Below are 55725 nucleotides of genomic sequence, written 5' to 3' on the forward strand. Positions count from 1 at the left end.
CCACGAGAATGACGCCGAGCGCGACGTACAGCCAAGGGCTGCTGCGTGTGCGCTCGGGAGCGGCACCGTGCGAGAACGTCATCGTGGGCTCCGGGCTGGGGGCGGGCAGGTGTCACCAGGCTACTGACTCGACGGGCGTTCCGCCCCGCCCAGGGCTGACTCTCCCCGCCCAGGGCTGACTTGTGGTTGCTTGCGAAGCGCGGGAACGACCACAACTCAGCCCTGGGCGCGCGGGAGGCGTTCGCGCAGCGCAGCCATCAGGACCGCGAGTCCGAGCTCGAACGAGCGCTCGATGCGCTCGGGGCCCGACCCGGAGTCGGCGAGGAGCCTCCCGAAGAGCCGAGTCGGCGCATCCGGCTGCCAGACCTGTTCCGGTGACGCCAGCTCGAGGCCGAAGCCGATCGCGAACGCGTCGATCATGCCGATGAGCGTGACGATGTCGTCGTCGGGGAAGCCCCCGGCCTGCAGCGCGACGGCGAGGTCATCGTAGGCCTCGATCACCGAGGAGCTCGTGATGGTCTTCCCGATGAGGAACGGCAGCAGCGCCGGATGGTCGGCGTACATGCGCCGCTGGAGTCGCACGACCTCCTCGACGTACTGGTCCCATGCCCGCTGCTCCGGTGTTGCCCGGTAGCGATCGACGAGCCGGCCGCGCATGAGCTCGACGATGTCGTCGAGTCCCGCGACGTGCTTGTAGAGCGAGGACGGCCGCACCTCGAGCTTGCGCGCGATGGCGTTGACGCCGAACGGCTCGCCAGCTTCGACGAGCTGCAGCCCGGCGTCGGCGATGCGGGCCGGGGTGAGCCCGACGATCCTGCGTCCCTCCATGGCTCGCCCCTTCACCTCGTGCACGTGTGTTGGCCTCCCCGTCGTGTTGGTCGAGGAAAATGCTCCGGATGCCTTCCGCTCGGCTCCGTCTCCGTGCATACTAGCGAACACCATTCGCTGGCGAATGGTGTTCGCCAAACGCACGTCGCGCCGCAACCTGTTCGCAGCAGCAGGACGCACGCCGAGAACCCAGACCCATGGAGCCCCATGACCACTGCAGCCGAACTCAGCACGCGAGTGCCCCTGCGCCCCGCGCCGGCCTCTGCGACGTTCGCCATCGCGATCGCCGGCTACCTGGCCGTGAACCTGTCGCCGTACATGATCACCGCGGCACAGACGGCGGTCGGCCTCGACGTGCTCGCGGCGAGCTGGCTCGTCACGGGCACGCTCCTCCTGACCGCGGTCGCCGGCCTCGCCGCCGCCGGCCTCTGCGCGGGCGCGCGCCGCCATCAGGTGGCCCGCATCGGTCTCACCGTCGCGACGCTCGGGTTCCTCGCCGCGGCCCTCGTGCCGTCACTCACGATCCCCGGCCTCCTCGTCGGCGGCATCGGCGCCGGCGGCGCGGTCGCCTCGGCCGGAGCGGCGATGGCGTCATTCCGGAACCCGGACCGCGTGGCCGGCTGGAACGGCTTCACGAACCGAGGCGTCATCTCGATCGTCCTCGCGACCCTGCCCCTGCTCGGGCTCGCGCCGCTCAACGTCTTCGGCTCGCTCGCGCTCTTCTCGGCCATCGGCCTGGTCATGACGAAGTGGCTCCCCCGCGTTCCCCTGCTCGACGCGGATGCCGCACTCGGAACAGCTGGCGCCGCGACGGGCGAGGCGATGCCGATCGAGATCCCGCCGACCGGCGCAATCCGCACGCAGAGCGCCGCGTCGTCGCGACTGCTCACGGTGAGCGGCTTCGGCCTGCTGGTCGTCTTCGCACTCTGGGCGGTCAGCGAGGACTCGCTCTGGGCCATGATCGGCATCATCGGTGCCGAGACGAGCGGCCTGACCCCGGAGGGGCTCGGCATCGCGCTCTCCGGCGCCACCGCGGGCGGGCTCCTCGGCTCGCTTGCGCTCATGGCCGTCGGCAACCGCCTCGGCCGGGCCGTGCCCCTCATCGTGCTGCTGGTGCTCGGCGGCATCCTCAAGATCGTGCAGGGCACGCTCACCGACGAGGCGGTGCTCATCGTGGCGTTCATCGCCTGGAACTCCATCTACGCCGTCGCGTACATGTACTTCCTCTCGACGGCGGCGGCGCTGGATGCTCGCGGCCGCTGGTCCGGCCCGCTCCTCTCCGTCTATCTCGTCGGCTCGGCCCTCACTCCCCTCGTCGGGGCCAGCCTCAGCGAGACGCTCGGCGCGCAGGGCTTCACGCTCGCGCTCGGCATCACGAGCTTCGTCCTGGCCGTCCCCACCGGCATCATCGCCGCCATCTCGACCCGCACCGAACGTTCCACCCCGATCCTCACGGAGGCCAACGCATGACCACCACCCTGTACTCGAATGCCCACGTCTTCCAGGGCCCCGCATCCGGGACCGCAGCGGAAGCACCCGCCCCGACGGCGTTCGTGGTGCGCGACGAGGTGTTCGCGTTCGTCGGCGACGAGGCAGGGGCCAGAGCTTTCGCCGCGCATCCGGATGAGACGGTCGACCTGCGCGGGCAGCTTGTGCTCCCCGGGATCACCGACGCGCACACGCACCTCGTGATGATGGGCGAGGCCCTCGGGCAGGTGGGGCTCACGGATGCCCGCAACCTCGGTGAGATCCAGCGCCTGCTGGCCGAGGCCCGCGCCGCGGACCCTGATGCCCGCGTCCTGCGGGGTCGCGGCTGGCTGTTCGACTCGATCCCGGGCGGCGCCCCGACGGCCGCGATGATCGATGAGGTCGTCGCCGATGTGCCCGTGTACCTCGACGCGAACGACTACCACTCCTGCTGGGTCAACAGCGCGGCCCTGCGGGAGCTCGGCATCACCCGCGACACCCCTGACCCGAGTGGCGGCCGCATCGGGCGGGATGCGGACGGGGAGCCGGACGGCATGCTGTTCGAGACGGCCGCGGTCGAGTACGCGTGGGCGCAGCGTGACGCCGCGATGACCGACGCCGACCGAGACGTCGCCGTCGAGCGCGTGCTCGCCGCGTACAGCGCCGTCGGCGTGACGGGGGTCGTCGATATGGCGCTCAACGAGGTCGCGCTCGACGCACTCCGGCGCGCGGCGGACCGACGGGGCGGCACCCTCCCCCTGCGGGTTGCGGCGCACTGGCTCGTCTCCAATACCGACGACGACGCCCAGAACTTCTCGCAGGTCGAGCGTGCCGGGGAGCTCTCGGCCCAACATGCCTCGCCCTGGTTGCGCGTGGTCGGCATCAAGCTCATCCTCGACGGAACGATCGACGCCTGCACGGCGGCGATGAGCACGCCGTATGCCGACGGGTCGAACGCCGATGCCATCTGGCCGGCGGACCGACTGTTCCCCGTGGTCGCGGCGGCGGATGCGGCCGGCCTGCAGATCGCGATGCACGCCATCGGAGACGCGGCGAGCAGCATGGCGCTGGATGCACTCGAGCATGCGTTCGAGGCCAACGGCGAGCTTCCGCGCCGTCACCGGATCGAGCACCTCGAGTACGCGGCGCCTGGCACCGCCGAGCGCATGGCGACCCTCGGGGTGACGGCATCCATGCAGCCCGTGCACGCCGATCCGGCGGTGCTCGGCAACTGGATGGCGCAGCTCGACGACGATCGAGTCGAGCGGGGCTTCGCCTGGCACGAGTACGAGGACGCCCAGGCGACGCTGGCGTTCTCGACGGATGCGCCAACCGCCCCGTACGGTCCGCTCGCCAACCTCTACATCGCGGCGACCCGCGAGTCTGCCCTCGACCCGAGCTACTCGGCCTCTCGCCTCGACCGCACCGTGCCGATCGAGCGCGCACTGCTCCACGCGACGCGGGACGCAGCCGCCTCCGTCGGCGACGCGAGCTGGCGCGGCGAGATCCGCGACGGCTTCGCCGCCGACTTCACGGTCGTCGACACCGACGTGCTCACCGAACCCGCCGCGAGCCTGCTCACGGCGCGGACGGTGCTGACGGTCGTCGGCGGGCGGGTGACGTTCGAGGCGTGAGGCTGCGCCGACGCCGGACGTGGTGGCGCAGAGACGAGCGCTCAGCCATGCGCGAGCGGACTAGGCCACCATCGGCGCAGACCGCACAGGCAAAACGCTCACCTCACCTAGGCCATATAGACCTCACGCCGATGACCAGCGTGAACGATCACCACGGTCAAGACGTCATCCTGGATGCGATACAGCACTCGGTAGTCCCCCGTTCGCACTCGCCACTCCGGGCGTCCGGAGAGTCTCTTGGCGGCAGGTGGTCGTGGATCCTCTGCGAGCAGCTCAACCGCTGCCTGGATGCGACGCTTCGCTTCCGGTGGGAGCTTCTTGATGACTCTGGCCGCCGCCGGGAGGACCAGGATCCGGTAGCTCACGGAGCGAGACCGAGGTCACGCTTGACGACTTCCCACGGGACCGGCTCCTCACCCAACGCCTCGGTCTCCTCCCACGCAGCGTCCACTGCGCGAATATCGGCCAGCTCTTCGGCGTCCTCGAGGAGCTGCTGAAGCTGTGCGGCATCGATCACCGCGGCGACAGGCCGGTTCCGCCGAGTCAGGTACACCGGTTCGAGGCGCGCATCGTCGATGATCGAGGCCAGGCGGGCACGGGCATCTGTGATAGCTATCTGACTCATGTCGACAGGGTACGCCTCATCGACTGAAACGTACAGAATGCTCAGCTACTTACAAAGTAGCGCGAAAATCCCCGAGTGGATCCGAACTTCCCCTACCCGAGCAGCTCCACCCCAGCCTCCGCGACAACCGCCCGCACCTCGTCGAGGTAGCGCTGCGCCTGAGCGGTGAGGGGGATCGCGGAGTGGCCGATCCAGCCGATCTCGATGCGCTCGTCCACGTCGAGCGGGACGGCGACGATGCCCGGGTCGAGGTCGTCGCTGATGATGCCCGTCGAGATCGTGTAGCCGTCGAGGCCGATCATGAGGTTGAAGATCGTCGCGCGATCGGAGACGCGGATCTCCTGCTTGCTCGACAGCGTGGAGAGGATCTCCTCGGCGAAGTAGAAGGAGTTGTTCGCGCCCTGGTCGAAGGTGAGCCGAGGCAGGCCGGCGAGGTCGTCGAGCGTCGCGCGCGCCTTCGACGCGAGCGGGTTCCTCCGGGAGACGAAGATGTGCGGCTCCGCGAGGAACAGCGTGTGGAACGCGAGGCCCGACTCCCGCAGCAGCTTGTCGATGACGTTCCGGTTGAACTCGTTCCGGTAGAGGAGGCCCAGCTCGCTGCGGAGCGTGCGCACGTCCTCGATGATGTCCCACGTGCGGGTCTCGCGCAGCGAGAACTCGTACTCGGCCGCCCCGGTGCCCTTGACCATGCGGACGAACGCGTCGACCGCGAACGAGTAGTGCTGCGCGGACACCCCGAGCAGGCGACGCGAAGGCGGGCGACCGAGGTAGCGCTGCTCGAGCAGCTCCACCTGCTCGACGACCTGCTTCGCGTACCGCAGGAACTCCGTCCCGTCGGTCGTGAGCGAGACGCCGCGGGCAGAGCGGACGAGGAGCGCGCGGCCCACCCGGGTCTCGAGGTCCTTCATCGCCGCAGACATCGTCGGCTGCGCGACGAACAGCATGTCGGCGGCGGCACTGATCGACCGTTCGGCGGCGACCTCGACGAAGTAGTGCAGCTGCTGCAGGGTCACGCCGTTCGATCGCCGAGTCATAGCCGAAGCCTATAGTGACGCATAGTTGCGTCGAATTACTCGATGGCCGCGAATCGCCTGCACAATGGACGCATCCACGCCCACAGGCCGACCGGCCTCTCGACTCCCGGATAGGCCTCACATGGCGAACGACATCACGTTCAACATCACCACCACGCGCTTCGACGAGCACTACGCGCCGTCGGAGAGCTCCCGCATCACCACGAACTTCGCCAACCTGGCCCGCGGCGAGCACCGTCAGCAGAACCTCCGCAACGCCCTGACGATGATCGACCGTCGCTTCAACGACCTCGCCCGCTGGGACAACCCGACCGGCGACCGCTACACGCTCGAGCTCGACATCATCTCCGCATCGCTGCAGTTCGACGACGAAGGCGACGACCGCGAGTTCCCGCTGCTCGAGGTCCTCGACATCGGGATCGTCGACCAGTCGACGGGCGAGCACCACCAGGGGATCGTCGGCAACAACTTCTCCTCCTACCTCCGCGACTACGACTTCAGCGTGCTGCTGCCGTCGGCAAACGCGGGCGGGGGCGGCTTCTCCCTGCCCGACGGCTTCGGCGAGCTCCACGGCAAGCTGTTCCAGCACTTCCTCGACTCGGCCGCCTACCGGGCGCGGTTCCCGAAGTCGCCCGTCATCTGCATCAGCGTCTCGACGAGCAAGACGTACACGCGCACCGACAACCACCACCCCGTCCTCGGCGTCGAGTACCGGCAGGACGAGTACTCCCTGACCGACCAGTACTTCGGCAAGATGGGGCTGCAGGTCCGCTACTTCATGCCCCCAGGCAGCGTCGCCCCGCTCGCGTTCTACTTCCGCGGAGACCTGCTCAGCGACTACTCCACCCTCGAGCTCATCGGCACGATCAGCACGATGGAGGCGTTCCAGAAGATCTACCGACCCGAGATCTACAACGCCAACTCCGCCGCCGCGAACATCTACAGCCCAACACTCGACCAGCAGGACTTCTCCCGCACCGAGATCGCCTACGACCGCGAAGAGCGCAGCCAGCTCGCCATCACCCAGGGCCGCTACACCCAGGAGCACTTCGTGAAGCCGCACGGCGACGTGCTCGACGCCTGGGCCGCCGGCTACGCCGTCTCCGCTCGATGACCCCAGAAGGATCGACGAACATGAACACACTCCTCCCCGTCGCAAGCGTCGGCAGCCTGCCCAAGCCGTCCTGGCTCGCGAAGCCAGAAGTCCTCTGGTCGCCCTGGGAGCTCGAGGGTGCGGCGCTCGTCGAGGGCAAGCAGGATGCGCTTCGCATCGCCGTCCAGGAACAGCGCAATCGCGGCGTCGATATCATCAGCGACGGTGAGCAGACCCGCCAGCACTTCGTCACGACCTTCATCGAGCACCTCGAGGGCGTCGACTTCGAGAACCGCGAGACGGTCCGCATCCGCGACCGCTACGACGCGAGCGTGCCCACCGTCGTCGGAGCCGTGAGCCGCAAGCAGCCCGTCTTCGTCGAGGACGCGAAGTTCCTGCGGCAGCAGACCGACCAGAAGATCAAATGGGCACTCCCCGGGCCCATGACGATGATCGACACCCTCTCCGACCGCCACTACAAGAGCCGCGAGAAGCTGGCGTGGGAGTTCGCGACGATCCTCAACCAGGAGGCCAAGGAGCTCGAAGCCGCCGGAGTCGACATCATCCAGTTCGACGAGCCCGCCTTCAACGTCTTCTTCGACGACGTGCAGGACTGGGGCGTCGCAGCTCTCGAGCGTGCCGCGGAGGGCCTTGGCGCTGAGACCGTCGTGCACATCTGCTACGGCTACGGCATCAAGGCGAACAACGACTGGAAGGCCACCCTCGGGGCGGAATGGCGTCAGTACGAGAAGACGTTCCCGCTCATCCAGCAGTCGTCCATCGACATCGTCTCCCTCGAGAGCCAGCACTCGCACGTGCCCATGGATCTCATCGAGCTGATCCGCGGCAAGAAGGTCATGCTCGGCGCCATCGACGTGGCGAGCGAAGAGATCGAGACCCCGGATGAGGTCGCCGACACCCTCCGCAAGGCGCTCCAGTTCGTGGATGCGGACAAGCTCATCGCCAGCACGAACTGCGGCATGGCTCCCCTGCCGCGAGACGTCGCCTACGGCAAGTTGAGCGCACTGTCGGCGGGAGCCGCCATCCTCCGCGCCGAGCTCAGCTGACCACCGTCGCCTGAGGCGGGCTTTCGGGGCGGGGTGCGCCGGTCGGAGACGACTTACAGGCGCCCCGCCCCGAGTCGGCCGTGCGACGCCTCGAGGTAGCAGTTGCCGCACATCGACTCGTAGCTGACCTCGCCCTGGTCGATCGCGACCTGGCCGCCGTCGAACACGAACTCGCCGGCGACGCGGCGGCCATTGAAGATGGCCTTCCGCCCGCAGCGGCAGATCGTCTTGAGTTCCTCGAGCGAATGCGCGATCTCGAGCAGCCGCTGGCTCCCGGGGAACGCGATGGTCTGGAAGTCGGTGCGGATGCCGTACGCGAGCACCGGGATGCCGTCGAGCACCGCGATGCGCAGCAGCTCATCGACCTGCCAGGTCGTCAGGAACTGGGCCTCGTCGACGAGCAGGCACGAGATCGGCTGACCGTCAGCGACCAGCGCCGCCAGCTGCTCGCGGGGACTGTCCTCGACACCCACGAGGATCTCAACGCCCCTCGTCATGCCGAGGCGCGACGAGATCTCCCCCTCGACCTTCGTGTCGATCGCCGGCTTCGCGAGCACCACCCGGTGCCCGCGCTCCTCGTAGTTGAACGCCGCCTGCAGCAGCGCCGTCGACTTGCCCGAGTTCATCGCCCCGTAGCGGAAGTACAGCTTGGCCATGGTCCTCCTCGTTTCAGGGCTGAGCCCGGTCGATCGTACCCGCACGGCGCGCATCCGCCCACCTCGTGACACCGTTCGCGGGATGCGACAATTCAGAGCCGCTTGACCATCTCCAGCTCCCGCTGCCGCCGATCGAGCGGGTAGGGGATGGTCGAGCCGGTCGCGACGAAGCCGCGCCGCTCGTACGCGGCCCTCGCCCGCGCGTTGTCCTCGTGCACGTGCAGCATGAGGCCGGACGCCCGCGAGCTGGCCCACTCCTCGACCTCGGCGAGCAGCGCATCCGTCACCCCGGCCGCCGCCCCGCGGAAGGCGCTCGCCACGTACACGCTGACGAGCATCGGCCACGGCTCATCCCGGAAGGAGACGCACCCCATGGTGCCGACCCAGCGGCCGTCCTCGAGCACCGCGACGAGCGAGATGCCGTTGGCAGCATCGCCCCGCGCGCCCCGCCGCCGCCACTCCGCCTCATCGTGGCCAAGCGCTTCCTCGAGGGTCTCCGTGTACGCAAGCGGGGTGTCTTGGAGCATCTCGAGCCGGATCTCCCGCACCTCGTGCCAGTCGTCTGGCGTCGTCGCGCGAATCGTGAACGGAGCTGAAGTCATCGCCTGAGCGTACCCGTCGTGCGACGTTCACCGACGGCCCCTATCCTCGGCCAGGTGAACAGGCGAACAGGCGCTGCGCACACGAGCGGGAAGCGGGCGGATGCAGCAGATGGCGGAGCCGAGGAAGGTCGGCACGGTCGGCGCGACGGCGATCGGAGTCTCTGCCATGCTCGGCGCCGGCGTCTTCTCCGCGTTCGCCCCGGCGGCCCAAGCGGCCGGCAGCTGGCTGCTGCTGAGCCTCGGCGTCGCGCTGGTCGTCGCCGCGAGCAACGCAGCATCGACCGCGCAGCTCGCGCGCCAGCATCCAGGAGCGGGTGGCGTGTACCTCTACGGGCGCGAGCAGCTCGGCGAGTGGCCAGGCTTCCTCGCCGGCTGGGGCTTCGTGATCGGCAAGACCGCTTCGGTCGCGGCCATGGCCATCACAGCCGCCGCGTACCTCGTGCCTGAGCCGTTCGCACGGCCGGTCGCACTCGCCGTGCTGCTCGCCGTGACCGCCGCCGGCATGTTCGGCATCACGCGGACAGCGGCCATCGCGACGATCATCGCCGGCGTCGTGATGCTCGGGCTCGTCGCAGTCCTGGTCACGGCGCAGCTCTCGCCGCCGCTCTTCGGCTCCGCGTCCGGAAGCGATGCCCAGTTCTCGGCCAGCGGCGTCCTGCAGGGCGCAGGCATCCTCTTCTTCGCCTTCGCCGGCTACGCCCGCGTCGCGACGCTCTCCGAGGAGGTCCGCGATCCGCGGCGCACCGTGCCAAGGGCGATGCTGCTGTCCTTCCTCATCGTGAGCGTCATCCTGGCGATGCTCGGATGGGCGCTCCTGACAACGCTCGGCCCGGGCAGGCTCGCGCTGACACCGGCTCCGATAGCGGCCCTCGTCGAGACTCAGCCAGCCGTCCGGGCCGCGGTCGGCATCCTTGCCGCGGTCGCCTCGATCGGGGCACTCTCGGCCGTGCTGGCGGGGAGCTCCCGGACGGCGATGGCGATGGGCAGACGACACGAGCTGCCCGGCCCGCTGGCGCGCCAGCATCCGTCGACCTCGGTGCCCCGGGTCGCGGTGCTCGCCGTCGCGGCCGGCGCCGCGCTGCTGATCTGCGTCGGTGACATCCGCGAGGTCATCGGGTTCTCCAGCGCCGGAGTGCTCGTCTACTACCTGGTCGCGAATCTCAGCGCGCTCACCCAGGCGAGGGAGCACCGCAGCGTTCCGCGCGCCGTCTCAGCGCTCGGCGCCCTCGGCTGCGTCGTGCTCGTCGTGACGCTGCCCCCGCTTGCGCTGGCATCGGCGCTCGGCGTCTTCCTCGTGGGCGTCGTCGTGCGTCTCGCGCTGGGCAGCCGATCGGACCAGGGCTGACGCAGCGAAGCCGCCCCGCGGGTGCGGAACGGCTTCGGTGGCGTGCGTTGGCCGCCTCGGGGCTGCCTGAGCGCGTGGCCTAGTGCGCGTTGAGCTCAAGCGCCTTCGCGCTGGCCGCCTGCGTTGAGTCGGCGAGCTCGGCCGAATCGTTGACGTCGGTGCCGAGGCTCGGTACGAGCGCCTCGAGCTTCGGGGCCCATTCGGCCTTCTTCTGCGGGTAGCAGCGGCCGAGCAGGTCGATCATGACCGGCACGGCGACGGATGCTCCGGGCGAGGCCCCGAGCAGGCCGGCGATCGAACCGTCCTTCTTGGCCACGACCTCCGTGCCCATCTGCAGGATACCGCCGCGCTTCGGGTCCTTCTTCATGACCTGCACGCGCTGCCCCGCCGTGATGAGGCGCCAGTCGGCGGCGTTCGCCTCCGGGAAGAACTCCTGCAGCTGCTCGAACTTCTTGTCCTTGCTCGCGAGCACCTGGCCGACGAGGTAGGTGACGAGGTCGAAGTTGTCCTTCGCGACTGCGAGCATCGGGATGAGGTTGTGCGGGCGCAGCGACTTGACGAGGTCGAGGTAGCTGCCCGTCTTCAGGTACTTGGGGCTGAAGCCCGCGTACGGCCCGAACATGAGGGCCGGCTTGCCGTCGACGACACGCGTGTCGAGGTGCGGCACCGACATGGGCGGGGCGCCGACGGATGCCTTGCCGTAGACCTTCGCGAGGTGCTTCTCGACGACCGCCGGGTTGTCGGTGCGCAGGAACTGGCCGGAGATGGGGAAGCCGCCGTAGCCCTTGATCTCGTCGATGCCAGACTTCTGCAGCAGCGGAAGCGCGCCGCCGCCTGCCCCGACGAACACGAAGCGCGCACGGGTGACGTTCTTGCGGCCCTTCTGCTCGCCGGCACGCTGCTGCGTCGCGATCTGCCAGATGCCGTCGCGCTGCTGGCGGAGCGCGATGACCTCCGTGTTGAGGCGCAGCACGGCGCCCCGGTCGACAAGACCCTGCACGAGCTTGTGCGTCAGCGCACCGAAGTCGACGTCGGTTCCGGCGGCGACGCGCGTCGCGGCGACCTTCTCGCCCGACGGGCGCCCCTCGACGAGCGACGGCGCCCACGCCTTGATGACCTCGAGGTCGTCGGAGAACTCCATCGTCGAGAAGAGCGGCTCGGTCTTGAGCAGCTCGAAGCGGCGACGCAGGAACTCGACGTTCTCGGCCCCTCGAACGAACGTCATGTGCGGCACGGAGTTGATGAACCCGGACGGCTCGGGCAGCTCGCCCGCCTCGACGAGCGAGGCCCAGAACTGACGAGACACCTGGAACTGCTCGTTGATCTGGATCGCCTTGGACGCGTCGATGACGCCGTCCTTCTCAGGCGTGTAGTTGAGCTCGCAGAGCGCCGCGTGCCCAGTTCCCGCGTTGTTCCACGGGCTCGAGCTCTCCTGAGCGAGCCCGTCGAGTCGCTCGATGATCTTGATGCTCCACTCCGGCTCAAGCTTGTTGAGAAGCGAGCCGAGGGTGGCACTCATGATGCCCCCGCCGATCAGGACGACGTCGTAGATCTTCTGTGAATCAGTCACCGAGACAGTCTACGTCCGAGGCAGATGCACGTCCGCTTCGAGGATGCACGTCAGTCGTCACATTCTGGGCTTTTTGCCGTTTTCGAATGCAATGGGCGCCACGGGCGTGTTCCGCCGCGGCGTTCTCGGCGCCAGACGCAAGAACGGACGCCCCCGAGAGGGCGTCCGTTCTGTGCGGAAGAGGCGGCCGTCAGGCCTTGGCGGCGACGAGCTCGGCGATCTGCACCGCGTTGAGCGCTGCGCCCTTGCGGAGGTTGTCGTTCGAGATGAACAGCGCGAGACCGCGGTTGCCGTCGACCGACTGGTCCTGGCGGATGCGGCCGACGAGGCTCGGGTCGGCGCCGGCAGCCTGCTGCGGCGTGGGCACGTCCACCAGCGCGACGCCCGGCGCCGCAGCGAGCAGCTCGCGCGCACGGTCAGGCGTGAGCGCGTCGGCGAACTCGGCGTTGATCGACAGCGAGTGGCCCGTGAAGACGGGGACGCGAACGCACGTTCCGCTCACGCGAAGCTCGGGGAGGCCGAGGATCTTGCGGCTCTCGTTGCGCAGCTTCTGCTCTTCGTCCGTCTCCTCGGATCCGTCGTCGACGACCGACCCGGCGAGGGGGATCACGTTGAAGGCAATGGGGGCGACGTACTTGTCCGGAGCCGGGAACTCGACGGACGAACCGTCGTGCACGAGCCCGAGGAGCGCTTCCTCGCCCTGCGAGACCGCGGCGACGGCCTGGCCGGACAGCTCACGGGCACCCGCGAGGCCGGAGCCAGACGTGGCCTGGTAGGTCGAGACGACGAGGCGCTCGAGACCGGCCGCCTCGTGCAGCACCTTGAGGACGGGCATCGCGGCCATGGTCGTGCAGTTGGGGTTCGCGATGATGCCCTTCGGCGGCGCGACGATGGCCTCCGGGTTGACCTCGGAGACGACCAGCGGCACCTCGGGGTCGCGGCGCCACGCGCTCGAGTTGTCGATGACAACCGCGCCGGCGGCGGCGAAGCGCTCGGCCTGCGCGCGCGACGTGGTCGCCCCCGCGGAGAAGAGCGCGATGTCGATGCCGCTCACGTCGGCGACGGCGACGTCTTCGACCGTGATGTCCTCGCCGCGGAACGGGAGGGTCGTTCCCGCCGAGCGGGCGGAGGCGAAGAAGCGGATGCTCGCGACGGGGAAGTCGCGCTCCTCGAGGAGGGTGCGCATGACGGCGCCGACCTGGCCGGTCGCGCCGACGACGGCGACGTTCAACTTGGTGCTCATGAGTGCTCTTTTCTGCTCAGCCGCGTCAGCGGCCGGTGCCTGCGTAGACGACTGCCTCGGCGTCGCCGTCGAGGTCGAAGGCGGTGTGGATGACACGGGTGGCCTCGGTGACGAGGTCGGCCTGCGTGATGATCGAGATGCGGATCTCGGACGTGGAGATCATGTCGATGTTGATGCCAGCATCCTTCAGCGCAGTGAAGAGCTTCGCCGTCACGCCGATGTTGGTGCGCATGCCGGATCCGACCAGCGAGATCTTCCCGATGTCCTCCGTGAGACGCAGCGACGCGTAGCCGATCTGCTCGCCCTCCGCGGCGACGGCGTCGAGCACGCGCTGCGCGTCGGCCTTGGGGAGCGTGAAGGAGATGTCGGTGACCTTCGTGTCCTGCTCGGACACGTTCTGCACGATCATGTCGATGTTCGCGCCCTGCTCGGCGACGATCGTGAAGATCGCAGCCGCCTTGCCTGGCACATCAGGAACCCCCGCGATGGTGATCTTGGCCTGGCTCAGGTCGTGGGCGACACCCGCGATCATTGCTGCTTCCACTTCGTACTCCTCTGCCCGGTCTGGGTTGTAGACGATGGTGCCCTCGTGGTCGGAGAACGACGAGCGGACGTGGAGCGTGACTCCCTGTCGGCGTGCGTACTCGACCGCGCGGATGTGAAGGACCTTCGCACCCGAGGCGGCGAGCTCCAGCATCTCCTCGCTCGAGATGTAGCTCAGCTTGTGCGCCTTGGGCACGATGCGCGGGTCGGCGGAGAAGACCCCGTCGACGTCGGTGTAGATCTCGCAGACGTCGGCGCCGAGCGCCGCCGCGAGGGCGACGGCGGTCGTGTCCGATCCTCCGCGCCCGAGCGTGGTGATGTCCTTGGAGTCGCGGTTGAAGCCCTGGAAGCCGGCGACGATCGCGATGGCGCCCTCGTCGAGCGCCTCGCGCACGCGCACCGGGGTGACGTCGACGATGCGGGCATCGCCGTGCGTGGAGTCGGTGATCATGCCTGCCTGGCTGCCCGTGTAGCTCCTGGCGTCCATGCCGAGGTCCTTGATCGCCATCGCGAGGAGTGCCATCGAGACGCGCTCTCCGGTCGTGACGAGCATGTCGAACTCGCGCGCATCCGGGATCGTCGCGATCTGGTGGGCGAGGTCGATGAGGTCGTCCGTCGTGTCGCCCATGGCGGAGACAGCCACGACGACGTCGTTCCCTGCTCGGCGGGTCTCGACGACTCGACGGGCCACTCGCTTGATGCTCTCGGCATCGGCGACCGATGATCCGCCGTACTTCTGGACGATCAGACTCACGTGTCGTGTCTCCTCCGGTTCGGGATGCGCGTCGAGCCTCGCTCGCGCGCCACAAGCTCCCATCCTATCCGGCGGGGGCATGCGGTTCCTAGCGCGGGTGCCGTTCGTTTCCGTTGATTGCGGGGCGGTGACCGACTGACGACACTGCTCGCGCAAGTCACTGGCGCCGCGCGGTCGCGCCGACCTGCTCAGGGACCCACCGACCCGCCGACCCACTCACCCGCAGACCCGCAGACCCACTCGCCCGCCCGGAGACCCACTCATCCATTCACCCACTCGCCCACTCGCCCGCCCATCCCCTCGACAGAGTTGTGGGCGGATGCGGTCAACAACGCGCGCAACCGCACCAGCCCACAACTCTGCGCCGCGCGGAGTCGCACCGCCCCACGCAGGGCCCCACCGACCCGCAGACCCGCAGACCCAATCGCCCGGTCACCCGCAGACCCACTCGTCCGCTCACCCGCTCACCCGCCGACCCACTCGCCCGCTCACCCGCTCACCCGCCGACCCACTCACCCGCTCATCCCCTCGAGAGAGTTGTGGGCAGATGCGCTCGACAACGCGCGCAACCGCTCCAGCCCACAACTCTGCGCCGCGCGGCGTCGCACCGCCCCACTCAGGGCCCCACCGACCCGCAGACCCGCAGACCCGCAGACCCACTCACCCGCTCACCCGCTCATCCCCTCGACAGAGTTGTGGGCAGATGCGCTCGACAACGCGCGCAACCGCACCAGCCCACAACTCTGCGCCGCGCGGAGTCGCACCGCCCCACGCAGGGCCTCGCAGACCCGCAGACCCACTCACCCGCTCACCCGCTCATCCCCTCGAGAGAGTTGTGGGCAGATGCGCTCGACAACGCGCGCAACCGCACCCACCCACAACTCTGCGCCGCGCGGGTGGAGGTGGCAGGTTCAGGGGCGGCAGAAGTGAGGCCAGCAGGGCGAAGCGGAGGGGCGCGGCGGAGCGGGGTGGCAATCAGCGGCGGAGCAGGCGGCGCGGCCGGCGCTGACGCGACTGACGGCGGGACCGGCGGAACTCGCCAGTCCGCCGCGCGACGGTCAGTCGATGGCGCGGCGGCCGGAGAAGGCGCGACCGAGAGTGATCTCGTCGGCGTACTCGAGGTCTCCTCCGACGGGGAGGCCGGAGGCGAGCCGGGAGACGGGCACGCCGATGCTCGTGAGGAGCCGGCTCAGGTACGACGCCGTGGCGTCTCCCTCGAGGTTCGGGTCGGTCGCGACGATGACCTCCTTGACCTCCCCCGATTCGAGCCTGGCCAGGAGGGTGCGGATGTTCAGGTCATCCGGACCGATGCCCTCCATCGGATTGATGGCGCCGCCCAGCACGTGGAAGAGGCCGCTGAACTCGCGGGTGCGCTCGATGGCGGCCACGTCCTTCGGCTCCTCGACGACGCAGATGACGGTGCGGTCGCGACGCGGGTCGCGACACACGTTGCACTCGGGCCCCTCGCTGACGTTGCCGCAGACGGTGCAGAACTGCACTCGCTCACGAACGGTGGCGAGGATCTGCGCGAGCCGCGACACGTCGAAGGACTGCGTCTGCACGATGTGGAACGCGATGCGCTGCGCGGACTTGGGACCGACGCCCGGCAGGCGCCCGAGCTCGTCGATGAGGTCCTGGATGATGCCTTCATACATGGCTCAGTTGCTCCGACCTTCGGATGATGGTGCACGCACGGCTCAATAGCCCCCGTCTTCAGGTGGTGGTGGTGCGGAGAAGTCGTCCTCAGGCGGCAGCTCGGCGGCCTCCGGTTCGGGCACGATGATGTCCTCGCCGATGAAGCGTGCGCCGAGGCGCTCGCGAACGATGGCCTCACCGTAGCGCTCGACGCCGGGAATCACGGGTGCGCTCGCGACGCGCTGCGTGCGCTTCGGGGCTGGCGCTGCCACGGGAGCTGACACCTCGTCGTCCACAGGTGCCGCCTGCACCGCGGGTGCTGCGCTCGTGGTCGCCACCGCACCAGGCGCGGATGCTGCGGGCACGCGAGGCGTCGAGCCCGCGCCCGAAGCAGGGGCGGACCCGGGGATGGCCGCGGTCGCCCATCCGGAACCGGGGCCGTCGTCGGGAACCGACTCCTGCCCGGGGATCTTCGCGACGGTCCAGTTGAGGCCGCTCGACGAGGACGAGGCCTTCGCCGGAGGGGTCGTGGATGAGCGCTCGGAGGGCGCCGGAGTCGCGGTCGGTGCAGCCGTGGACTGCTCTCGCGAGGTGCCGGCGGTGCGAGTGTCCGCCGCTCGAGCTTTGGCTGGAGCTGCAGCCGGTGCCGGGTCGGGCTCCGCTGGTGCCGGCGCCGGCTCGTCGCCGCGGCTGGGAGCCTGGCCTCCTCCTGGCGCGCCGGCGCCGCCCGCTCCGCCTGGTCGCTGCGGCTGGAACTTGACGGTGATGCCGAACATCTCCTGGATGGCGGTGCGCAGCACGGCGCTCGGCGCGTCGGCGGCGCCTCGTTCGCCGCGGAACTGATCGAGCACGGCGCGCGACGGCACCTCGAAGACCAGGAGGTCGCCGACGAGATCGCGCGGGTGCACCGACTGGGCGACGCTCCAGGCGTGTGTGCCACCGAGGTCGCGCATGCGCTCGAGCAGCGTCGGCCAGGCGTCACGCAGCTGCGCGAACACGGGCGGCTCAGCGGATGCTCGCGCGGCCGTGGCGTGCGGGACCGGAGCCGGCTCGCGGGCCTCGCCGGGTGCGGGTTCCTGCGCGGCGGTGAGGCCCGGCGCGGAGACGGGGGCCGGCGTGGACTCGGCTTCGGCTTCAGGCGCAGACTCGGGTTCAGGCGCAGACTCCGCGACGGGCTGAGCGGGTGGCTCGTCCTCGGCAGGGGCGTCGGCGTCCGCCGGCGCTTGGCCGTCGAAGGGCGCTTCGGCCTCGGCCGTGCGACCCGCGTCGGGCTCGGGCTCGGAGTCCTTGCTCGCTGCACCGACGGAGACCGGCGTGGTCTGCTCCTCGATGGGCGCGGAGGGAGGCCCCGCGTCCACGGCCGGTTCGGCCGAGGGCTCGGTCGGCGGCAGCACCACCGGAGCCGGAGCCGGAGCCGATGCAGGTGTAGGTGCGGACGCCGCTGGAGCCGGCGAGGCCGAAGCTTCCGCCGGAGTCGTTGCCGAGGCTGCGGGAGCGCCGGAGCTCGAGGTCGCCCCAGACCCTGGGGTCGCGGCGGCCCAGGACGCGGCGGCGAGACGCGCCGCAGACGCCGTGTCGGGCTCCCCGGCGGCAGGCGCGGCAGCGGGAACCGGTGGCACCACGGCCTCGTTCGGCGCACGGTCGGCAAGCGACTGCGACTGCGACGGCTGCGTCGCGTGGGCTGCGGCTGGTTCGGACCTTGAGGCAGGCGAGACCGCCTGCGGAGCTGCGGCAGGCGCATCCGCTGGCGCCGACGCGGCGGAACCAGCGGCCGGCGCGGTGGCACCCGAGACAGCAGGGGCGGCGAGACGCTTCGGCGACGTGCCCGGCGCGTCCGCGACGGCGAGCAACGTGCCGCTGTCGATGAAGTCGGCCCGCGACGCGACGAGGATCCGCGCGACGAGCAGCTCCAGGTGCAGCTTCGGCGAGGTCACCCCGCTCATGTCGGTGAGGGTCTCGTTGACGAGGTCGGCGATGCCCGTGAGTGCGGCAGGCGAGAATCGACCGGCCTGGACGCGAAGCGCCTCGACCTCGTCCGCTCCGAGCCCGCGAAGCACTGCGCCGGCTCCGGGCCCGGTAGCCTTGGCGACGATGAGGTCACGCAAGCGCTCGAGCAGGTCCTCGACGTAGCGGCGAGGGTCTTGGCCGGACTGGATGACGCGGTCGACCGCCGTGTAGGCAGCGGCAGGGTCGGCGTCGGCGAAGGCATCGATTGACTCGTCGAGCAGCTCCTGGCCGGTGAAGCCGAGGAGGGCAGCGGCGCGCTGGTAGCCGAGGAGACCCGTCTCGGAGCCCGCGATGATCTGGTCGAGCAGCGAGAGCGTGTCTCGGGCAGAACCGCCCCCGGCACGCACGACGAGGGGCAGCACGCCGGGCTCGGCGGTGACGCCCTCGCTGGTGCAGAGCTCTTCGACGTACTCGAGCATGAGGGCCGGCGGGATGAGCCGGAACGGGTAGTGGTGCGTGCGCGAGCGGATCGTGCCGATGACCTTCTCGGGCTCGGTCGTCGCGAACACGAAGCGCACGTGCTCCGGCGGCTCCTCGACGACCTTGAGCAGGGCGTTGAAGCCGGCCGAGGTCACCATGTGCGCCTCGTCGATGATGAAGATCTTGTAGCGGTCGCGGCTCGGCGCGAGGATGGCGCGCTCTCGCAGCTCGCGAGCGTCTTCCACGCCACCGTGACTGGCGGCGTCGATCTCGAACACGTCGAGCGAGCCTCCGCCGTCGCGCGCGAGCTCGACGCACGACTGGCAGACACCGCATGGCGTGTCGGTCGGCCCCTCCGCGCAGTTCAGGCAGCGGGCGAGGATGCGCGCGGAGCTCGTCTTCCCGCACCCTCGCGGGCCGGAGAACAGGTAGGCGTGATTGACACGACCGGTGCGCAGCGCGGTCATGAGGGGTTCGGTGACCTGCGACTGCCCGATCATCTCGGCGAAGTTCTCAGGCCGATAGCGGCGGTACAGGGCTGTGGCCATGCGCACCATCGTAGACGCCACCACCGACATCGGGCGCGCCGCGGACCGTCCCTATCCGCACCGTGGGGCTCACAGCGCGCGCAGACTCTCTCCCTCCCAGCCAAGTGGCCCCGAAGCAGCGCCCCTGCCGAAATCGCTGCCAGCCAAATGACCCTTCAGAGGCACCCTTCAGCGGCAAATCGGCGGGCAGCGATCACTCTCCGACGACGCGGGGGCGTGGGAGGCAGGGCGCGGAATGCGAAATGCGGATGCGGAAAGCCGTGATCGGCCGAGGCAAGGGCAAGGTGGTCTGGTTCAGACCCCGCCGAGCCGAGCCGAGCCGGGTCAGACCGCGCCCCTCCAGGTCAGCTCCGGCTCAGGTCAGGCGATCGCGGACAGGCTCTGCCGCGCGATCTCGAGCTCCTCGTTCGTCGGCACGACCAGCACCTCGATGCGCGAGTCGTCCGCTGAGATGCGGCGAGCATCCCGCGACGACGACTCGTTGCGCTCGGGCGAGAGCTTCACGCCGAGCCATTCGAGGCCCTCGAGCACGTCGGCGCGCAGCTGGGCGTCGTTCTCGCCGATGCCGGCGGTGAAGACGATCGCGTCGACTCCTCCGAGCAGCAGCATGTACGCGCCCAGGTAGTGGCGGATGCGGTGCGCGTAGACGGCGAGGCCGAGCTGAGCGCGCTCGTCGCCCGCGTTCGCCTTCTGCCGGACATCGCGCATGTCGCCGGACCCCGTGAGCCCGAGCAGCCCGGACTTGCGGTTCAGGAGGTCGTCGAGCTGGTCGATCGTGTAGCCGCCTCGACGCGACAGGTGCACGAGCACGGCCGGGTCGAGGTCTCCGGTGCGGGTGCCCATGACCAGGCCCTCGAGCGGGGTCATTCCCATGCTCGTCTCGACGGAACGGCCACCGTCGACGGCGCACATGCTGGCGCCGTTGCCGATGTGCAGCACGATCGTCTTGAGCTCCCCCAGGTCACGCCCGAGGAAGCCTGCGGTCTCCTCGGAGACGAACTTGTGGCTCGTGCCGTGCGCGCCGTACTTGCGCACCCTGTGCTCCTTGGCGACGGCCGCGTCCAGTGCGTACAGCGACGAGGCCTCGCTCATCGTCGTGTGGAAGGCCGTGTCGAAGACCGCAACGTGCGGCGTCTCTGCGAAGACGTCACGCGCGCCGACGATGCCCTCGAGGTTGGCGGGGTTGTGCAGCGGCGCGAGCGGGATGAGGTCCTCGATGTCCTGCAGCACCTTGCCGTCGATGACGGCCGCGTCGAAGAAGCGGCGCCCACCGTGCACGACACGGTGCCCCACGACGACCGGCGGGAACTCGGCGAGGCTCGGGCCGTGCTCCTCGAAGCCCTCCAGCATGGCCTCGAACCCGCGCGTGTGGTTGGGGATGTCCGCCTCGCGCGCGAAGGTCGCTCCCCCGGTCTTGTGCGTGACGCTGGCGACGCTCTCGCCGATGCGTTCCACGAGGCCGGACGCGAGCGTCTCCTCGCGGTCCATGTCGATCAGCTGGTACTTGAAGGACGACGAGCCGGAGTTGACGACCAGGACGATGCTCATGAGCACCCTTTCTCGAGACCCGCGAGAGGCGGGCGGGACGTGAGGCGGATGCTCCTAGGAGCGCTGCGCCTGGATCGCCGTGATGGCGACGGTGTTGATGATGTCGGAGACGAGCGCACCTCTGGAGAGGTCGTTGATGGGCTTGTTCAGGCCCTGCAGGATCGGCCCGATCGCGACAGCTCCGGCGGAGCGCTGCACTGCCTTGTACGTGTTGTTGCCCGTGTTGAGGTCGGGGAAGATGAACACCGTGGCGCGGCCGGCTACCTGGCTGCCTGGCATCTTCTTGCTCGCGACCGCCGCATCCGTCGCCGCGTCGTACTGGATCGGCCCTTCGACGGGCAGGTCCGGCATGCGCTCGCGCACGATGCCGGTCGCGGTGCGGACCTTGTCGACGTCGGCGCCGGACCCCGACTCCCCGGTCGAGTAGGAGAGCATCGCGACGCGCACGGCGATGTCGAACTGGGTGGCCGTCTCGGCGGAGGAGATGGCGATGTCGGCGAGCTGCTCTGCCGTCGGGTCGGGGTTGACGGCGCAGTCGCCGTAGACGAGCACGCGGTCGGCGAGGGCCATGAGGAAGACGCTCGAGACGACGGAGACGCCCGGCTTGGTCTTGACGATCTCGAAGCCGGGGCGGATGGTGTGGGCCGTGGTGTGCGCGGCCCCTGAGACCATTCCGTCGGCGAGGCCGAGGTGCACCATGAGCGTGCCGAAGTAGCTGACGTCGCGCACGCGCTCGGTCGCGGCCTCGATCGTGACGCCCTTGTGTGCGCGGAGCCGCGCGTACTCCTCCGCGAAGCGGGCGACGTAGTCGGGGTTGCTCGTGCTCAGCACGTGAGCGGCCGAGATGTCGACGCCGAGGGCGGATGCACGGCCGCGCACCTCGGACTCCTCGCCGAGGATCGTGATCTCGGCGACCTCGCGTGCCAGCAGCGAGCCCGCTGCCACGAGGATGCGGTCGTCGCTCCCCTCGGGAAGGACGATGTGCTTGCGGTCGGAGCGGGCCCGGTCGAGGAGCGTGTTCTCGAACATGAGGGGCGTCACGACGAGCGACGGCTTGACGTTGAGGAGCGCGACGACCTCGATGGCCGGGATGTGCTGCTCGAACTTGGCGAGTGCGAGGTCGATCTTGCGGCGTGAGATGCCCGCGGCGGCGAGGCGTCCGCGGGTCTGCATGATGCGCTGGGCTGTGTCGTAGGTGCCGAAGTTGGTGCGGATGATGGGCACCTCGACATTGAGGCCCTTGATGAGGCGCTCGATCGCCGGCGGGAACTCGAACGGGCCGTTGACGACGATGCCCGTCAGCGACGGGAACGTCTCGGCTCGCTGCGCGAGGAGCACGGCGAGGAGCACTTCGGTGCGGTCGGCCGCGATGACGACGACGGCACCCTCCTTGAGGCGCTCGAGGACGTTCTGCATGGACATGCCCGCGAGCACGACGCCGAGGACCTCGCGACCGAGGAGCTCGCGGTCGCCGTAGACGAGCTCGCCGCCGACCGCATCCAGAAGCTGCGACAGGGACGGAGCCATGAGGAGCGGCGTCTCGGGGATCGCCCACACGGGCACCTTGTGGCCGAGCTCGCGGAGCGCGCGCTCTGCGACGGCGGCACGCACCTCTTCCGTCGCGTGCTCGTCGGCGCGGTTGATGGCGATGGCGAGCAGGGTCGCGTGCGCGGCGTCGAGCTCGGGGAGGGTGACCTCGAGCGCCTGCGCCAGCTGCTCTGGCGTGCGCGGCTGCCCCTTGTCGGCATCGAGGCCGGTCAGGACGAGCAGGACCGGCGCGCCGAGGTTCGCGGCGACTCGAGCGTTGAAGCCCAATTCGGCGGGGTTGCCGATGTCGGTGAAGTCGCTGCCGACGATGACCACGGTGTCGCAGCGCCGCTCGAGGGCCCGGTAGCGGGTGACGATGCGGGACAGCGCCTCGTCGGGATCGGCGTGCACGTCGTCGTAGGTGACCCCGAAGCCCGACTCGTACTCGAAGCCGCGGTTCTGCGGGTCGAGCTGCGAGAGCAGGAGCTCGAGGATGTCGTCTCGCGCCTCAGCGCTCTGCACGATGGGTCGGAACACGCCGACCCGGCCGATCGACCGGCTCAGGGCACTCACCACGCCGAGCGCGATAGCTGACTTGCCAGAGTGACCCTCTGATGACGTGATGTAGATGCTTGTCCCCACGTCAGGCAATGGTAGTCGGGTGCCGAGTCAGCGGGCTGTCGTGATCCTGCCAATTCGAATCGCCCCCGATTCGCGTCTCGCTCACGTCGCGCTATGATGGTCGACGGCTCCTCGCGTGGCGCCATCCAGGCCAACTCCCCCAGGGCGGAAACGCAGCAAGGGTAACCGGGCTCTGGCGGGTGCGCGGGGGGTCTTTTCTTTTCCTGCGACTCATCCCCGCCGCTCAGGCCGCAGCTGCCCGTTCGATCGCCGGCCCCGCGGCCGCTCGCAGATCGCCCGCCGCGAACGCTGGCCGTGAACTCAGGCTGACCAGCTTGACTGCAGGCATGAGAATTGCAGTCATCGGTGGAAATGGTCAGATCGCACGCCTCCTGACAACCCAGCTCATCGAGCGCGGTCACCGCGTCACGAGCGTCATCCGCAACCCGGACTACGTGGACTCCCTCAAGGAGCTCGGCGCGGATCCAGTCATCGCCGACCTCGAGCAGAGCACGGCGACCGACCTCGCCAAGCAGCTCGGCCATGTGGATGCAGTCGTCTTCGCCGCGGGTGCTGGCCCCGGCAGCTCCGCGGAGCGCAAGCTCACGCTCGACCGCGACGGCGCGATCCTCTCAGCGGATGCTGCAGAGATCGCGAACGTGCGCAGGTTCGTCGTCGTCTCCGCCATCGGCACGGATACGTTCGACCGCGACTCCGACGACGTCTACCAGGTGTACCTGCGGGCGAAGAGCGAGGCCGACGCCGACATCCGCGCCCGCAGCGCGAAGCTCGATTGGACGATCGTGCGCCCCGGCGGCCTCACCGACGACGAGCCGACCGGCCACGTCAAGGTGGGCGAGCAGGTCGAGCGCGGCAGCATTCCTCGTGCAGACGTGGCGGCGGTGATCGCGGCCCTGCTGGTTCGCCGCGTGGGCATCCACAAGCAGTTCGAGGTCGTGTCGGGCGACGACGAGGTGGGCGAGGCAGTCAAGAAGCTGTAGCCAGGGCGCGCCTCGCGGGCTCGCCGCGGGTCGATTTGGCGCTCGCGTTCACGAACGGTCGCCAGACCCGCTATGCTCTTTCGAGGTGAGCGCCTGGCGCTCCCGTGGAGGATTCGCCTAGTGGCCTATGGCGCACGCTTGGAAAGCGTGTTGGGTGAAAGCCCTCAGGGGTTCGAATCCCCTATCCTCCGCCATAACGACTACTGCCCCGACCAGGGATTATCTGGCCGGGGCATTCGTCTATCTACCGTCATGCAACGGTTTCGTGCAATAGGGCGACCCCGGGCAGCGTTCACCGCGGCCGCGAGCTTCTGCACCGCACTCTGCTGCATGGACTCGGAGACGTGGCTGTAGATGTTCGCCGTCGTCGAGATCTCCGTATGACCGAGCCGCTCGGCAACAACTTTGAGCGGGACGCCGAGCTCTAGGAGCAGCGTCGCGTGCGTGTGCCGCAGCCCCTTCAGCGTGATGCGTTTGAGTTCATCAGCGCCGAGATGCTCGCGAGCCTTGGCAACAACGTCGTGCCCCCGCCCCCCTCCCCCCCCCCGGTTCTAGGCCTACTACCGGCTTAGTGATCGCCGGGATGCGTGCTCATCATTACTCGAAAAGGAGACAGACTCATGGAGACCCCCACAATCATCCCTGACGGCCTCAGGACGGATGGCACAGCCTCCTGGACGGACATCGTCGGCACGTACACGTTCCGCGCGGACGAGCTGCGCATCGTGGAAGCTACGGCCCGCACGCTGGACGACCTCGCGATCCTCGAGGCCGCTGCGGTCGACGCTAAGCCGATCGTCGATGGTCACGCCGGCCAGCCGCGACCAAACCCAGTGTTCGGAGAGATCCGCGCCACTCGACTGCTGCTCTCGAAGCTCGTCACGCAGCTCGGGCTCCCCGATGAGGTCGAGACGATCAAGAAAGCGCGCAGCGGCCAGGCTCGCCGTGCTGCTCGCGTGCCATGGGGTGCATGATGGCGCAGCTCAGAAGCGCACCGTCCAGCTCGGCACCGGCGAAGCTCTTCGACACGAACCGTGAGACGTGGGTGACCGTCGATGACGTGGCGAGGCTCCGCTCTCTCCGCGCTGCTAACGAGTCCAGTGGAGAGCACCGCGACTGGCAGGTGCTGCACGCGTTCTGCTCGCTCGCGAAGGACTAGCAGGGCACGGAGGACGAGCTGCTGGACGCGTGGGCGGAGCGACGCCGCCTGGACTCGACGCACGACTGGCGGAAGACGGTGCCACCGGAGATCGCGAGGCCTCAAGCATTCCCGCAGTACACGGACGCCTGACTCGCCGGACTCTGAGTGAACGAACCCGAACGGGGCATGAGCTTGCTGCTCGTGTCCTGTTTGGTCGTGCCTACCAGTCCCCTGATGTCTTCGGCTGGAGGCGCTCAGCCTCGACGTGGGGCACCCCGAATTTGAACGTCTTGTAGGAGCTGTCCGGCACCAGACGGCGACCTTGCTTGCGACGCTCCAGCCAGTCGAGGATCTCCGAAGTCTCTTCCCCGTTCAGGCCGACCTCGTTGCATCGGAGGGCGAGTGCAGCAGGATCGACTCGAGCCCAACGCCGCCACTCGTTCATCATGCTCGCCTTGAGCTTGGCCTGCTCGTTCCACTTGACGTGGCCGTAGCTCGCCCTCATCTGGCCGATGTAATCCATGATCTGGATGATGTCGGCGGGCAGCCCCGCGGGCTCGTCGGTCGGTTCCATGAGTCGAAGATAGGGCAATGAGCCGAAGCGGGGCAGCCAGGCTCCCACTCAGGCGCACCACCCTAGTTGGTGCCGCAGATCTAAGACGGCCGCCCGCTCGTGACCGTTGCCGAGTCGTGCCACGTCCTGTCGTTCAGCTCCTGCGCACGCACGACCCTGTGCGCGACTCCTGAGGGCGTACTGGGGGCACAGACAGATACGACATCCGACAGCGCTTCGAAGACACGTGAGTCCGCAGCTTTGTCCAACGTGTGCTGACCGATACGCGACCTTTCAGCCGACTCGAACACGAGCATCCCCACCGACTTGCCATCCTCCTCGATCCGCATAGCCGCGACAACTCGAGGTCGCATCGTCAGAACCTCGATGGTCGCATTGTCGAAGCCAAAGTCGTCGATGTGCTTCTCGTCCCAGAGCCGTTCGTTCGGTGAGTACACCTGCACGAGGGTGCCATGTGTTGAGTTCCACGCAGCACCTATGACTCCCTGCTGAACCGGATATGTACCTCTGCCCGGCACCTCTAGTTCCGGGCTCATGGAATAGCGGGCGATCATGACAAATTTGTCGCGCTGATAGAAATACACCGAGACTCGTTCGGAGTGGCTCTGCGCGTTGCAGTACTTCGACAGCTGTTTCAGAAGAGCTTTGACGGCGAGCTCGACAGCTTTCGTGTGCTGCCGTGCTTCTGCTTGCGCAGCAGCCACCCTGCGGATCGCGTCCCTCTCCGCGTCCTCTGCGCGACCCTTTTGTTCGAGGACTTCCGCCTCCAGGGCAGGTATGCCCTTGGAGAAAATCTCTAGCAGCGCGACGACTGTAATGCACGCGCACAACGCGACGAACCACCAGAGACCCGGCGGACTCCAAAGAGCGTCCGCGTAAGCGGCTGCCCACACACCGCTGGTAAGACCGACTCCCGCAGCCGCGAGAGGACGCAGAGCCTGCCGTCCCCAGTAGATGGTTACCCGAAGTGTATTGTCCAGCCATCTGGGCAACGGCTGGCGCGGAGGTTTCGTGCCCGTCACGCGACGACGAGCTGCGACCCTACGAAGCTAGGTTTGGGACTCACTCCGGCCCCTCGCTCTTGCACCAGGTCGAGGGCGTCATCGATCACCTGAGTGGCGATTCGATCCAACTCAGTCGGGTTCACACCCTGGATGCGGAGGCCAACCTCAACCTCGTCCTCTTCGGCGGTCCCGACAAAGAAGGCAACCACAGACGGGAAAGACTTCGAGGCCTCCAGCACTGAGGCGTGGAGCCGGTCTGCAAACGACTGAAGCTCCGCAGGAGTGAGTCCCTGCACCTCAAGCGCAGTGGTAATTTCGAAGCGACGTTCGTCCCTCGACATGTGCAGCCTCCTCGCGCATCGACCGTTGCACCCACAGTAGTGCCGCCCACCGACAAAAGCATGCGGCGGGCGCAAAATTACGCAGGTCCCTGCATCTCACAGGGCTCACTTTCGACGCACCGGACAGCGGTGCCGGTTGCCGTCATGCAACGTTCCGTGCAACACCGTCCACGTTCGTTGTTGACTCCAGACGTCATGGAACGTCTCCAGACTTCTCTCGCCGCCCGCCAATCCGGTGCATACACGCGCATCCGGGGGGGGTACAGGTCGCTGGACCCTGACGGGTTCGAATCCCCTATCCTCGGCCATGTGCACGAAAGCCCCGACCAGGGATTCCAGGTCGGGGCTTTCGTCATGCTGCAGGCAGGGCGTGCGGACGGGCAGGCGCGTGTGCGGGAACGCGAAGAGGGCGCCACCCGAAGGTGACGCCCTCTTCACGAAGAGCTCAGTGAGCTACTAGGCCTTCTTGGTCGCCAGGCGGCGGGCGACGAGCACGCCGGCTCCCGTGGCGAGCGCGAGGAGACCGATGCCGGCTGCGCCGAATGCGTCTTCCGCACCCGTCGTGGCGAGCTCAGGCGACTTGTGGCCCGTGTTGGTGCCTCCGCCGTTGCCCACGGGGACCGTAGTGACCGTGGGTGCCGTGGTCGGCGCGGTCGTGGTGCCCGGCGTCGCCTCGGCGATGAGGAACGTGAACGTCGCGGAGAGACCGCTCGACTGCGAGAGCGTCACGGTGTACTCACCGAGGGGCAGCGGGGTGCCCGACTGGTTGATGAGGACGCCCGGGTAGCTGCCGTCTTCCCCGACGACGGAGTCGTCGGTCGGGTCGACCTGGACCGAGGAGCCGGACGGGGAGGTGACCGTGAGGTCGAGTGCGAGGCCCGGCGTGAAGTTCTGCGCCGTGTACGTGATGTCGTCCGTCGGGAGGAAGCTGTCTGCGTTCGCGTAGGCGAGCGGAGCCTCGACCGTGGGGGTCGGCGTCGCGGTCGGCGTGCTGGTCGCCGTCGGCGTTGCCGTGGGCGTTGCCGTCTCGGTCGGCGTTGCCGTCTCGGTCGGCGTGGCCGTCTCGGTCGGCGTCGCGGTCTCGGTCGGCGTCGCCGTCTCGGTCGGCGTCGCGGTCTCGGTCGGCTCTGGGCTCGACTCCTCAGCCACGGTGAAGCCGAACGTCACGACGTTCTGTGCGGGGCCGGATGCGTCGGTGTAGTCCTGCGTGATCTCGACGCTGTAGTCGCCCAGAGGGAAGTCCTGGGTCGAGATGAGCTCGCCGCTGTAGTTGCCGTCGCCGTCGACGTCCCAAGCCGAGTCGCCGCTCGGCGGGACGGAGACGGTCGAGCCGTCGGGCAGCGTGAGCGTGATGCTCGCGAGGGCGACATCAGGAGCGAGCCCCGTGAGGGTGTACGTGATGTTCTCGTCGGGCGTGAAGCTCGACTTCGTTGCCTGCCCCGTCGCCTCGGATGCGGCGGACGTCTCCGCCGGAGTCGTGCTCTCGACGGGAGGGGTGGTCGTTGCTGCGAACGCAGGGGCGGCAGTCAGCACGGCGCCGCCGGCGAACACGCCGAAGGCGATCGCGAACGCGGACGCGCGCTTGCGCGACGGAGAGAAGAATGAGGAAGCCATAACCAAATCTTGGCCCGACTCACAGGTGATGTCCAGAAGGTTAAGTCGGAACATCGCGAAATCGAGCTTGCTTCGGTTCGTGCCGAGGCGACTAAAGCCCTGGTCAAACGACATTTACTGGCACGGTTTTGGACCGGTATCCAGACTGGGGACTTATCCCCAGTTGCGTGAAAACGCATGGAAATCGCCGCCGACAGAAAGAAAGCGGGGCTGGAGCCATTTGGCCCCAGCCCCGCTCATCGCAATCTTCGTTGCTGTCAGCTCTCGCGACGGCGGCTCAGAAAGCGCGCGCCAGTCACCGCGGCGGCACCGAGGCCGAGGACGAGCAGGCCGATGCCCGCCGCGCCGAAGGCGTCTTCCGCGCCGGTGGTCGCGAGCGACTTGCTCTGCGCCTTGCCCTTGGTGTCGCCGTTGCCGCCACTTCCAGCCGGGGCAGAAGTCGCGCTCGGCGACGTGCCGCCGGTGGCTGGCGTCTCGCCGGTGACCGAGAAGGACGTCGTGGCCGTCTGCTCTGCCGCAGCCGCTCCGGCGTCGGGCTCGAGCTCCACCGCCGAGGGCGACTCAGCAGACGCCGTCAGCTCGGACTCCTCCTGCACGATGAGCGGCACCGCGCGGGCGGAGTCGGCAGCAGGAGCGTCGGTCTCCTCGCCAGCCGCAGGGCTGATGGTCGTGAGCGTGATGCCGTAGTCGCCGACAGCCCAGGCTGCGTCGTACGTGATGATGCCGGCGTAGTTGCCGTCTGCATCCGGAGTGATCGGCTCGGCGGACTCGAACTCCGCGGAGCTGCCATCCGGGAGCAGGAGCGTGAGGCCCAGCTCGGCGCCGGGTGCGAAGCCGGTCGCGACGTAGGTGATGCCCTCTGCGGCCTCCTCCTGCGTGTAGCTGGCCTGCTCGGTTGCCACAGCGGGGGCCGCAACGGGAGCCTCGGTCTCGGTCGGGGAGGGCGTGACCGTCTCCGTCGCAGTCGGGGCGACGCTCGCGGTCTCCGTCGGCTCGAGCGTGGGCTCCTCGGTGAGCGTCGGCTCGGGGGTCTCTGTGGCCGTCTCGGTCGGCTCGGGAGTCGCTGTCTCGGTCTCCGTCGGCTCGGGCGTCGCTGTCTCGGTCGAGGTCTCTGTCGGCTCGGGAGCTGCCGTCTCCGTCGGAGCAGGCGTCTCCGTGCCCGCCGGCGCAACGGCCGCGAACGCCGTCGAGGCCTGCAGGCCCTCCGACTCGAAGATCACGACCGAGTAGTCGCCTTCGCTCCACGCCTCGTCGCTCTTCAGCTCAGCGCTGACGGCACCAGCTTCGTCAACCTTGTGCGACTCGGTTCCCCAGGACCAGTTGGTCTGCCCGTCGGGGCCGACAACCTGCACGTGGACGACGTTGCCCGGCGTGAAGCCAGAGCCCGTGACCGTGACGCCGGAAGCGTCCGCCGCGATCGCTTCCTCGGAGACCGAGGCCGATGCCGGGCCGCGGTCGACACTCGCGTCGACCTGGTCGCCGTTCGCTGCGAACGAAGGCGCGGCCGTGACGGCGACGCCACCGGCGACGACGCCGAAGGCGATGACGAGGGCCGTGGTGCGAGCGCGAGCGCTCTTGAAGGTGTCGGAAAGCATGAGGGGACGCTAACACGGCGGATTATTGTGCGTCGAGGCCGAAATGGGGTCAAGCGACACGCGGAAAGTTGCGGATTCTCGTCAACACACCAGTCACATTGGTCACACTGACCTCAGGAATCGCATCTTCAACAGGGATTTTCTCGCAAACAAGAACGAGGCACCGCATCCAGAAACTGGATGCGATGCCTCGTGAAAAAAGTTCCTTCGGCGTGTCGGAACACACCGCGCAGAACCGCTGCGGGATGACTACTTGACGGTCACCGAAGCGCCGGCAGCCTCGAGGGCGTCCTTTGCCTTGTCAGCAGCTTCCTTGTTGACGCCCTCAAGAACGGCCTTCGGAGCACCGTCGACGAGTGCCTTCGCCTCACCGAGGCCGAGGCTCGTGAGTGCGCGCACCTCCTTGATGACCTGGATCTTCTTGTCGCCAGCGCCCTCGAGGATGACGTCGAACTCCGTCTTCTCCTCCTCTTCGGGTGCGTCAGCTGCTGCAGCAGCAACGCCTGCAACTGCAACGGGAGCAGCAGCGGTGACCTCGAAGGTCTCCTCGAACGCCTTGACGAACTCGCTGAGCTCGATGAGCGTGAGCTCCTTGAATGCTGCGATGAGCTCTTCAGTCGTGAGCTTTGCCATGTTTTTTCTCCTTGTGTGTTGTTCTAGCCGCGAGATCCCGTAGGACTAGTTCGCGGACTCCTGCTTTTCGCGCAATGCCTCGACCGTGCGAACAGCCTTGGCTGCAGGCGCGGTGAACAGGTATGCGGCACCGAACAGCGAGGCCTTGAAGGCGCCGGCAAGCTTGCCGAGCAGAACTTCGCGGGACTCGAGGTCGGCGAGCTTGTTGACCTCTTCTGCACTGAGGGGGTTTCCGTCGAAGAAACCACCCTTCAGGACAAGCTGAGGGTTGTCCTTGGCGAAGGTACGAAGACTCTTCGCGACTGCGACGGGGTCGCCGTGCACGAACGCGATTGCGCTCGGGCCGGCCAGCTCGTCGTCGAACGCGGTGATTCCGGCGTTGTTCGCCGCAATCTTCGTCAGCGTGTTCTTCACCACGGCGTAGCTTGCGTGCTCACTGATCGAGCGACGCAGCGTCTTGAGCTGCGCAACAGTGAGACCGCGGTACTCAGTCAGCAGGACGGCGGTCGAGTTCTGGAACAAGTCCTGAAGCTCGGCAACAGTTGCTTCCTTGGTCGCCATGGCACTCCTCTCTCTCTTGCACGTGCATGACGTTTGTCATTCACGCACCGCAGGCGCATCTTCGATGCACAACACACAAAAAAGCTCCGGTCGCAGGTGGACCGGAGCTGAGAGGATGCGCTTGCGCGCAGAGCAGATCTGCTTCGTTCACCTGCGCGGGACGTTCTTGCGAACCTTCGTTCGTGTGCGTTCTCACGCACAACGAAGACCTGCGGTCTTGGGCTTCCGAAAGAGTACATGCTCGCGCGGCGATCGTCAACGCGAGTCGCGAAGACTCTCGATGAGCAGGCTGGAGCTGGGATGAGAACGCTGGCCTTCGACGGCGTAGAGCTCGGTGCGGGGCGAGCCGAGCAGTGGGCGTGCGACAACCCCCGGCATGTGGAACCGGGCCACCGACGCCGGCAGGATCGAGGCGCCGACGCCCGCCGCGACCAGGCCGAGGACCGTCTCCTGATGCACGACGCTCTGCACGATGCGCGGCACTGCCTGGGCTCCCCCGAGCCACGACATGACGGCAGAGACGAAGCCCGGCATGAGCTCGAACGGGAAGAGCACCACCGGCTTCCCGTGAAAGCTCCCTGGTCCGACGATCGCCTCGGCGGCAAGCGGGTCACCAGCGGGGAGCACGGCCACCAGGTCCTCCCCCTCGAGCAGCGTGGCGCGGAGCCCGGGAACGGCGAGGGGGTCGCGGAGTATCCCGACGTCCAGCTCGCCTTCGAGCAGGAGCGTCACCTGCTCGGCGCTCGTGAGGGACTGCGGCTCGAGCTGGATGCGCGGCCTGAGCAGCTGGAACGCCTGCAACCCCCTGGGCAGCACGCTGTAGCTCGCCGAGCTCACGAAGCCGATCCGGAGCCTTCCGGCCGCCCCTGCTGCCACGTCCCCGAGGTCCGAGACGGCCGCGTCCAGGTCGTCGAGGACCGCCCCGACTCGCTGTCGGAACATCCGGCCGGCCGCAGTGAGGGAGACGCTCCGCGTCGTCCGCTCGAACAACGGCACGCCGAGCTCGTCCTCGAGCTTGCGGACGGCGACGGTCAACGGTGGCTGCGTCATGTGCAGGCGTGCCGCAGCACGACCGAAGTGCAGCTCGTCGGCGACGGCGACAAAATACTTGAGCTGGCGCAGTTCCATGACTTCCATTCGCGATGCATATCAAATGCTCTGCAAATGATATTGGACACACGCGCACCTCGGTGGCCTACTGGAGGTCGAGCATCACTCGAGCACCACTCGATCAACCTCGCAGGGAGCGGATATGACCGACACGATCGTCATCGGCGCGGGACTCGCCGGCGCAGCGGCCGCCTGGCATCTCACCGAACGCGGACACCACGTGACCGTTCTCGAACGGACGACCCCGGCGAACGAGCACGGGAGCTCCCACGGTTCCGCTCGCATCTTCCGGTACGCCTACCCGGAGCAGATCTACACCGACCTCGTCGTGCGGTCGAAGGCGGGCTGGGACGAGCTGCAGCGTGTCAGCGGCACGCAGCTCATCCGCCCGACCGGCGCACTCGACCACGGGAACATCCGCGACCCCGCGGGCCTCGCGGCCGTGCTGGAGGTCGCAGGTGTCGAGCACGAGCTCCTGAGCGCCGAGGCAGCCAAGCAGCGCTGGCCGCAGTTCCAGTTCGAGACCGACGTGCTCTGGCATCCGGGGGCCGGAGTTCTCGACGCTGGCGGGACCGTCGACGCGCTCCTGGCCGCCGCATCCGCAACCGGGATGCTCGAGCTGCGCACCTCGTGGCCCGTCGCCCGCGTCGAACGCACCGGCAGCGGCTACCGCGTGCATTCGGCCGACGGGGCGACGGTCGACGCGGACAGCATCGTCGTCGCCGCCGGCGGCTGGCTCCCGGCGCTTCTCGGAGAGCTGTCGCTGCCGACCGCGTTCCTCGATCAGTTCCCGAAGCTGGAGGTGCGCCAGGAACAGGCGTACCACTTCCCCTACCTCGACGATGCGGACGCGGGCCCCGACGCCGCCCCCTGGCCGACCTTCATCAGCAAGTCGCGTCAGCTGCAGACCTACGGGCTCCCCGGCGGACGCGACGCCGACTGGCGAGGGCAGAAGGTCGCGCAGTTCAACGGCGGCAAGATCATCGACTCCGCACTCACGCAGGACGGCATCGTGGATGCGGCCAACCGCCGCGCGCTCATCGCGTACGCCGAGAGGTTCCTCCCCGGCGTGCGGCCAGAGCCGTTCGCCGAGACGACCTGCCTGTTCACGACGACACCGAGCGAGGACTTCGTGATCGACCGGGTCGACAACCTCGTGGTACTTTCGGCCTGCTCTGGCCACGGCGGGAAGTTCGCTCCGCTGCTCGGAGAGCTCGCCGCCGACCTGCTCACCGGAGCGGGCACCGTTCCCGATGAATTCCGCATCGCCGCAGCGACAGGAGCCGCAGCATGAGCACAACCACGACCGCGACCACGGCAAGCGCCGCTCACCCGAGCTCCGTGTCGGCGCTCATGCGCGAGATCGAGCACCTCGGGCGCGACCGGACGCGGGGCGGCTACAGCAGGCCCGTGTACTCGCATCCCGAGCTCGAGCTCCGCGAATGGTTCCTCGCCGCCGCCGCGGCCCGCGGGCTCGACGTCGAGATCGACGCCAACGGCATCATCTGGGCTTGGTGGGACCGCCCCGACGGCAACCGCTCCGGCGCCCTCATCACGGGCAGCCACCTCGACTCTGTTCCAGGGGGCGGCGCCTTCGACGGCCCCCTCGGGGTGACGGCAGCCCTCGCCGCCGTCGACCTCCTCCGCAGCGAGGGCCGCCAGCCCAGCATCGCCATCGCGATCGCGGTGTTCCCGGAGGAGGAGGGCTCTCGCTTCGGCGTGGCCTGCCTCGGCTCGAGGCTCCTCACCGGTGCCATCGACCCGGACCGGGCCCGATCGCTGCGGGACGCGGACGGCACGACCTTCGCGGAAGCGTCGGCCGCGGCCGGCTTCGACCCAAGGCATCTCGGCCCAGACCCCTCGAGAGTCGCGCAGTTCAGCGCCTTCATCGAGCTGCACGTCGAGCAGGGCCGCGGCCTCGTCGACCTCGCCGGCCCCGTCGCGATCGGCTCATCGATCCTCGGCCACGGCCGCTGGCGAGTGAGCTTCACGGGCCAGGGCAACCACGCCGGAACAACGCTCATGGCCGACCGGCGCGACCCCATGGTCGCCGCAGCTCGGCTGATCGTCGGCATCGAGGAGATCGCCCGCACCGTGCCGGGCGCCCGCGCAACCGTGGGTCGACTCGAGCCGGTCCCCGGCGGGACCAACGTCATCGCATCCCGGGTCGACGCGTGGCTCGACGTGCGCCACCCGGACGATGACGTGACCGCTGCACTCGTCGAGCGCATCCGTGCTCGAGCGAGCGAGGTGGCTGCCCAGCAGGGCTGCGAAGCCGTGCTCGTCGAGGAGTCGCTCTCACCGACCGTGTCGTTCGACGCGAACCTCCGAGACACGCTCCAGCACGCGCTCCCCGAGGCGCCGGTGCTCGACACGGGAGCCGGCCACGATGCCGGAGTGCTCGCGGCGCACCTGCCCACCGCCATGCTCTTCATCCGCAACCCGAGCGGCATCTCGCACTCCCCCGAGGAATACGTCGAAGACGCGGACGCCGACCACGGCGCGCGGGCGCTCGCGACGGCGATCATGGCAGTCGAGGCAGCCCCTCACTGACGTGCCGCGGCGGCGCGACCTCGACTGACGTGCGTGGCCGACGGGGGCGACGCACCGGGGACGTTCGCGGCAACGGCGCCTGGTACCGGATCTGTCGGTGGTGTGGAGAGGTGGAGCGACGTCTTTTCTTCCGACAGACGGCACTCCCTGCCGGATCTGTCGGTGGTGTAGGAAAGAATGAACAGATGGTCATGTTCCGCCCGAGCCACGACGTCGACGAGACGTCCTGGTTCGGCGAACCCAAGACCGAGCCCAAGACAGCGCCGAAGTCGCGGCGGCGGGACCGCGAGCTCTACGGCCCGGCCGCGCTCGTCGACTACGCGGCGCCGCCCGCGCCGATCCGGCAGGAGCAACCGCGCACGAGCGGTGGACTCACGGAGCTCCCCGCCGAGCCGCTGCCGCGCTTCTACACCTCAGAGACCCGGCCCGCGTCCGCAGCAGCACCGCTCTCGGCAAGCGAGGTGGGCGTCTGGCGCGCCCACGTCCCGGCCTCCGCCGAGACCGCCGCCATCGAGCTCCCGGCAACGCGCGAGGTCGAGGCGATGAGCGCCCACCTCCTTCGAGTGCTCGCCGACTCCAACGACCGCGCGGCCTGGCTCAAAGCCCGCTCCGACGGCGTCACCGCGACAGACGCGGCACGACTCGCGACCCCCTCCTCGGTCAAGCAGGTCGTCAAGGACAAGGTCATGGGCACCTCCTTCAACGGCAACGCGTACACCGACTTCGGCCGGCAGCGCGAGCCGGAGATCGCCAGATGGGTGATGGAGCGCCACGGCATCCCAGCGAGCGGCCTCCTCTTCCACGCCGAAGCGTCGAAGAGCCACCTCGCGACCCCCGACGGGCTGCACTGCGACGAGGAAGGACGTATCCTCCTCGCCGAGATCAAGACCACCAACAAGGTCTGGAAGCGCATCCCCCGCTCGTATATGCGGCAGATCTGGTGGCAGCAGTACGTGCTCGGCGCCGAGCGCACCCTCATGGTCTGGGAGCGGCACCAGGACTTCATCGTCGTCGACCGCGAGCCGAAGTTCGTGTGGATCGACCGCGACGAGGCCGAGATCGCGAAACTGGTGACGCTCGCCAACGAGGTCCTCAAGGACGTCGAGAAGTACCGCGGTGAGTTCGCGCAGTACTCCACGGGCAATGCCGCGCCGTTCCAGGGGTATGGCAACACGCACAGCAGCAGCGACTACACGCAGTCGTTCTACGACGCCGAGACCTACGCGTAGCCAGCCCCACGGGAGCGGCTCCCTTTCCGGGGGAGTCTCCCTTTCCGGGGGAATCTCCCTTTCCGGGGGAGAATGGCGCGTATGACTGACGCCTCCGACCTCCAGCCCACCTCCGACACGATGCGCGCCGCCCTGCTCACGGGCATCGGCGGGCCCGAGAAGATGCAGCTCGGCGAGGCGCCTGTCCCGCTCACGCTCAACTCGGACACGCTCGTGCGCGTCAAAGCGGCGGGCGTCAACCCCATCGACGGCAAGACCCGCTCAGGTGCCGGCGCGTCGAAGGCGATCTCGAGCTTCCCCTCGACCCTCGGCGGCGAGTTCTCCGGGGTCGTCGTCCGCGCCCCCTACGAGCTCGCGCCGTTCCAGCCCGGCGATGAGGTCTATGGGATGCTCCTCTTCCCGCGCTACTCCGGCGCGTACGCCGAGTACGTCTCGGTCCCGTTCATGAGCCTCGCGAAGAAGCCCGAGAACCTGTCGTTCATCGAGGCCGGCGGCGTTCCGCTCGCGGTACTCACCGCCTGGGCCGCAGTGGTGGAGGCCGGGGGCGTCTACACCGGACAGCGTGTCCTCATCCATGCCGGCGCGGGCGGCGTCGGCCACTTCGCCGTGCAGCTTGCGAAGTACTACGGAGCCCACGTCATCACCACGGCGTCCGAGCGCAATCACGACTGGCTCCGCGAGCTCGGCGCAGACCAGGTCATCGACTACCGCTCAGCGCGCTTCGAGGACGCCATCGCCGCGCCGGTCGACGTCGTCATCGACCTCATCGGCAACGTGAAGGACCAGACAGGGACCCGCTCGCTGCGGGTGCTGCGCGACGGCGGAACGCTCATCAACGTGCCGACTGGCAGCTACCCGGAGCTGTTCGAGGAGGCCGCCGCCGAGAACCGCGGCATCGTCGCGTCGACCCTCAAGCTCTCGCCGGAGGGCCGAATCCTGCAGACCATCACGCAGCTCTTCGAACAGGGCGCCCTGCAGACCCACGTCGACCGCGTCTTCCCCCTCGCCGAGGCAGGCGCCGCCCAGGAGCTCATCGCAGAGGGCCACGTGCGCGGCAAGGTCGTCCTCGACATCGACGCGTAGGCCACGAGCAACCGGCCGTCGTCAGGCCACGCTCGCTGCGAGCTCCAGGAGGTGGGCGCGCGTGAGCGCGGACGCCGCTGGCGCGTCCTGCGCATCGATCGCGTCGAGGATGCGGGTGTGGACGAGGTGGTCTGCGTCGCTACCGAACTCGCTGCGAAGGCGCAGCATCCCGATCATGGCCTGCCTGCTGCGGGGCGCGAAGCCCTCGAAGAGCTCCGAGAGGATCTCGTTGTGCGCGGCGGCGACGATGCTGCGGTGCAGCGCGGTGTCCGCATCCACATGCGCCTCGATGCTCGATCGTTGCGCGTCGCGAGCATCGGCGGCCCGCCTCATCGCGAGCAGCTCCTCGCCCGTGCGGCGCTCCGCGGCGAGCGAGGAGGCCTCGACCTCGACCGCGATGCGCGCTTCGATCACCGTCTGGATATCTGCACGCAGCAGCACCGCGTCCAGGGCCTCCGGGGCGTCCAGCGCAATCACGAAGACGCCAGCGCCCTGCCTGGTGGCGAGCACGCCGCTCCCCGCGAGTTGGCGGATGGCCTCGCGAATGGTCGACCGCCCGACGCCAAGTTGGGGTGCAAGCGTCGTCTCACCTGGGAGCTTCTGGCCGAGTTCCCACTCGCCTGCCCGGATGCGCTCGAGCAGCAGCTTGGCCGCCTGCTCGGCGAGTGGTTCACGGTGGAGGGTGCTCATGCCCCCATCATCTCGCACTCCCGCAACTCGTCTACTTGTCTGAGGAGTTGTGGTAGCTTCTCTCGCATGCCGCGCACTCCGCTCACGCTTCTCTGCCACGGCGGGACCTCGCCAGACCGGTCCCCCGCCGTGGAGCTGAGACGCGCGCCGGTCGTCACGATCGCACGACAACCAAGGACACGACCATGCACAGCAGCGCATCCCGGATCTCTCCCCCAACCGGCCCGATTGCCAACAACGCACCGCACTGGAACCGCCAGCGCCACTCGCAGATGCCATCGCACCGATACCGCGACGTGTACTCGCGGGTCGAGGTGCCCCTGACGGAACGCGACTGGCCCTCACGCCGACTCACGGCAGCACCACTCTGGGTGCCAGTCGATCTCCGCGACGGGAACCAGGCCCTGTCGGAGCCGATGGACCCCGACCGCAAGCGCGTCTTCTTCGAGCTCATGATCCGCATGGGCTACAAGGAGATCGAAGTCGGCTACCCGTCCGCCTCACAGACGGACTACGACTTCGTGCGCCGCATCGCGACCACCGACATCGCACCGGAAGACGTCACCATCGTGGTGTTCACGCCGGCGCGTCGCGACCTCATCCAGCGCACGGTGGACTCGATCCAGGGCATCAGGAACCCCGTCGTCATCCACCTCTACACCGCGACGGCGCCGGCCTGGCGCGATGTCGTCCTCGGGAAGAGCAAACAGCAGCTGAAAGAACTGATCCTGGCCGGGGGCAGAGATGTCCTCGAGCTCGCCGGCCACCTGCCGAACGTCCGATTCGAATTCTCGCCAGAGGTGTTCAACCTCACCGAACCCGACTACGTGATCGACATCTGCGACGCCATGACAGCGCTCTGGATGGCAACCCCGGATCGGCCGGTCATCCTGAACCTTCCCGCCACGGTAGAGGTCGCGACCCCGAACGTCTACGCGGATCAGATCGAGTACATGCACAAGCACCTCGCGAGGCGCGACTCGGTGATCCTCTCCGTGCATCCCCACAACGATCGAGGGACCGGAATCGCCTGCGCCGAGCTCGCAGTGCTCGCAGGTGCGCAGCGAGTGGAAGGCTGCATCTTCGGCAACGGCGAGCGCACCGGCAACGTCGACATCGCAGTCCTCGCGTTGAACCTGCACGCGCAGGGCATCGACCCGATGATCGACTTCTCGGACATCGACGCGATTCGCCGAACCGTGGAGTACAGCAACCGCCTCGAGATCCACCCGAGGCACCCGTACGCAGGAGACCTCGTCCACACCGCCTTCAGCGGGACGCACCAGGACGCCATCAAGAAGGGACTCGCCGAGCATCGATCCCGAGCTGCGCTCGAGATGCGGGCAGAACGCGAAACCGAGTGGCGCGTGCCCTACCTGCCGATCGACCCCGCCGACATCGGGCGCAGCTACGACGCCGTCATCAGAGTCAACTCGCAGTCAGGCAAGGGCGGCATCGCCTACCTCCTCGAGGCGGACTACGGCATCGAGCTCCCCAGACGCCTGCAGATCGACTTCGCCAGGCGCGTCCAGGAGCACACCGATACCAGCGGCGTGGAGATCGAGGCGGCACAGCTGCTCGAGCTCTTCGAGCGCAGCTACCTCCGCGTCGACACGTCCGGCGTGGAATTGCTCGACTTCAGCGTCGAAACCCGCGACGGCGTGGCATGCACGCGCATTCGCGTGAGCATCGACGGCGTCGAGCACACCGGCATCTTCGACGAGGTCAGCCCCGCAGAGGCCGTCACCCAGCTCCTCGCCGACGCGGGCATCTCCGTCGACATACGCTCACTCCACCAGACATCGCTCGGCGCCGGCAACAGCAGCGATGCTCTGACGCTCCTGGAGTACAACGACTCGTCAGGCGCACACTGGGTCGCCGGCCGAGACCGGTCGGTGCTGTCGGCAACCGTGCAGGCGATCCTGAGCGCTGCGCGACGCCAGCTCGCAGCGCTCGAACGCGCGTAGCGGCCACCGCGGAAACGCAAGAACGGCCCAGTCCGAAGACTGGGCCGTTCTCGCGTGGCGGATGCGGGGCATCCACCTGAGCTGTGCAGCTCGCGGCAGACTAGATCGCGTTGACGTCCAGCGGGATGCCGGGGCCGAAGGTCGTCGAGACGACAGCCTTCTGGATGTAGCGGCCCTTCGAGCTCGACGGCTTGAGGCGGACGACCTCGTCGAGAGCTGCGCGGAGGTTCTCGCCGAGCTGCTCCGACGTGAACGCCGACTTGCCGACGATGAAGTGCACGTTGGAGTGCTTGTCGACGCGGAACTCGATCTTTCCGCCCTTGATCTCGGTGACAGCCTTGGCCGGGTCGGTCGTGACCGTTCCGGTCTTCGGGTTCGGCATGAGGCCACGGGGTCCGAGGACCTTACCGAGGCGTCCGACCTTGCCCATGAGGTCAGGGGTGGCGACCGCGGAGTCGAAGTCGGTCCAGCCGTCTGCAACGCGAGCGATGAGCTCGTCGCCGCCGACCTCGTCAGCACCAGCAGCGATAGCCGCCTCTGCCTTGTCACCCGTCGCGAAGACGATGACCTTGGCCGTCTTGCCGGTGCCGTTTGGCAGGCTGACGGTGCCGCGAACCATCTGGTCAGCCTTGCGCGGGTCTACACCCAGGCGAAGAGCGACCTCGACGGTGCTGTTGAACTTGGACGAGCCGGTCTCGCGTGCGAGCTCGACGGCCTCGGCGAGACCGTAGAACTTGTCCTCGCCGATCTTCTCTGCCGCGGCACGGTATGCCTTGGACTTAGCCATGTTGTTCTCCTTCAAGAGTTGCGGTTGCGAGCCTGGCCGGCTCTCCCGCGATGTTCAGTACCGCGCCCGAAGCGCGACGTGTGGTGTTGGGAGCGGGAAGGCCTTAGCCCTCGACCGTGATTCCCATGGAGCGAGCCGTACCGGCGATGATGCGCGACGCCATGTCGATGTCGTTCGCGTTCAGGTCGGACTGCTTCTGCTCGGCGATCTCGCGGACCTGGGCGGCGGTGAGCTTGCCGACCTTGGCCGTGTGAGGCGTCGGGGAGCCCTTCTTGACGCCGGCAGCCTTCTTGATGAGCTCGGCAGCAGGAGGGGTCTTCAGGATGAAGGTGAACGAACGGTCTTCGTACACGGTGATCTCGACGGGGATCACGTTGCCACGCTGCGACTCGGTAGCCGCGTTGTAGGCCTTGCAGAACTCCATGATGTTGACGCCGTGCTGACCGAGCGCGGGGCCGATAGGAGGAGCCGGGTTAGCGGCGCCAGCCTGGATCTGCAGCTTGATCAGACCCGAGACCTTCTTCTTGGGTGCCATGTCTTTTCCTTCTTTCGATTCGAACTCCGCGCTGATGCGCGGCGCTCTCCCGGTGGCCCGGCGGTTCCGGACTCCGGTGGTTTCTGAGGGCAGCAGCCCTATTGGAGCGAGATCTAGAGCTTCGTGACCTGGTCGAAGCTGAGCTCGACCGGGGTCTCGCGCTCGAAGAGCGACACGAGCACGGTGAGCTTGCCGCTCTCGGGCTTGATCTCGCTGATCGATCCGGTGAGCCCCTCGAAGGAGCCCTCCTTGATCGTGATGGTCTCGCCGATCTCGAAGTCGATCTCTGCGATGGGCTGGCGCTTCTGGAGGCCAGCCTGACCGGATGCGTTCGCCTTCGCGGGTGCTTCAGCGACTTCGACCAGACTCTTCAGCATCTCAAATGCTTCGTTGAAGCGCAACGGGGTCGGGTTGTGGGCGTTGCCCACGAAGCCGGTCACACCCGGGGTGTGACGGACAACCGACCAGCTGTCCTCGTTGAGCATGAGGCGGACGAGCACGTATCCGGGGATGCGGACGCGTGTGACCATCTTGCGCTGGCCGTTCTTGATCTCGACCACGTCTTCCATGGGGACTTCCACCTGGTAGATGAAGTCGCTCATGTTCATGGACTCGGTGCGCTGGTGCAGGTTCTGCTTCACGCGACGCTCGAAGCCGGCATAGGTGTGGATGACGTACCACTTGCCCGGCTTGAGGCGCAGCTCGCGCTTGAAGGTCTCGTACGGGTCGACGTCCGGGTCTTCCTCGAGAGCCTCGACCTCTTCGTCCTCGGTCGCGGCAGCCGCGGCGGCCTCTTCCTCGCTCGTGTCGATCTCGAGGACATCGTTGACGATCGCGTCGACCTCGGGGTCGACGACGTCCGCGCCTTCTCCGTCGTCGAGGTCTTCCTCGGTCACGACTTCGTCGGACTCTTCGATCTCGTGGGCCGCGTCGAATTCTGCGTCGATGTCGCGGTCACCCTCCTGGGCCTCTACGACTTCGGAGTCCTGCTCCAGGGCGGTCTCGTAAAGACCGTTCGGGTCGGCGACGTTCGGGTCTGACACGATTCCTCATCTCGATTCTGTGATGCTGGGCTGCTCGCCCGTTGTCGGTGGAGGCCTGTGAGCCGGTGGAGAGCTTGGCGCGCTCCGGCTATTCCGTCGGGACCGGCGTCGCGGCCGGCTCGCTCGGGAAGAACGAGCTTCCCTGACCGAAGACCCACGAAGCGCCCCACCCGAAGAGCAGGTCGAGCACCGTGACGAGCGCCATCATGAAGATGACGAAGACGAGCACGACGCCCGTGAACTTGAAGAGCTCAGCCCGGGTCGGGGTGACGACCTTCTTGAGCTCGCCCATGACCTGACGGAAGAAGAGAGCGATACGGCCGATGATGCCGCGCTTCGGCTCGGAGCCTCGCTTTGACTCGGCGACGTCTGTCGCCTCATCTGACTTGCTTGGACTCACGCGCTCTCCCTTTCGATGGTTGAGACCTTCGATGGTGGGCCCCGTAGTGGGTGCGTTCAGCACCGAAATGCAGGGCGGACAGGACTCGAACCTGCAACCTGCGGTTTTGGAGACCGCTGCTCTACCAATTGAGCCACCGCCCTTTGCGTGAACACCGGATGCGTGCATCCGTTCACCCTGATACCGTCTGCAGCCGTTCCATAGGGAACAGTTTCAGGCGCGGTTCAGTATGTCGCTTTCGGCAACCAGGAAAGCATACGACAGGTGCCACACGGAAGTCCAACGCGGGCGCAACTCGCTGACGAGGCGTGGCCACCGCACCTAGACTCAGGGCCATGGTTTCCGACTCACGTCTCTCTCCTCGCATCGCCGCGATCGCCGAATCCGCAACCCTCAAGGTCGACGCGAAGGCCAAGGCCCTCAAGGCCGCCGGCCGGCCCGTCATCAGCTACGCGGCGGGCGAGCCCGACTTCCCGACTCCGCAGCACGTGGTCGACGCCGCCCTCGTCGCCGTGAGCGACCCCAAGAACCACCGCTACACGCCGGCGCCTGGCCTGCCGGAACTCCGCGAGGCCATCGCCGAGAAGACGAAGCGCGACTCGGGCTGGGATGTCCCCGCCTCGCAGGTCATCGTCACGAACGGCGGCAAGCAGGCCGTCTACCAGGCCATCAACACCGTCGTCGGCGCAGGCGACGAGGTCCTCCTCCCCGCCCCGTACTGGACCACGTACCCCGAGGTCATCCAGCTCGCGGGCGGCACCACCGTTCCCGTGTTCGCCGGCGCCGACCAGGAGTACAAGGTCACCGTCGACCAGCTCGAAGCCGCACGCACCCCCGCCACGAAGGCGATGCTCTTCGTCTCGCCGTCGAACCCGACCGGCGCCGTCTACTCCGAGGCCGAGACCCGCGCCATCGGCGAGTGGGCCGCCGAGCACGGCATCTGGGTCATCGCCGACGAGATCTACCAGAACCTCACGTACGACGGCGTCCGCGCAGTGTCCATCGTCGAGGCCGCCCCGGCGGTCGCCGACCGCACGATCCTGGTCAACGGCGTTGCGAAGTCGTTCGCGATGACCGGCTGGCGCGTCGGATGGATGGTCGGGCCCGTCGACGCCATCAAGGGGGCGGGCAACCTGCAGTCGCACCTCACGAGCAACGTCAACAACATCGCGCAGCGTGCCGCGCTCGCCGCGCTCACGGGGCCCACCGAGCCCGTCGAGCAGATGCGCCTCGCCTTCGACCGCCGCCGCACGACGATGGTCGAGGAGCTGAGCAAGGTCAACGGCTTCCGCGTGCCGACGCCGGAGGGCGCCTTCTACGTGTACGCCGACGTGCAGCGGCTCATCGGGAAGGAGATCGAGGGGCGCCAGATCAACTCCTCGCTCGACCTCGCCGACCTCATCCTCGACGTCGCGGAGGTCGCGGTCGTGCCAGGTGAGGCGTTCGGCCCGTCCGGCTACCTGCGCCTCAGCTACGCGCTCGGCGACGACGCGCTCCTCGAGGGCGTGCAGCGCCTGCAGAAGCTCTTCGCGGGCGTCGAGCTCTAGCCCGAGCCGCGCGGCCCCGCGTTCGCAGCCGCGCCCGCGCGCCGCGCATCCGCTCCCCCGAATAGGCCAGTTTCACCCCATCCGAAGGTTCAGGATGGGGTGAAACTGGCCTATTCGAGGTTCGTGGGGGCGGCGGGCGACGCGCAGGCCAGCGAGCGGGCGTAGGCCAGCGAGCGGGCGCAGGCCAGCGAGCGGGCGCAGGCCAGCGAGCGGGCGCAGGCCAGCGAGCGGGCGTAGGCCAGCGAGCGGGCGCGACTACGGCGTCGTGAAGGAGATCTCCGCGACCTTCTGCGAGATGCGCGAGTTCGGGTCGTCTAGCTCCCCGCCCCACGCGTTCGCCAGGATTGTGATCTTGGTGCCGGTCGAAGGCATGTAGCGGGACGCCATCATTCCCTCGGAGCCGTCCGACCAGCGCAGGCGCTGCGCCAGGAGCTCCAGCTCGTAGCCGCCTGCCCCCTTCAGGACGAGCGGAACGGGGTCGCCAACCGGCTCCGGCTTGGCTGTGAACTGCAGCGACGCCGAGTTCAGCTCCGACCTCGTCATGTCCTCGTCCCGGTACTCGCTCTTGTGCAGGTTCTCCTGGGCGATCGAGAAGTAGGCACCGGATGCGGGGTCGCTCAGGATGTAGAGGTTCGGCTGCCGTTCGGAGATGTCCTGCTCCCATCCGCCGAGGGGCGGGTTCACGACGGTGATGCCGTTCGGGAACACGACGTCGGTCGTGATCGGGATGAACCCGGGTGCGGCGTCCTGGGGCGCGGCCGGCATGAGCGTGCTCGTCGGCACGGGGGTCGAGGTCGCCGCGTTCGGGTCGGCGCCGCCGACGGGGATGGTGGGATCGTTCGGCGAGCTGAACGCCATGAAGAGGCCCACGACGAGGGCGACGATCGCGACGCCGCTGATGCCGACGCCGAGGAGCAGGCCGACGGGGCGCCTGCGCTGCTTCTGCAGCTCAGGGTCTTCGCCGAGCTCTCGACGCCGTGGTTGCGGTGTCGCCTGCTGCTGCGGGGCGTAGCGAGGCGGCGGGGCTCCAGCCGGCAGATGCGACGGTGGGGCCTGAACGAACGGCACCTGACCAGGGATGCCGGTCTGCGGCTGGCCTGGGAACTGCCCGGGATGCTGTGGCTGGCCTGGCGCCGGAGGCCGCCCGGAAGCGGGAAACTGACCCGGCGCGCCGAAGCCGCCAGGAGCCTGGCCAGGTACGACTCCAGGGTGCGGGAACTGACCGGGAGCCGGCGGCTGCCCGCTCGGCGGCGCTCCCCATGGGAGCTGTTGACCAGAGCCCTGCTGCCCCGGACCTTGCCGGCCGGGACCTTGCTGACCGGGGCCCTGGTGCCGCGGCCGTTCCTGATCAGAGCCCTGCTGACCAGGCCCTTGCTGACCGAAGCCCTGGGCCGGTGGTCCGCCCCACTCGCCCTGGCCACCCTGAGGAGCGGCACCCGGCTGCTGCCGGCGGGGGTCGAACCCGCCGTTCTGACCCGGCGGTGGCGTGAGGGGCGGTTGCGTCATGCCTGCGAGAGTACCGCCCGCGCCAGGCAGCTGCCTTGGCGCGGGCGGGACATGCGGCTGGGCGACGGTCAGTCGAAGATGCGTCGCAGCAGGTTCGTGTCGGCGAGGTCGACGAGCTCGTCTCCGCGCCCGGAGAGCACTGTTCGCAGCGCGTAGAGGGTGAAGCCCTTGACCTGCTCGGCCGTGATGGTCGGCGGGATGGACAGCTCCTGCCGTGCGGTCACGACGTCGATGAGCGCGGGCCCGTCGTGGGCGAAGGCTTCGCGGAGGGCAGCCTCGAGGTCGTTCGGGTTCTCGACGCGCTGCCCGTGGATGCCGACCGCCTTGGCGACTTCGGCGAAGTCGGGGTTGTCGAGGTCGGTGCCGTAGTTCACGAATCCGGCGGCCTTCATCTCGACCTCGACGAAGTTCAGCGACGAGTTGTTGAACACGACGATCTTCACGGGCAGCTTGCTCTGCTTGAGCGTGAGCAGCTCCCCCAGGAGCATCGCGAGTCCGCCGTCTCCCGCGAGCGCCACCACCTGGCGCCCAGGGAAGGCGGTCTGCGCGCCGACCGCCTGCGAAAGGGCGTTGGCCATGGAGCCGTGACTGAACGAGCCGATGAGCCTCCTCTGGCCGTTCATCTCGAGGTAGCGGGCCGCCCAGACGACCGGGGAACCGACATCCGGGATGAAGACGGCGTCGTGGCTCGCGAGCTCGCTCACGAGCCGTGCCACGTACTGCGGGTGGATGGGGGCGCGCCCCCGGTCGTTGTCGGCAAGCGCGTCGAGGTCCTTCCGGGCCTTCCGGTAGTGCTTCACCGAGGCTTCGAGGTGCTTGCCGCTCTTGTTGCCCTCGAGGAGCGGGATGAGGGCGTCGAGGGTGTCGCCGACGTCGCCGACGAGCCCGAGGTCGAGGGGCGTGCGCTTGCCGAGCTGCTCGCCGCGGATGTCGACCTGGATGATCTTCGCCTGTGACGGGAAGAACTGCTGGTACGGGAAGTCGGTGCCGAGCATGAGGAGCGCGTCGCAGTCTTCGATGGCCCGGTAGCCGGAGGAGAAGCCGAGCAGGCCCGTCATGCCGACGTCGTAGGGGTTGTCGTACTCGATGAACTCCTTCCCGCGGAGCGCGTGCACGATGGGTGCCTGCAGCGCCTCAGCGGCGGCAAGCAGCTGCGCGTGTGCGCCCTGTGTGCCAGCGCCACCGAGAATGGTGACCTTCTTCGCCGAGTTGAGGATGTCGGCGGCCTGCGCCAGTTCGTCGTCGGCAGGTCGCACGACGGGTTTCGCGGGGAGGATGGGTGCCGACTTGCGTCGTCCTGCGCTCTCCTGCAGGAAGATCTCGCCGGGAATCACGACGACGGCGACGCCTCGCTTCTCGACCGCGGCGCGCATGGCGATCTCCAGGATCCGAGGCAGCTGCTCCGGCACCCCCACCATCTCGCAGTACACGCTGCTCTCCCGGAAGAGCTCCTGCGGGTGCGTCTCCTGGAAGTAGCCGCTGCCGATCTCCGCGGACGGGATGTGGGCGGCGATCGCGAGCACGGGAACGCGGCTTCGGTTCGCGTCGTACAGCCCGTTGATGAGGTGCAGGTTGCCCGGGCCGCAGCTGCCGGCGCACACAGCGAGCTCGCCCGTGAGTGCTGCGTCTGCGGAGGCGGCGAAGGCCGCGGCCTCCTCGTGTCGCACGTGCGACCAGGCGACCGCGTCGTTTCGTCGGATGGCGTCAGTGAATCCGTTGAGCGAGTCTCCGGGTAGCCCGTAGACGCGCTCGACTCCGGCATCGTGGAGGATATCGACGATCGTGTCAGCGACTGTAGTCATGCCGTGATCATCTGCCTCGAAACGGGGAGCCAGCCGAGCGCTGGACTGGCGACGAACCGATGTGGGTGATATGTCGTCGGCTAGGCCTGACTGACCCGCACCATGTTGCCGGATGGGTCGCGGAATGCGGCATCTCTGACGCCCCAGAACTGATCGGTGGGCTCTTGCAGCACCTCGACTCCGCCCGTCGCCAGCACCCTCTCGAACAGCGCGTCGAGGTCGCTCGTTCGGAACAGGAGGCCGGGCAGCTCCCCCTTCGCCAGCAGCGCTGCGAGCGTGTCGCCGTCTTCCTCCGAACGCCCCGCCTTCGGGTGCGAGAGCACGATCTCGAGCTCCGGCTGCCCGGGGGCGGAGAGCGTGACCCAGCGGAACCCCTCATTCGGAACCTCGCTGCGCACCTCCAGGCCGAGGGCGTCTCGGTAGAACACGAGCGCCGCATCCGGGTCGTCGGTGAACACGTGCACGTGGCTGAGTGAGAGCGTCATGTGTCCGATGCTAGGACCGGCCACCGACATTCACTTCTTCGAAACTGCTCAGAGACGCGCCTGCCCGTCGCCGGCTTCCCGTTGCGCCATTCCTGGTCGCTCGCGCACGCGGCGGGGACGCCCCCAGATCTGCGAGGTGCAGCTCGGGATGACGACGCTGCCGCTGTGATCACGCGCCCGATAGGCGCTCGGCGACTCGCCGACGATCTCCGCGAAGCGGCTGCTGAACGAGCCGAGACTCGTGGCCCCGACCGCCGTGCACGCATCCGTGACGCTCACCTCGCCGGTGCGCAGCAGCGCCTTGGCGCGCTCGATGCGCCGTGTCATGAGATGGGCATACGGGGTCTCGCCGTACGCCTCTCGGAAGCATCGACTGAAGTGAGCCGCCGACATGTGGGCTGCCTTCGCCATGGCCGGCACGTCGAGCGGGCTCGCGAACTCCCTGTCGATGAAGTCGCGCGCACGACGAAGACGGCGAAGCTCATCGAGATCGGGTGAGGCCATGGCACCAGTATGTGCGGGTGTGTCCGCCCAGGTCTGACCAACTTGAGTGCAAAAACTCGCGAACGGGCCCCGCTGCGGCCCAGTGCAGGGGATATTGCACGGAAGCTGGTCAGCGGCGGCGCGGCCCGCACCTCCCCCGAACGGTGGATGCGTATCCGCCGGTCGGGCCCTGTCGCGTCCGCCCCGTTCGGCGTTTGATTGCACCATGAGCACACAAGCAGCCATCGAGGTCACCGACCTCGTCAAGCGCTACGGCGACCGCGACGTCGTCGACGGCCTCTCCTTCGAGGTCCGACACGGCGAGACCTTCGCCTTCCTCGGCCCCAACGGCGCTGGCAAGAGCACCACGATCGAGATCCTCGAGGGCTTCCGCGCGGCGACCTCCGGTACCGCGCGCGTGCTCGAGCAGGACCCGGCCCGCGGCAACGCCGAGTGGCGAGGCCGAATCGGCGTCGTCAGCCAGTCGAGCGCCGACATCGAGCGCTACTCGGCCCGCGAGGTGCTTCGCCACTTCGCAAGCCTCTACCGAAACCCTCGCGCCGTGGACGACACCATCGAGCGGTGCGGCATCGCCCCATTCGCGTCGCAGCGAGTCGGTCGCCTCTCCGGTGGCCAGAAACGGCGAGTGGATGTCGCGCTCGGCATCATCGGCAACCCGGAGGTGCTGTTCCTCGACGAGCCGACAACCGGGTTCGATCCCAACGCGCGCCGCGAGTTCTGGGGCCTTATCCAGCAGCTCAAGGGCGAGGGCATGACCATGGTGCTCACGACGCACTATCTCGACGAGGCGGAGCAGCTCAGCGACCGTGCCGGGATCATCGCCGCCGGGAAGCTCATCGAGATCGGCGACATCGCGACGATCGGCGGGCCGAAATCGCGCACGCCGCGGGTTCGCTGGCAGGAGCAGGACGGCAGGTGGCGCGAGGAGACGACGGACGCGCCCGCACAGCTCGTCGGCGCGCTCGTCGAGCGCCTCGGCCCGGAACCCGCCGGGCTCACCGTGACCCGCCCGTCCCTGGAGGACGTCTACCTGGAGATCATCGGCGAGCACCCGGCCGCCTCCCCCGCGACTGCCTCACCCGCCGCGGGACTCGCGGCGACCGACGATGCAGCACGCGCTGCCGCACCCGCAGGAGGAACACGATGAGCCAGACCGCGGTCTCGGGCGACGCGAAGTCGCAGCCGAGCATCCAATCGCCCACACGCACTCCGTCGCAGCCCAGGTCCACGATCGGCAACGGTCTTCGGCGCATCGCCTTCGAGCTGCGCGGCTACTTCCGGCAGACCGACCAGGTGTTCTTCGTCTTCCTGTTCCCGCTCGTCATGTTCGCGCTCTTCGCCTCGATCTTCAGCGGCGAGACGGTCGTCGACGACCCACGCTTCGCCGACGTGACGATGTCGCAGTACTACCTGACCGGGATGCTCGCGATGGCGATCCTCCTCTCCGGCATGCAGTTCCTCGGCATCGACATCGCCACGGAGAAGCACGAGGGCGGCCTCGCCCGACTCGGCGCGACACCGCTCAGCCCGGTGTCGTTCTTCATCGGGAAGATCGGGCTCGTCCTCATCACGTGCACGCTGCAGCTGGCGATGCTGATGGGGCTCGCGGTCATCGCCTTCGACATCTCGCTGCCGGAAGATGGCGAGCTGTGGGCGCGCTTCGCCTGGCTCGCTGCCCTCGGCATCCTCTGCTTCGCCTCCCTCGGAATCGCGATCTCGGCGCTCCCGCGCTCTGCACGGTCCGCATCCGCCATCGTGCTGCCGCTTGTGCTCGTGCCGCAGTTCCTCTCGGGCATCTACGTGCAGTTCTCGGTCCTGCCCGAGTGGATGCAGCAGGTGTCGAACCTCTTCCCCCTCGCCGGTCTCGTGCGCGGGATGCGCAGCGTGTTCCTGCCAGATGCCTTCGCGGCTGCCGAGGTCGGAGGCACGTGGGGACTGGGGGCCGCGGCGATCACGCTCGGGGTCTGGACCGTCATCGGGCTCGTCGCGAGCCTGCTCACCTTCCGCTGGAGTCGAGGGCGGAGTTGACGCCCCTGACCCGACCGTGCAGCAATGTCGGTGGGGTGCGGGAGGATGAGCGCATGGTCGACTTCTGGTTTCGGGACGGGCGCTGGTGGCACCTGCTGATCGTGGGCACGGCGCTCGCGAACACCGTCGTCGCGGGCTCGGTGGCGGCCTTCGCGGCCACCGAGTCCGAACGCTCCGAGGCGCTCGTGGCGACGGGGGCGCTCCTGCTCATCCCCGTCGTGTGGCTCGCTTTCGGCGTCAGGTCGCTCACCGACCCGCGCCGCGGCGCGGCGCTGATCCTGCTCGTCACGCTGCTCGTGACGGTCTCGATGGTGCTCGTGCCCTGGACGGGCTTCGTGCAGACCCTCATCTATCCGCTCGTCTGGCTGGTGTGCGTGAGCGCGAGACGGAGCATCCTCGTCTCGATCGGCATCGCGTTCGGCATCGGCGCGGTGTCGGCGCTGTACAACGGGGTCGAGGAGATCCCGGACATCCTGCCGGGCCAGCTCTTCAGCGTCGCGGCGACCTGCGGCATCGGGCTGTCGATCAGCTACGCCTGGCGAGTGGCCGACGAGCGACGTGAGCTGCTCGAGCAGCTCACGGCCTCCCAGGAGCACGTGCAGGAGCTCTCTCGGCTGAGCGGCGCCTCCGTCGAGCGGGAGCGCATCTCCCGCGACCTGCACGACACGCTGGCTCAGACGTTGGCCGGCCTCGCGATGCTGGCTGACCGCAGCGCGAAGGAGATCGGGCGGATGCGCGACGACGAGAGCTCCGCGGGGGCTCACCTGCGCGAGGAGCTCTCCGCGCAGGAGGAACGGGCCGACCTCATCGCGTCGCTCGCCCGCGACGCTCTCGCCGAGGCGCGGGGCCTCATCGCCGAGAACGCGCCGGTGCGGTCGACCGACCCCGCGGAAGCGACCTTCGCAGATGCCCTGAGGCGCCTCGTCGATCGGTTCCGCGGCGAGACGGGCGTGCTCGCCGAGGCGCGAATCGAGCTGGAGGCCGGCGCGCTGGAGCGGGAGAGCGAAGTGGTCCTGCTGCGATGCGCGCAGGAGGCCCTGTCGAATGCGAGGCGGCACGCTCATGCCACGAGCGTGCAGCTCTCAGTGGAGCACGGGGCCGCGAACGTCGTGCTGAACGTCACCGACGACGGCCGAGGATTCGAGCTGGAGGCGGAGCCGAGCGGATTCGGGTTGGACAGCCTCCGCGACCGCGCCAACGCGATCGGGGGTGGCGTGGACATCGCCAGCGCACCAGGGCGTGGCACGATCGTGACCGTGACGATTCCGGCGAAAGCGAGTGCCGAGCGATGATCCGCATCCTGGTCGCCGACGACCACCCCATCGTGCGCGCCGGACTCGTGGGCATCTTCGAGGACGAGCCCGACATCGAGGTCGTCGCTGAAGCCGCCAACGGGGCCGACGCGGTTGCTCGCGCGGCCTCGACGACGCCCGCCGTCGTCGTCATGGACCTGCGCATGCCGGGCACCGACGGTGTGAGCGCGACGAGGCAGATCCTGGCGGCGCTCCCCGAGACACGCATCCTCGTCGTCACGACCTACGACAGCGACGACGCGATCATCGGTGCCATCGAGGCCGGGGCAAGCGGCTACCTGCTCAAGACGGCCAGCGGGGCAGAGCTCGTGGAGGCCGTTCGCCGTGTGGCCGCGGGCGAGCTGGCCCTCGCACCATCGGTGACCGCGAAGCTCGTAGCCCAGACGCGAGCTGCCGGGGCAGCGGCATCCGCCGGTTCCAGCACCGCGCATCCGCCTGCCGGTTCGCCCGGTTCAGCCCCCGCGCTCAGCGAACGCGAGCTGCAGGTGCTGCAGCTCGTCGCCGACGGCATGTCCAACCCTGAGATCGCCGTGCGCCTCCATATCGGTGAGGCGACCGTGAAGACGCACCTCGGCAAGGTCTTCGCGAAGCTCGAGGTCAACTCCAGGGTGCGCGCCGTGACGAGGGGCCTCGATCTCGGCCTGCTCCGCCGGAGCTAGGGCGTCGGCGGACCCAGCGGCCCGCATGGGACCAAGGCGCATGAGCGCGAAAGCGTACCTCCCTGCTGCGGATCCAGGCCAGGGGTCTCTCCGCCCGAAGTCGTAGGCTTGATGCATGAAGTCTGCACGCGTCGCCCTGCTTGCACTCCCCACGATCGCGGTCACCGCGCTCGGTTTGAGCGGATGCGCTCCCGCAGCCACGCCGACGAGCGTCGCGAGCGACAACTACGGCGGCCTGCCGAAGGGATTCGGCGAAGATGTCGGAGCCGGCGACATGGAAGGACCGCTCGTCATGTGGCTCGACGAGGGCTCCTCGATCTCCGTCACGACGTGGGGCAGCTCGGGATGCCCGGCGATCCTCACCGAAGTCAACGCGGTGGACGCGCAGACCCTCGACCTGCAGTACCTCGAGGCCACGGCCTACCCCGACCAGGCGTGCACAGCGGACTATGCCCCGCACACGAGCGAGATCGACCTCCCCGACGACGCCACGGGCACGCCGCTGACGGTCACGGTGAGCTTCGACGGCGAGGAGCCCCGCGCCTCCGTCGTCCTCGACTGACCCGAGCATCCGGGGGCTGAGCGCCATCTACCAGAGTGCCCTGCCCCGCCCTGCCAAAAGGTTGACGGGTATTCGCAGACTCGATAGGGTCGCAGCACGCGCCCAGACAGAGAGGAGTCCCGATAATGCGTACGTTCACATTTTGCATTCAGCAGTCGGCGACTCGTTCCCTGGGCGCCCACATCTCCTGAGCTCCGTGTCGTGGGTGAAGTCTGCCCCCACGCCCGACGGATACGCAGCGGCATAGCAGCCGCCGCATTCGTCGACTGCACGGCAGTCACGTCTCTCGCGCCGCGTTAACGCGGCCCCGCTCGAGTGAGCGCCTTCTTCTTGCATGCCTTCTGCCGGAGAGACCACTCTCATGAATCACGTCCTGACCACCGTCCACACCTCAAACCCGAGCACCGTGCACGTCACGATCACGCCCACATCCGCGTCCACGCCCACCTCCGCGGTGCAGCCTTCGCTGCTCCACCGCATCGAGCTGCGCGTCGCACTGTGGCTGCTCATGCGCAGCGCGCGGCGTCAAGAACCCGAACTGGACCACGCCGAGCAGCATCGTCGGCGCCGCAACAGTTCGGAGCGCGCCCGCCGCGAGCAGGACGCACTCCGCGCCTGGTGCGCGCAGTGCATGCACCACTGACACGCGTCCCGAGCGGACGCTGGGTGCACCGAGAGGGAAGCCCCGAAGCGCGTGCAGCGCTTCGGGGCTTCCGGCTCACCCGGCTGGTCTCGCCCGGCTGTGCCTAGATCGTCAGCTCGACGAGGACAGGCTCGTTGACGAGCCGCACGCCGTATTCCGCTTCGACGCGCGCACGGACGAAGCGGGCGAGCTCCACGATCTGCTCGGCAGTCGCACCGCCGCGGTTCGTGATCGCGAGCGTGTGCTTCGATGAGATGGCGGCGTTCGAGCCCGGCAGCGAGAAGCCCTTCTGCACACCGGCGTGGTCGATGAGCCACGCAGCGCTGAGCTTCACGAGCGGGGAGCCGTCTTCGTCCTTGCCCGCGTCGAACTTCGGCATCTCGGGCAGCTCGCTCGCGAACGAGGAGCGGACGATCGGGTTCATGAAGAAGGAACCGGACGAGACGGAGTCGCGGTCGTGCGCATCCAGCACCATGCCCTTCGAGGCGCGCAGGCGGATGACGGCGTCGCGGACGACGTGCACGGGCATCCGCTCGCCGAGGGGCACGTCGAGCGCGCGCGCGAGCTGGTCGTACCGGACCGGTTCGCTCTGGCCCTCCGGCATCTCGACGAGGTCGAGTTCGACGCGAGTCACGACGCCTCGCAACTCGCCGCGCTTGATCGCGGAGGTGCGGTAGCCGAGACCGAGATCGGCGGCGTCGATCCAGCGCACTGTATCGGCATCGACGTCGTAGAACTCGATGCGGGCGAGCACATCGGAGAGCTCCTGCCCGTACGCCCCGATGTTCTGCACGGGGGTCGCGCCGACGGAGCCGGGAATGCCGGCGAGCGCCTCGATGCCGCTCCAGTTGCGAGCGACGGCGTAGTCGACGAGGGCGCTCCACGACTCACCGGCGTCGATGCGCACGCGAGCCTGGCCCACCTTGTCGACGGGTCCGTCGAGCTGGTGGATGCCCTTCGTCACGACGAGCAGCACGGGTTCGTCGATGCGGTCGTCGGTGGCGATCGTGTTGGAACCACCGCCGAGGATCAGCGGCTGCTCGTGGTTCGCGAACAGCTCCTCGGCCGCGGCGATCAGCTCAGGGCGCGTCGCGGGGGCGACGAGCTGCGTCGCCTCCCCACCGACCTGCGTGGTCGTGAGCTCGGAGAGCCTCGTCACGCGGTGGCCTCCGCGGGCAGCACGGCGGGAACCTCGCCGCGGAAGTCGGCGCGCACCTGCGACTTCGCGAGCACCGTCTGCCCGCCGAAGGACACGACGAGGTCGATGCGACCCACGCCGTCCTCGCCGGCGAGCTGACCGATCTTCGCGACGATCGACACCTCAGCGCCGGCCTGCGGGTCGACGACGACGGGCCGCGTGAAGCGCACCTGGTAGTCGACGACGCGGCCAGGGTCGCCGAGGGCGTCGACGACGGGCTGCAACGCGACCCCCATCGTGAGCATCCCGTGCGCGAGCACACCGGGCAGCCCGACCGCTTCGGCGACGTCGTCACGGTAGTGGATGGGGTTGAAGTCGCCAGATGCGCCCGCGTAGCGCACGAGGATGTCGCGGGTGAGCGTGACGGAGCGCTCCGCGATGACGGTTCCGGCTTCGAGGCTCGTGAAGTCGGGGCGCGGAAGCTGCGCGACGGAGATCGTGTCAGTCATGCGGTCACTCGCTCTCGGTGGGCGTTGCGCGGACGACGAGGGTTGCCGATGCGGTGACGACCTGCTCGCCAGCCGCATCCGTCAGCACCGTCTGAGCGCTGATCATGGAGTTGCCGCCGAGCGACTTGACGCTCTTCACCTCGAGAGCGGCGCGCAGCTCGTCGCCAGCGACGATCGGGCGCTCGTAGGTGAAGCGCTCGTCGCCGTGCACGATGTGCGACAGCTCGATCTGCGCCTCGGGGTCGGAGAGCAGGAGCTGCAGCCCCGCATCCTGCAGCACGGCAGGGAACGTGGCGGGTGCGACGAGGTCGGCGTACCCGGCAGCGCGGGCTGCGTCGACGTCGAAGTGCGTCGGGTGCGAGGCCAGCACGGCCTTCGCGAACGAGCGGATGTGCTCTCGG

General features: G+C 68.4%; 54 protein-coding genes, 2 tRNA genes, 1 other RNA gene and 1 pseudogene (2 of these 58 only partly in view). 22 read left to right on the forward strand and 36 right to left on the reverse strand.

The window, feature by feature from the left end; translation table 11 throughout:
- A protein-coding gene (locus C5E07_RS12925; RefSeq protein WP_104299727.1) for a hypothetical protein crosses the window boundary here: on the reverse strand, positions 1–82 show its 5' portion. The gene continues 581 nt to the left of window position 1, outside the view; 82 of the gene's 663 nt are visible here — the first part of the coding sequence; its start codon is at positions 80–82; the stop codon falls past the left edge of the window.
- 134 nt (positions 83–216) lie between these two features.
- Positions 217–828, reverse strand: a complete 612-nt coding sequence (locus C5E07_RS19540) for a TetR/AcrR family transcriptional regulator (RefSeq protein ID WP_181058029.1) — start codon at positions 826–828, stop codon at positions 217–219.
- 207 nt (positions 829–1035) lie between these two features.
- Here C5E07_RS19540 and C5E07_RS12935 point away from each other — a divergent pair, with 207 nt between their 5' ends.
- The gene (locus C5E07_RS12935; protein WP_181058031.1) at positions 1036–2298 is read left to right on the forward strand and encodes an MFS transporter; all 1263 of its coding nucleotides are present in this window, start codon (positions 1036–1038) and stop codon (positions 2296–2298) included.
- The gene (locus C5E07_RS12940; RefSeq protein WP_104299730.1) at positions 2295–3929 is read left to right on the forward strand and encodes an amidohydrolase; all 1635 of its coding nucleotides are present in this window, start codon (positions 2295–2297) and stop codon (positions 3927–3929) included. Before C5E07_RS12935 ends, C5E07_RS12940 begins: the two co-directional genes overlap by 4 nt.
- Positions 3930–4036: 107 nt before the next feature.
- Here C5E07_RS12940 and C5E07_RS12945 read toward each other — a convergent pair whose 3' ends face one another.
- The 3 genes from C5E07_RS12945 to C5E07_RS12955 form a co-directional block, all read right to left on the reverse strand.
- A complete protein-coding gene (locus C5E07_RS12945; protein WP_104299731.1) occupies positions 4037–4294 on the reverse strand; it encodes a type II toxin-antitoxin system RelE/ParE family toxin in 258 nt (85 codons plus the stop codon).
- Positions 4291–4554 carry a type II toxin-antitoxin system Phd/YefM family antitoxin gene (locus C5E07_RS12950; protein ID WP_104243203.1) on the reverse strand — a complete coding sequence of 88 codons (264 nt, stop codon included), beginning with the start codon at positions 4552–4554 and terminating at the stop codon, positions 4291–4293. Before C5E07_RS12950 ends, C5E07_RS12945 begins: the two co-directional genes overlap by 4 nt.
- A gap of 92 nt (positions 4555–4646) precedes the next feature.
- Positions 4647–5588: a LysR family transcriptional regulator gene (locus C5E07_RS12955; RefSeq protein ID WP_104243205.1), complete on the reverse strand. Its 942-nt coding sequence runs from the start codon at positions 5586–5588 to the stop codon at positions 4647–4649.
- Positions 5589–5709: 121 nt separating this feature from the next.
- On the opposite strand from C5E07_RS12955, the gene C5E07_RS12960 reads away from it, so the two are divergent.
- Together C5E07_RS12960 and C5E07_RS12965 are read left to right on the forward strand one after the other, a co-directional pair.
- The gene (locus C5E07_RS12960; protein WP_104299732.1) at positions 5710–6702 is read left to right on the forward strand and encodes a DUF1852 domain-containing protein; all 993 of its coding nucleotides are present in this window, start codon (positions 5710–5712) and stop codon (positions 6700–6702) included.
- A gap of 20 nt (positions 6703–6722) precedes the next feature.
- Entirely contained in the window at positions 6723–7748 is a 1026-nt protein-coding gene (locus C5E07_RS12965; RefSeq protein WP_104299733.1) for a methionine synthase, read from the forward strand.
- 53 nt (positions 7749–7801) lie between these two features.
- Here the strand turns inward: C5E07_RS12965 and C5E07_RS12970 are convergent, their stop codons facing one another.
- On the reverse strand, positions 7802–8404 hold the full coding sequence (locus C5E07_RS12970) for a thymidine kinase (protein WP_104299734.1): 603 nt from the start codon (positions 8402–8404) through the stop codon (positions 7802–7804).
- A 92-nt stretch (positions 8405–8496) separates the two neighbouring features.
- Positions 8497–9006 carry a GNAT family N-acetyltransferase gene (locus C5E07_RS12975; protein ID WP_104299735.1) on the reverse strand — a complete coding sequence of 170 codons (510 nt, stop codon included), beginning with the start codon at positions 9004–9006 and terminating at the stop codon, positions 8497–8499.
- A gap of 109 nt (positions 9007–9115) precedes the next feature.
- On the opposite strand from C5E07_RS12975, the gene C5E07_RS12980 reads away from it, so the two are divergent.
- Positions 9116–10351: an APC family permease gene (locus C5E07_RS12980; protein ID WP_258063938.1), complete on the forward strand. Its 1236-nt coding sequence runs from the start codon at positions 9116–9118 to the stop codon at positions 10349–10351.
- A gap of 79 nt (positions 10352–10430) precedes the next feature.
- Here the strand turns inward: C5E07_RS12980 and C5E07_RS12985 are convergent, their stop codons facing one another.
- The 7 genes from C5E07_RS12985 to pta all read right to left on the reverse strand — a co-directional run bounded on the left by C5E07_RS12985 (position 10431) and on the right by pta (position 22788).
- Positions 10431–11921: a malate:quinone oxidoreductase gene (locus tag C5E07_RS12985; RefSeq protein ID WP_104299737.1), complete on the reverse strand. Its 1491-nt coding sequence runs from the start codon at positions 11919–11921 to the stop codon at positions 10431–10433.
- 190 nt (positions 11922–12111) lie between these two features.
- Positions 12112–13164, reverse strand: coding sequence for an aspartate-semialdehyde dehydrogenase (locus C5E07_RS12990; protein WP_104243219.1), 1053 nt, complete (start codon positions 13162–13164; stop codon positions 12112–12114).
- Positions 13165–13189: 25 nt separating this feature from the next.
- Positions 13190–14461, reverse strand: coding sequence for an aspartate kinase (locus tag C5E07_RS12995; protein WP_104243220.1), 1272 nt, complete (start codon positions 14459–14461; stop codon positions 13190–13192).
- 1058 nt (positions 14462–15519) lie between these two features.
- Positions 15520–16116 (reverse strand): recombination mediator RecR, encoded by a 597-nt coding sequence (gene recR, locus C5E07_RS13005; RefSeq protein WP_068476612.1) that lies wholly within the window; start codon positions 16114–16116, stop codon positions 15520–15522.
- Between the two features lie 42 nt (positions 16117–16158).
- Entirely contained in the window at positions 16159–19071 is a 2913-nt protein-coding gene (locus C5E07_RS13010) for a DNA polymerase III subunit gamma and tau (RefSeq protein ID WP_104299738.1), read from the reverse strand.
- A 360-nt stretch (positions 19072–19431) separates the two neighbouring features.
- Positions 19432–20619, reverse strand: coding sequence for an acetate/propionate family kinase (locus C5E07_RS13015; protein WP_104299874.1), 1188 nt, complete (start codon positions 20617–20619; stop codon positions 19432–19434).
- A gap of 54 nt (positions 20620–20673) precedes the next feature.
- On the reverse strand, positions 20674–22788 hold the full coding sequence (gene pta, locus C5E07_RS13020) for a phosphate acetyltransferase (RefSeq protein WP_104243393.1): 2115 nt from the start codon (positions 22786–22788) through the stop codon (positions 20674–20676).
- Positions 22789–22890: 102 nt separating this feature from the next.
- On the opposite strand from pta, the gene ffs reads away from it, so the two are divergent.
- The 3 genes from ffs to C5E07_RS13035 all read left to right on the forward strand — a co-directional run bounded on the left by ffs (position 22891) and on the right by C5E07_RS13035 (position 23962).
- Positions 22891–22987, forward strand: an RNA gene (gene ffs, locus C5E07_RS13025) — signal recognition particle sRNA small type.
- 127 nt (positions 22988–23114) lie between these two features.
- Positions 23115–23768, forward strand: coding sequence for an SDR family oxidoreductase (locus tag C5E07_RS13030; protein WP_104243224.1), 654 nt, complete (start codon positions 23115–23117; stop codon positions 23766–23768).
- 106 nt (positions 23769–23874) lie between these two features.
- Positions 23875–23962: transfer RNA gene (locus C5E07_RS13035), tRNA-Ser, on the forward strand.
- A gap of 6 nt (positions 23963–23968) precedes the next feature.
- On the opposite strand, the pseudogene C5E07_RS13040 reads toward C5E07_RS13035, so the two are convergent.
- A pseudogene (locus C5E07_RS13040) lies at positions 23969–24271 on the reverse strand (tyrosine-type recombinase/integrase); the annotation flags it as partial.
- 117 nt (positions 24272–24388) lie between these two features.
- On the opposite strand from C5E07_RS13040, the gene C5E07_RS13045 reads away from it, so the two are divergent.
- The gene (locus C5E07_RS13045; RefSeq protein ID WP_104299740.1) at positions 24389–24742 is read left to right on the forward strand and encodes a hypothetical protein; all 354 of its coding nucleotides are present in this window, start codon (positions 24389–24391) and stop codon (positions 24740–24742) included.
- Positions 24739–24927 (forward strand): hypothetical protein, encoded by a 189-nt coding sequence (locus C5E07_RS13050; RefSeq protein WP_181062319.1) that lies wholly within the window; start codon positions 24739–24741, stop codon positions 24925–24927. The genes C5E07_RS13045 and C5E07_RS13050 overlap by 4 nt, the downstream gene beginning before the upstream one ends.
- A 202-nt stretch (positions 24928–25129) precedes the next feature.
- Here the strand turns inward: C5E07_RS13050 and C5E07_RS13055 are convergent, their stop codons facing one another.
- From C5E07_RS13055 to C5E07_RS13100, 8 genes are all read right to left on the reverse strand, one after another.
- The gene (locus tag C5E07_RS13055) at positions 25130–25483 is read right to left on the reverse strand and encodes a hypothetical protein (protein ID WP_104299742.1); all 354 of its coding nucleotides are present in this window, start codon (positions 25481–25483) and stop codon (positions 25130–25132) included.
- 80 nt (positions 25484–25563) lie between these two features.
- Complete coding sequence (locus C5E07_RS13060; protein WP_104299743.1) at positions 25564–26376, reverse strand: hypothetical protein; 813 nt, start codon at positions 26374–26376, stop codon at positions 25564–25566.
- A gap of 125 nt (positions 26377–26501) precedes the next feature.
- The gene (locus C5E07_RS13065) at positions 26502–26828 is read right to left on the reverse strand and encodes a hypothetical protein (RefSeq protein WP_104299744.1); all 327 of its coding nucleotides are present in this window, start codon (positions 26826–26828) and stop codon (positions 26502–26504) included.
- A gap of 456 nt (positions 26829–27284) precedes the next feature.
- Positions 27285–28442, reverse strand: a complete 1158-nt coding sequence (locus C5E07_RS19545) for a hypothetical protein (protein ID WP_181058033.1) — start codon at positions 28440–28442, stop codon at positions 27285–27287.
- A 257-nt stretch (positions 28443–28699) separates the two neighbouring features.
- Positions 28700–30037, reverse strand: a complete 1338-nt coding sequence (locus C5E07_RS13085) for a hypothetical protein (RefSeq protein ID WP_104299747.1) — start codon at positions 30035–30037, stop codon at positions 28700–28702.
- Between the two features lie 249 nt (positions 30038–30286).
- Complete coding sequence (gene rplL / locus C5E07_RS13090; protein WP_104243228.1) at positions 30287–30670, reverse strand: 50S ribosomal protein L7/L12; 384 nt, start codon at positions 30668–30670, stop codon at positions 30287–30289.
- 45 nt (positions 30671–30715) lie between these two features.
- Positions 30716–31231: a 50S ribosomal protein L10 gene (gene rplJ, locus C5E07_RS13095; protein ID WP_104243230.1), complete on the reverse strand. Its 516-nt coding sequence runs from the start codon at positions 31229–31231 to the stop codon at positions 30716–30718.
- Positions 31232–31486: 255 nt separating this feature from the next.
- Complete coding sequence (locus tag C5E07_RS13100) at positions 31487–32368, reverse strand: LysR substrate-binding domain-containing protein (protein WP_258063940.1); 882 nt, start codon at positions 32366–32368, stop codon at positions 31487–31489.
- A 115-nt stretch (positions 32369–32483) separates the two neighbouring features.
- Between C5E07_RS13100 and C5E07_RS13105 the strand changes: the two genes are divergently transcribed.
- The 4 genes from C5E07_RS13105 to C5E07_RS13120 all read left to right on the forward strand — a co-directional run bounded on the left by C5E07_RS13105 (position 32484) and on the right by C5E07_RS13120 (position 37206).
- Positions 32484–33635 carry an FAD-dependent oxidoreductase gene (locus tag C5E07_RS13105; protein ID WP_104299749.1) on the forward strand — a complete coding sequence of 384 codons (1152 nt, stop codon included), beginning with the start codon at positions 32484–32486 and terminating at the stop codon, positions 33633–33635.
- Positions 33632–34894 (forward strand): allantoate amidohydrolase, encoded by a 1263-nt coding sequence (locus tag C5E07_RS13110; RefSeq protein ID WP_104299750.1) that lies wholly within the window; start codon positions 33632–33634, stop codon positions 34892–34894. The genes C5E07_RS13105 and C5E07_RS13110 overlap by 4 nt, the downstream gene beginning before the upstream one ends.
- 185 nt (positions 34895–35079) lie before the next feature.
- Positions 35080–36123 (forward strand): YqaJ viral recombinase family protein, encoded by a 1044-nt coding sequence (locus C5E07_RS13115; RefSeq protein WP_228497244.1) that lies wholly within the window; start codon positions 35080–35082, stop codon positions 36121–36123.
- Between the two features lie 81 nt (positions 36124–36204).
- Entirely contained in the window at positions 36205–37206 is a 1002-nt protein-coding gene (locus tag C5E07_RS13120; protein WP_258063942.1) for an NADP-dependent oxidoreductase, read from the forward strand.
- A 21-nt stretch (positions 37207–37227) separates the two neighbouring features.
- On the opposite strand, the gene C5E07_RS13125 is transcribed toward C5E07_RS13120, so the two are convergent.
- Positions 37228–37896, reverse strand: coding sequence for a FadR/GntR family transcriptional regulator (locus C5E07_RS13125; RefSeq protein ID WP_104299751.1), 669 nt, complete (start codon positions 37894–37896; stop codon positions 37228–37230).
- A 272-nt stretch (positions 37897–38168) separates the two neighbouring features.
- Here C5E07_RS13125 and C5E07_RS13130 point away from each other — a divergent pair, with 272 nt between their 5' ends.
- Positions 38169–39863: a 2-isopropylmalate synthase gene (locus tag C5E07_RS13130; RefSeq protein WP_308471368.1), complete on the forward strand. Its 1695-nt coding sequence runs from the start codon at positions 38169–38171 to the stop codon at positions 39861–39863.
- A gap of 100 nt (positions 39864–39963) precedes the next feature.
- Here the strand turns inward: C5E07_RS13130 and rplA are convergent, their stop codons facing one another.
- The 5 genes from rplA to C5E07_RS13155 all read right to left on the reverse strand — a co-directional run bounded on the left by rplA (position 39964) and on the right by C5E07_RS13155 (position 42771).
- Complete coding sequence (gene rplA, locus C5E07_RS13135; protein ID WP_068482355.1) at positions 39964–40650, reverse strand: 50S ribosomal protein L1; 687 nt, start codon at positions 40648–40650, stop codon at positions 39964–39966.
- A 103-nt stretch (positions 40651–40753) separates the two neighbouring features.
- Complete coding sequence (rplK, locus tag C5E07_RS13140) at positions 40754–41185, reverse strand: 50S ribosomal protein L11 (protein ID WP_104243242.1); 432 nt, start codon at positions 41183–41185, stop codon at positions 40754–40756.
- Positions 41186–41298: 113 nt separating this feature from the next.
- On the reverse strand, positions 41299–42228 hold the full coding sequence (nusG, locus tag C5E07_RS13145; protein WP_104243244.1) for a transcription termination/antitermination protein NusG: 930 nt from the start codon (positions 42226–42228) through the stop codon (positions 41299–41301).
- A gap of 88 nt (positions 42229–42316) precedes the next feature.
- The gene (secE, locus tag C5E07_RS13150) at positions 42317–42628 is read right to left on the reverse strand and encodes a preprotein translocase subunit SecE (RefSeq protein ID WP_104243246.1); all 312 of its coding nucleotides are present in this window, start codon (positions 42626–42628) and stop codon (positions 42317–42319) included.
- Positions 42629–42698: 70 nt separating this feature from the next.
- A tRNA-Trp gene (locus C5E07_RS13155) sits at positions 42699–42771 on the reverse strand.
- A gap of 192 nt (positions 42772–42963) precedes the next feature.
- Between C5E07_RS13155 and C5E07_RS13160 the strand changes: the two genes are divergently transcribed.
- Positions 42964–44175 (forward strand): pyridoxal phosphate-dependent aminotransferase, encoded by a 1212-nt coding sequence (locus C5E07_RS13160; RefSeq protein WP_104243248.1) that lies wholly within the window; start codon positions 42964–42966, stop codon positions 44173–44175.
- A 255-nt stretch (positions 44176–44430) separates the two neighbouring features.
- Here C5E07_RS13160 and C5E07_RS13165 read toward each other — a convergent pair whose 3' ends face one another.
- The 4 genes from C5E07_RS13165 to C5E07_RS13185 form a co-directional block, all read right to left on the reverse strand.
- Positions 44431–45243, reverse strand: a complete 813-nt coding sequence (locus C5E07_RS13165; RefSeq protein ID WP_104299755.1) for a hypothetical protein — start codon at positions 45241–45243, stop codon at positions 44431–44433.
- 506 nt (positions 45244–45749) lie between these two features.
- Complete coding sequence (gene poxB / locus C5E07_RS13175) at positions 45750–47483, reverse strand: ubiquinone-dependent pyruvate dehydrogenase (protein WP_104299759.1); 1734 nt, start codon at positions 47481–47483, stop codon at positions 45750–45752.
- Between the two features lie 80 nt (positions 47484–47563).
- The gene (locus C5E07_RS13180; protein WP_104299761.1) at positions 47564–47968 is read right to left on the reverse strand and encodes a VOC family protein; all 405 of its coding nucleotides are present in this window, start codon (positions 47966–47968) and stop codon (positions 47564–47566) included.
- Between the two features lie 48 nt (positions 47969–48016).
- Complete coding sequence (locus C5E07_RS13185) at positions 48017–48472, reverse strand: helix-turn-helix transcriptional regulator (RefSeq protein WP_104299763.1); 456 nt, start codon at positions 48470–48472, stop codon at positions 48017–48019.
- Between the two features lie 205 nt (positions 48473–48677).
- Between C5E07_RS13185 and C5E07_RS13190 the strand changes: the two genes are divergently transcribed.
- The 6 genes from C5E07_RS13190 (at position 48678) to C5E07_RS13215 (ending at position 53677) form a co-directional block, all read left to right on the forward strand.
- The gene (locus C5E07_RS13190) at positions 48678–49619 is read left to right on the forward strand and encodes an ABC transporter ATP-binding protein (RefSeq protein WP_104299765.1); all 942 of its coding nucleotides are present in this window, start codon (positions 48678–48680) and stop codon (positions 49617–49619) included.
- A complete protein-coding gene (locus C5E07_RS13195) occupies positions 49616–50500 on the forward strand; it encodes an ABC transporter permease (RefSeq protein ID WP_104299767.1) in 885 nt (294 codons plus the stop codon). Before C5E07_RS13190 ends, C5E07_RS13195 begins: the two co-directional genes overlap by 4 nt.
- Before the next feature lie 53 nt (positions 50501–50553).
- Positions 50554–51792, forward strand: coding sequence for a sensor histidine kinase (locus C5E07_RS13200; protein WP_104299769.1), 1239 nt, complete (start codon positions 50554–50556; stop codon positions 51790–51792).
- Positions 51789–52472 carry a response regulator transcription factor gene (locus C5E07_RS13205; protein WP_104299771.1) on the forward strand — a complete coding sequence of 228 codons (684 nt, stop codon included), beginning with the start codon at positions 51789–51791 and terminating at the stop codon, positions 52470–52472. Before C5E07_RS13200 ends, C5E07_RS13205 begins: the two co-directional genes overlap by 4 nt.
- A gap of 115 nt (positions 52473–52587) precedes the next feature.
- Positions 52588–53034: a hypothetical protein gene (locus C5E07_RS13210; protein ID WP_104299774.1), complete on the forward strand. Its 447-nt coding sequence runs from the start codon at positions 52588–52590 to the stop codon at positions 53032–53034.
- A gap of 361 nt (positions 53035–53395) precedes the next feature.
- The gene (locus C5E07_RS13215; RefSeq protein ID WP_104243268.1) at positions 53396–53677 is read left to right on the forward strand and encodes a hypothetical protein; all 282 of its coding nucleotides are present in this window, start codon (positions 53396–53398) and stop codon (positions 53675–53677) included.
- A 103-nt stretch (positions 53678–53780) separates the two neighbouring features.
- Here C5E07_RS13215 and C5E07_RS13220 read toward each other — a convergent pair whose 3' ends face one another.
- The 3 genes in view from C5E07_RS13220 to C5E07_RS13230 are tightly spaced (at most 4 nt apart) and all read right to left on the reverse strand, a layout consistent with a single transcriptional unit that may run on beyond the window.
- Positions 53781–54836, reverse strand: a complete 1056-nt coding sequence (locus C5E07_RS13220; RefSeq protein ID WP_104299776.1) for a UDP-N-acetylmuramate dehydrogenase — start codon at positions 54834–54836, stop codon at positions 53781–53783.
- Positions 54833–55324, reverse strand: a complete 492-nt coding sequence (locus C5E07_RS13225; protein WP_104299778.1) for a MaoC/PaaZ C-terminal domain-containing protein — start codon at positions 55322–55324, stop codon at positions 54833–54835. The genes C5E07_RS13220 and C5E07_RS13225 overlap by 4 nt, the downstream gene beginning before the upstream one ends.
- Positions 55325–55328: 4 nt before the next feature.
- Positions 55329–55725, reverse strand: partial view of a MaoC family dehydratase N-terminal domain-containing protein gene (locus tag C5E07_RS13230; RefSeq protein WP_104243274.1) — the 3' portion only. It continues 62 nt past the right edge of the window; only the last 397 of its 459 coding nucleotides appear in the window; its start codon lies off the right edge, out of view; the stop codon is at positions 55329–55331.

The organism is Pseudoclavibacter sp. RFBJ3 (genome assembly GCF_002931375.1).
In the GTDB taxonomy this organism is placed as follows: domain Bacteria; phylum Actinomycetota; class Actinomycetes; order Actinomycetales; family Microbacteriaceae; genus Pseudoclavibacter.

Bases quoted from the DNA above. Each gene is read 5' to 3' on its own strand.
- C5E07_RS13100 (WP_258063940.1), bottom strand. From the start codon at position 32,368: ATGGAAGTCATGGAACTGCGCCAGCTCAAGTATTTTGTCGCCGTCGCC.
- C5E07_RS12955 (WP_104243205.1), bottom strand. From the start codon at position 5,588: ATGACTCGGCGATCGAACGGCGTGACCCTGCAGCAGCTGCACTACTTC.
- C5E07_RS13185 (WP_104299763.1), bottom strand. From the start codon at position 48,472: ATGGCCTCACCCGATCTCGATGAGCTTCGCCGTCTTCGTCGTGCGCGC.
- C5E07_RS12940 (WP_104299730.1), top strand. From the start codon at position 2,295: ATGACCACCACCCTGTACTCGAATGCCCACGTCTTCCAGGGCCCCGCA.
- C5E07_RS12935 (WP_181058031.1), top strand. From the start codon at position 1,036: ATGACCACTGCAGCCGAACTCAGCACGCGAGTGCCCCTGCGCCCCGCG.
- rplL (WP_104243228.1), bottom strand. From the start codon at position 30,670: ATGGCAAAGCTCACGACTGAAGAGCTCATCGCAGCATTCAAGGAGCTC.
- C5E07_RS13195 (WP_104299767.1), top strand. From the start codon at position 49,616: ATGAGCCAGACCGCGGTCTCGGGCGACGCGAAGTCGCAGCCGAGCATC.
- C5E07_RS13190 (WP_104299765.1), top strand. From the start codon at position 48,678: ATGAGCACACAAGCAGCCATCGAGGTCACCGACCTCGTCAAGCGCTAC.
- C5E07_RS19540 (WP_181058029.1), bottom strand. From the start codon at position 828: ATGGAGGGACGCAGGATCGTCGGGCTCACCCCGGCCCGCATCGCCGAC.
- C5E07_RS13105 (WP_104299749.1), top strand. From the start codon at position 32,484: ATGACCGACACGATCGTCATCGGCGCGGGACTCGCCGGCGCAGCGGCC.
- C5E07_RS13180 (WP_104299761.1), bottom strand. From the start codon at position 47,968: ATGACGCTCTCACTCAGCCACGTGCACGTGTTCACCGACGACCCGGAT.
- C5E07_RS12975 (WP_104299735.1), bottom strand. From the start codon at position 9,006: ATGACTTCAGCTCCGTTCACGATTCGCGCGACGACGCCAGACGACTGG.
- C5E07_RS13225 (WP_104299778.1), bottom strand. From the start codon at position 55,324: ATGACTGACACGATCTCCGTCGCGCAGCTTCCGCGCCCCGACTTCACG.
- C5E07_RS13055 (WP_104299742.1), bottom strand. From the start codon at position 25,483: ATGGAACCGACCGACGAGCCCGCGGGGCTGCCCGCCGACATCATCCAG.
- C5E07_RS12950 (WP_104243203.1), bottom strand. From the start codon at position 4,554: ATGAGTCAGATAGCTATCACAGATGCCCGTGCCCGCCTGGCCTCGATC.
- C5E07_RS13065 (WP_104299744.1), bottom strand. From the start codon at position 26,828: ATGTCGAGGGACGAACGTCGCTTCGAAATTACCACTGCGCTTGAGGTG.
- recR (WP_068476612.1), bottom strand. From the start codon at position 16,116: ATGTATGAAGGCATCATCCAGGACCTCATCGACGAGCTCGGGCGCCTG.
- C5E07_RS13015 (WP_104299874.1), bottom strand. From the start codon at position 20,619: ATGAGCATCGTCCTGGTCGTCAACTCCGGCTCGTCGTCCTTCAAGTAC.
- C5E07_RS12970 (WP_104299734.1), bottom strand. From the start codon at position 8,404: ATGGCCAAGCTGTACTTCCGCTACGGGGCGATGAACTCGGGCAAGTCG.
- C5E07_RS13010 (WP_104299738.1), bottom strand. From the start codon at position 19,071: ATGGCCACAGCCCTGTACCGCCGCTATCGGCCTGAGAACTTCGCCGAG.
- C5E07_RS12960 (WP_104299732.1), top strand. From the start codon at position 5,710: ATGGCGAACGACATCACGTTCAACATCACCACCACGCGCTTCGACGAG.
- C5E07_RS12965 (WP_104299733.1), top strand. From the start codon at position 6,723: ATGAACACACTCCTCCCCGTCGCAAGCGTCGGCAGCCTGCCCAAGCCG.
- C5E07_RS12990 (WP_104243219.1), bottom strand. From the start codon at position 13,164: ATGAGCACCAAGTTGAACGTCGCCGTCGTCGGCGCGACCGGCCAGGTC.
- C5E07_RS13045 (WP_104299740.1), top strand. From the start codon at position 24,389: ATGGAGACCCCCACAATCATCCCTGACGGCCTCAGGACGGATGGCACA.
- C5E07_RS13110 (WP_104299750.1), top strand. From the start codon at position 33,632: ATGAGCACAACCACGACCGCGACCACGGCAAGCGCCGCTCACCCGAGC.
- C5E07_RS13115 (WP_228497244.1), top strand. From the start codon at position 35,080: ATGGTCATGTTCCGCCCGAGCCACGACGTCGACGAGACGTCCTGGTTC.
- rplA (WP_068482355.1), bottom strand. From the start codon at position 40,650: ATGGCTAAGTCCAAGGCATACCGTGCCGCGGCAGAGAAGATCGGCGAG.
- poxB (WP_104299759.1), bottom strand. From the start codon at position 47,483: ATGACTACAGTCGCTGACACGATCGTCGATATCCTCCACGATGCCGGA.
- C5E07_RS13130 (WP_308471368.1), top strand. From the start codon at position 38,169: ATGCCATCGCACCGATACCGCGACGTGTACTCGCGGGTCGAGGTGCCC.
- C5E07_RS13210 (WP_104299774.1), top strand. From the start codon at position 52,588: ATGAAGTCTGCACGCGTCGCCCTGCTTGCACTCCCCACGATCGCGGTC.
- C5E07_RS13205 (WP_104299771.1), top strand. From the start codon at position 51,789: ATGATCCGCATCCTGGTCGCCGACGACCACCCCATCGTGCGCGCCGGA.
- C5E07_RS13120 (WP_258063942.1), top strand. From the start codon at position 36,205: ATGACTGACGCCTCCGACCTCCAGCCCACCTCCGACACGATGCGCGCC.
- C5E07_RS13085 (WP_104299747.1), bottom strand. From the start codon at position 30,037: ATGCTTTCCGACACCTTCAAGAGCGCTCGCGCTCGCACCACGGCCCTC.
- C5E07_RS13030 (WP_104243224.1), top strand. From the start codon at position 23,115: ATGAGAATTGCAGTCATCGGTGGAAATGGTCAGATCGCACGCCTCCTG.
- C5E07_RS13160 (WP_104243248.1), top strand. From the start codon at position 42,964: ATGGTTTCCGACTCACGTCTCTCTCCTCGCATCGCCGCGATCGCCGAA.
- C5E07_RS12980 (WP_258063938.1), top strand. From the start codon at position 9,116: ATGGCGGAGCCGAGGAAGGTCGGCACGGTCGGCGCGACGGCGATCGGA.
- C5E07_RS13125 (WP_104299751.1), bottom strand. From the start codon at position 37,896: ATGAGCACCCTCCACCGTGAACCACTCGCCGAGCAGGCGGCCAAGCTG.
- C5E07_RS13200 (WP_104299769.1), top strand. From the start codon at position 50,554: ATGGTCGACTTCTGGTTTCGGGACGGGCGCTGGTGGCACCTGCTGATC.
- C5E07_RS13215 (WP_104243268.1), top strand. From the start codon at position 53,396: ATGAATCACGTCCTGACCACCGTCCACACCTCAAACCCGAGCACCGTG.
- rplK (WP_104243242.1), bottom strand. From the start codon at position 41,185: ATGGCACCCAAGAAGAAGGTCTCGGGTCTGATCAAGCTGCAGATCCAG.
- C5E07_RS13050 (WP_181062319.1), top strand. From the start codon at position 24,739: ATGATGGCGCAGCTCAGAAGCGCACCGTCCAGCTCGGCACCGGCGAAG.
- rplJ (WP_104243230.1), bottom strand. From the start codon at position 31,231: ATGGCGACCAAGGAAGCAACTGTTGCCGAGCTTCAGGACTTGTTCCAG.
- C5E07_RS19545 (WP_181058033.1), bottom strand. From the start codon at position 28,442: ATGGCTTCCTCATTCTTCTCTCCGTCGCGCAAGCGCGCGTCCGCGTTC.